This window comes from Pseudomonas sp. LBUM1678, assembly GCF_059695575.1.
This window is the reverse complement of sequence record NZ_CP166775.1, coordinates 5,260,329-5,317,999: the sequence shown is the minus strand read 5'-3', so window position 1 is coordinate 5,317,999 and position 57,671 is coordinate 5,260,329. Positions and strand designations below refer to the sequence as shown.

The window sequence follows — 57,671 nt, the reverse complement described above, 5'->3', positions numbered from 1 at the left end:
GCCCGGCGAGACCGGCAAGTTCGCCGGCATCCTCTCTGGCTTCATCCTGCTGTTGGCGGTGTTGCCGATCCTGACCATGATTGTGATGTCGTTCAGCGGTGCGTCGAACCTCGACTTCCCGCCAAGCAGTTACAGCCTGCAATGGTACAAGGCCGCCTGGCACACCTTCGTGTCGCCGGATTCCAGCGATGTGCTGAGCCTGGGCAAAGCCATGACCACCAGCCTGATGGTGGCGTGCCTGACCATGGTGTTTGCGACGATTATCGCGGTGCCGGCCGCTTACGCGCTGACCCGTTGCGAGTTCCGCGGCAAAGCCGTGGCGCTGCAACTGATGTCGCTGCCGCTGGTGTTTCCGATGGTGGTTTTGGGCCTGGCGTTGCTGCTGGTGTTCGATAGCCTGCCGTTCCAAATGACCACCTCACGGCTGGTGATTGCCCACGTGATCCTGGCCTTGCCGTTCGTGGTGAAGAACTGCACCGCGGCGATGCTCTCCATCGGCAGCGAAGTCGAAGAGGCCGCGCAAATGCTCGGCGCTTCGCCGCTGCGGGCGATTATCGATGTGGTGGTGCCGTTGATGAAATCCGGGATCCTGGCAGGCATGCTGCTGGCGTTCATTGTCTCGTTCAACGAATTCACCGTGACCTATTTCCTCTACACCATCGACGTCATGACCGTGCCGATCTGGATGTACAGCCGCACCGTGTCTTCGCTCGACCCCACCGTATTTTCGTTTGCCGTGCTGATCGTGCTGATCGACTTCGTCCTGATCTGGGCGTTGGAGAAGCTGGTTGGTGAAGGTGGCGTTTCGTTCTGATTTCTTGAGGTGATTCATATGTCTGGTCTGATTCTGGAAAACGTCGAGAAATATTACGGCTCGGCCTGCGCGGTAAAGGATGTAAACCTGCATTTGCCAGAAGGCAAACTGGTGTGTTTCCTCGGCCCGTCGGGCTGCGGTAAAACCACTTTGCTGCGGATGATCGCCGGGCTCGAAACCCTCAGCGGCGGCGAGATTCGCCTGGACGGTGAAGACATCGGCCACACGCCGGCGCATCAGCGCAATTTCGGCATGGTGTTCCAGTCCCTGGCGCTGTTTCCGCACATGACGGTGGGGGAGAATATCGCCTATCCGCTGAAACTGCGGGGCGTCAGCAAGGCTGATCAGCAAGCGCGGGTGGTGGAGTTGCTGGAGCTGATTCAACTGCAGGAAATGATTGATCGCCCGGTGGCGAAACTCTCCGGCGGTCAACGCCAGCGCGTGGCGATTGCCCGAGCGATTGCCAACCACCCGAAAATCCTCTTGCTGGACGAACCGCTGTCGGCGCTCGACGCCAAGCTGCGCGAGTCGATGCAAGTGGAAATCCGCCAGCTGCAACAGCGCCTGAACATCACCACGATCATGGTGACCCACGATCAGCGCGAGGCGATGACCATGGCCGATATCGTGGTGGTACTGGGTGAGCATCGGGTGCAGCAGGTGGGCACGCCGATTGAAATCTACCGGCATCCGGCCAACGAATTTGTGGCGGACTTTATCGGCTCGGGGAACATCTTCCCGGCCACGGCGCTGGGCAACGGCAAGATTGGCTTGCCGGGTGGCGATGCGCTGGAAGTGCCGATCTGCAGCAGCATTGTGGTCGGTGAGAAGGTGAAAATGCTGATTCGCCCCGAAGACCTGCAACTGTCCCATCCGCAAGCGACGGCGGGGAACCGGTTGCTCGGTACGGTGACGTTTGTGCGGGATATCGGCGCGACGATTGAAACGACGGTCGAGTGTTCCGGGGTGTCGTTTACGGCGTTGAGCACGCCGTGTCAGGGGTTTGGGTTGAGCATTGGCAATCCGGTGTCGGTGACCTTGCCGGCTGAGGCTTGTCGCGTGCTCGGCGCCTGAACCAGATTTGATGTTGGCCTTGCTGGCTTCATCGCTGGCAGGCCAGCTCCCACAGGTTACATCGGTGTTCACTTGATTGTGTGATCACCCACAATCCCTGTGGGAGCTGGCCTGCCAGCGATGAGGCCATCAATTACACCCTCAAGGCTGAATCAGACACTCAACCGCAACCGCGCCAAATCCCGCAACGGCGGCGCCCCGAACAACCGGCTGTACTCCCGGCTGAATTGCGAAGGGCTTTCATACCCCACCCGATACCCCGCCGCCGAGGCTTCCAGCCCTTCGGCCAGCATCAACCGCCGTGCTTCCTGCAAGCGCAGCTGCTTCTGATACTGCAACGGACTCATCGCCGTCATCGCCTTGAACCGGTGATGCAACGTCGACACGCTCAGGTTCACTTCCTTCGCCAGATCATCGATGCGCAGCGGTTGCTCATAATTGCCGTTGAGCCACTTGATCGCCTGGCTGATGCGGTGGCTCTGGCTATTGGCGATGGCGATTTCATACAGCCGATGCCCCTGCTGGCTGCGCAGCAACCGATAAAGAATCTCCCGACGAATGAGCGGCGCGAGCATGGCGATGTCTTTCGGGGTTTCCAGCAACCGGGCCAGGCGCAACACCGCGTCGAGCATCGCTGTATCGATCCGTTCGACATACAAGCCACGCCCGGTCGGCCGGGTGGGCACTCCGAGCGGGCCGGCGTCGGCAATCAGCGCGGTGATTTCCGCCGGGTCGATGTCCAGCCGCACCGCGAGGATCGGCTCTTCAGACGTGACATTCACCACGCGCCCGCTCAACGGCATCGAGACCGAGACCACCAGGTAATTCAGCGGGTCGTAATTGAAGAATTCGTCGGCCAGCCGAACCTCTTTGCGCCCCTGCGCCATGATGCACAACGCCGGTTGAGCCAGCACCGGGGCAAAGTCGTGGGACTGGCTGTGGCGCGACATGAACAGCGAGCCGACGGCAGTGGCATAAGTGCCATCGTCCGTGGTGTTGCGACGGATGATGGCGGCCAGTTCAGCGCGCTGCTTCTCCATGTCGGCATCCAGCGGGGCTTGAAAGTGATCGAACGACGACATGCCGGGCATCCTCGCTGAGGGGTGGGTAATGAGCCGAGCTTAAGTTTGTGCAAGACAAAGCGGTAGACACATCCTGCCTCAACCTTGCCTGATTCTGCATTGAGTGGATCAGCGGTGCCTCTATGGCTGCGTCAGCCAAGGGAAACTTGCTTGATAGCCGTGTTTAATCGGTGCGAACGCCTTAACAGGTTGTTACAGGTTTTCCGAAACGCCGCGCAGGATTGTGCAAAAAGCCGGCAGGAATCGACTAACCGCACTACCACCCGCGCGCTTAACCTTTGATCCTGTCGCAGCCCGTCCCACGGCTGCCACTCGACTACCTGGGAGGGTTGAACATGTCTACGCAGATCCCCGTCAGTCATATGGCTTTTGTCCGTGCCCGCGCCGGGCGTTCGGCGGAACTCGGTGTGCGCCTGAGCGCGTTGATCGAGCCGTCCCGCAGCGCGCCGGGTTGCCTGAGTTTTTCCCTGCAGCATTCGCAATGCGATCCGGAGTTGTGGCTGGTGTCCGGTTTCTGGACGCACCAGCAAGCGATGACCGCTTACTTTGGCACGCCGGCGATGCAAATTTTCGCCGAGCTGGTGCAGGAGCTGGTGGTCAACAGCCTGGATTTTCATACATTCAAGGATGTATCGGCCGCTCAGGCGCTGGGACAGTCCCTGTCGCGGGTACACAAAATGGCGGGTTGAGGGTTTAATGGCTCCATTCTCAATCAGCCAGGATCCGCGACATGGGACGTAAAGCCTTTGAAACCTTCGAAGCCGTATCCGCTGTAGTTCCCCGTGAAGGCGGCTACTACGCTGCGATTGCCACCAAACCAATCGGCGGCTCCGGCGCACCGCGCTTCAACAAATTGCTGGAAGACCAGACCTTCAAGACCGCCAAAGAAGCGGACGAGGCTGCCGCACTGGAACTGACCCGCCTCAAGGGCGTGGGCGAAGACGGTGGGTTGATCTGGTAATTACCTGACCGCCCCCGGGCGGAACATCTTGAACAATGCCTCTGGCCCCAGCTGAAAGTAATCCGCTGGCCCGCCGCCGCGCAGAATCGGTTCTGCCGCGGCGGTGTCGTACACCCCGTCTTTCAACAGCCACTTGGCGATATGCACGGCGACTACTTCGCCCAGAATCAGCCAACTCGGCACCACGTTCCCATCCGCCCGCTGCAACTGAATGATCTGCGTGACCTTGCACTCGAAGGACACCGGGCTTTCGGCCACCCGCGGCACCTGGATGATTTTCGAGGCGATCGGGGTCAGGCCGGACAGTTCGAACTCGTTGACCTCGGGCGGGACCATGGCGCAGCTCTGGTTCATCTGCTCGGCCAGCGGGCGGGTGGCCAGGTTCCAGGCGAATTCACCGGTCTGTTCGATGTTGTTCAGGCTGTCTTTACGGCCGACGCTGGAAAACCCGATGATCGGCGGAATGTAGTTGAAGGCGTTGAAAAAGCTGTAAGGTGCCAGGTTCAAGCGGCCGTTGGCGTCCTGGGAGGAAATCCACCCGATGGGGCGGGGGCCGACGATGGCGTTGAACGGATCATGCGGCAAGCCGTGGCCGTTGGCGGGTTCGTAGAAGTGGATGTCGTCGGGCATGGAGGGATTCCTGGGCGGTGTGCGGATGGCGTTCATAGTGCAAGGATGAACCCATATTTTCCAGCGGACGCAATCCCTGTAGGAGCCGGCTTGCTGGCGATGGTGTATCAGCGACATGGGTGTTGGCTGACACACCATCGCCAGCAAGCCGGCTCCTACAGGGATTGTGTTTATTCAATGAAAAGGGGCAGACCCGCTAAGGTCTGCCCCTGTTTTTGTTGCGCTGACGCAATCAGTCCGTCTCGATCCGCGAATGCTTGCGGGTGTCTTTCATGGTGATGTACACCAGCAACGACACAGCAATACATGCCGTCACATACCAGTAGTAACCGGTTTCCATGCCAATGCTCTTGAACCACAGCGCGATGTATTCAGCGGTGCCGCCGAAGATCGACACGGTCAGTGCGTACGGCAGGCCAACGCCCAGCGCACGGATTTCGGTCGGGAACAGTTCAGCCTTCACCACCGCGTTGATCGAGGTGTAGCCGCTGACGATGATCAGCGCCGCCATGATCAGGAAGAACGCACCCCACCAGCTCTGAATCGTGTGCAGAGTGGTCAGGATCGGTACGGTGAACAGCGTCCCCAGAATGCCGAAGGCAATCAGGATCGGACGACGACCGACTTTATCCGACAGCCCGCCAATGATCGGTTGCAGGCACATGAACAGGAACAGCGTGGCCGCAGAAATGGTGGTGGAGTCGGAGATGCTCATGCCGACGGTGTTCACCAGGTATTTCTGCATGTAGGTGGTGTAGGTGTAGAACGCCAGGGTGCCGCCCATGGTCAGGCCGACCACGGTCATCAGTTCCTTGGGATGGCGCATCAAGGTGCGCATTGCGCTTTCCTTGGCCTTCTCTTTCTTGGTGAACGACTCGGTTTCTTCCATGCCACGACGCAGGTACAGCGCGACCACGGCACACAACGCGCCGATGGCGAACGGGATGCGCCAGCCCCAGGCGTACAGCTCTTCGGTGGTCAGGACTTGTTGCAGCACGATCAACACCGCCAACGCGATGAGCTGACCCGAGATCAGGGTCACATACTGGAAACTGGAGTAGAAGCCGCGACGTTCCTTGGTCGCCATTTCGCTGAGGTACGTTGCCGACGTGCCGTACTCGCCACCGACCGACAGGCCTTGCAACAGGCGAGCGAAAATCAGCAGGACCGGTGCGCCAATGCCAATGGTTTCATAACCGGGGCTCAGGGCAATCAGCAGCGAGCCGAAACACATCAGGTACACCGAAGCCATCAGTGCTTTCTTGCGACCGGCCTTGTCAGCGTAGAGGCCCATCAACCAGCCGCCGATCGGGCGCATCAGGAAGCCCACGGCGAAGATCGCGGCGGTGTTCAGCAGTTGTGCGGTGGTGTCGCCTTTGGGGAAAAAGGCCTTGGCGAAATACAGGGAGAAGGCAGCGTAGACGTACCAGTCGTACCACTCGACCATGTTGCCGACAGAGCCGCTGAAGATCGACTTGATGCGACTGGCGGTGGTTCTTTCTTTGGCGGGCACGGCAGCCGACCCAAGGGGCAGGGCGTTGGAGTTATCCATTGAAGGATCCTTCGTTTAATTGTTTTTGTGGAGCGCGTTGAAACGCAGCCTGACTGGGCTATAGCAGGAGGTGTGCCAGATCAAAGAGGGCCGGGCTAGAGGGGTTTTGAAAGTCGAGTGAGCGGAAATCCGCTTATGCTGGATTGGGCGTGAGCGGAAAACTGCTTATAGGTCATGAGGTGCTTTGTTTTTGCCGGCATCATCGCGAGCAGGCTCGCTCCCACAGGGGACTGGTGTACACCGTTCAAATGTGGGAGCGAGCCTGCTCGCGATGGGGCCAGTCCAGGCACTGAAAATTCAGCTGTCTTGCAGGAACATCTCCCGCGTCAGTCCATGCCGCTGCATCTTTTCATTGAAGGTCCGGCGCGGCAGTTGCAGTTCTTCAAGCACCGCTTTCACATCGCCCTTATGCCGGGTCAACGCCGCGCGCAGACAATGCGCTTCAAACGCTTCCTGCTGCGCTGCCAGCGACTGCCCGGGATCGATCCCGACCGGTTCCGGCTCACCCAGCCCCAGCACTTGCCGCTCGGCGACGTTCGCCAATTCGCGCACATTGCCCGGCCAGTCGTGACTCAGCAAATGGCTCAACTGCGGGCCGCTCAATGGAGGAAAAGTCCGCCCCAAGCGCTCGGCGGCATTCTGTGCAAACGATTCGAACAACAACGGAATGTCTTCACGCCGTTCGCGCAAGGGCGGCAGGCGCAATTCAGCCACGTTCAACCGATAAGCCAAATCCTCTCGAAACCGCCCGGCCCGTGCCTCATCCAGCAGATCAGGCTTGGTCGCGGCAATGATCCGCAAATCCACGCGGATGCTCTGATTGGAGCCCAATCGCTCAAGCTTCTGCTCCTGCAACACTCGCAGCAGTTTCACCTGCTGGGCCAGCGGCATGCTTTCGATTTCATCGAGGAACAGCGTGCCACCGTCCGCGTATTCAAGCTTGCCGATACGCTTGCCCGAAGCGCCGGTGAACGCGCCACTCTCGTGGCCAAACAACTCAGCCTCGAACAACTGCTCGGGAATCGCTGCGCAGTTCAACGCCACAAACGGCTTGTCGGCGCGCGGCCCGAAGTCGTGCAGGCAGCGGGCGACCAACTCTTTGCCGCTGCCGGTTTCACCCCGGATCAGCACATTGACCGGCAGTGCCGCCAGATCCAGCACCTGCCGACGCAACGTCTGCAAGCCACGGGACACGCCCAACAGCGTCGCGTCGAGTTTGGCGCGGTTGTCGGCTTGCTCGTGCAAGGCGCGGTTTTCCAGCACCAGCCGGCGCTTGTCCAAGGCCCTGCGCAAGCTACTCAGCAGAGTTTCCGGGCTGAAGGGTTTTTCGAGGAAGTCATAGGCGCCGTCGCGCATCGCTTCGACCGCCATCGGCACATCACCGTGGCCGGTCAGCAGAATCACCGGCAAGTCGGCATCGCGCCGCTGAACTTCGGCCAGCAGCTCAAGCCCGGTCATGCCGGGCATGCGCACATCGCTGAGGATCACGCCCGGGAAGTGACCGGGCAATTGCGCCAGGCACTCATCGGCGCGGCTGAACAGCTGCACCTCGAAACCCGACAGGCTCAGCCATTGTTCAACGGCGCTGCGAATGCTGCTTTCGTCGTCGACCACCATCACGGAATTCAGCATGGGCCGGGAGCCTCCAGGTCGATGGGCAAGGTCACGGTGAACACCGCGCCGTTGGCGTGATTGTCGGCGCTCAGGCGACCGCCCGATTCGTGAACGATGGCAAAGGATACGGCCAAGCCAAGGCCCAGGCCATCACCCACCGGTTTGGTGGTGAAGAACGGATCGAAGACGTTCGGCAGGTGCTCTTCGGCGATGCCGCCACCGTTGTCGGTGACGGTCAGGCGCCAGAGTTGTTCGTCGGCTTCGAGGCGGATTTCCAGGCGTTTGCAGGGTTTGTCCTGCATTGCATCCAGCGCATTGCGCAGCAGATTGATCAACACCTGTTCCAGCCGAATCGCATCGCCGCGCACCCACGCCGGACGCGTCAGGTGCAGCACGGTGCTGACCTGCTCATCACGCAGGCGCGCGTCGAGCAATTGCAGCGATTGGTCGACAACTGCCGCCAGGTCCAGGCGTTCGCGCAAACCGCTGGGGCTTTTGCGAGCGAAGGTTTTCAGGTGGCCGGTGAGGGCGGCCATACGCGTGAGCATGTCGTCCACCGGTTTCAACGCCTTGTAGGCGTCGTCGACCCGGCCGTGATCGAGCAGCAGCCTCAGCGTAGCCAGCTGCATGCGCTGGGCGGTCAGCGGCTGATTGATTTCATGGGCGAGGGCTGCCGACATTTGGCCGAGGGCCGCGAGCTTGGCCGATTGCACCAGACCGTCCTGAGCGGTGCGCAGGTCGCGGGTGCGTTCTTCCACCAGTTGTTCGAGTTCTTCTCGGCTGCGCTGGCGCATTTTCGCCAGGCGCCAGCGTTGATTGAGGAACAGCAACAGAAACACCAGCGCCAGCCACAGCCCGGCAGCGGCGAGTGCGGCGTTGCGGCTGTCTTCGAAGGCGACTTGCGGGCGGCGCAGCAGGTGCAAGGTCCAGCCTTCCGTGGACAGTGGCAGGGATTCCCACAGGTAATTCGCCGTGCCGTCAGGACCGACAACGCGCGCCAGATCGCTGTTGTCGTCAAAGCGCTGCAGCGATTGATAGTCCAGCGGCGTCAGCGGTTGTTTGTCGTATTGGCGGGTGACCTTGAGCTCGGCATGATCGCTGTCGTTCAAGGGTTTCAACAGGCGATAGCGCCAGCCCGGCTGGTTGGCGATGAAGATGATCCCGCGTGCATCGCTGACCAGCAGCGTGTCGCTGCCCTGGCGCCATTCGCGTTCCAGTTCCGGAAATTCGAGCTTGACCACCATCGCGCCGAGAAATTCGCCGCTGTCGCTGGTCACCGCGCTGGACAGGAAATACCCCGGAATGCCGCTGGTGACGCCCACCGCATAAAAACGCCCTGTGCCCTGGGTGCGGGTCTGGCTGAAGTAAGGGCGAAAACCGTAGTTGTGGCCGACGTAACTGCTGGGCAAGCGCCAATTGCTGGCGGCCACGGCCAGGCCTGTGCGGTCGAGCAGCTCCAGGGTCGAGGACTGCGCCGCGCCGTTGATTTTTTCCAGTTTGCGGTTCAATGCGTCCTGTTGCTCAGCGGTTACCGGGCCATCGAGCGCGGCGCGCAACTCCGGGTCCAGCGCCAGCACGGCGGGGAGGGCGCGGTAGCGATCAATCAGGGTGTGCAGGGAATTGGCGTAGAGCGCCAATTGCTGATTGGCACGCGCTGCGTCCTCGACCAGCGCCTGGCGTTCGGCGTGACGCAGGGCAACACCGGCCGCCAATACGGCACCGGCGACGATCAGCAAGGTGTACAGCGTCAGGCGTAATGTGCGCGAACGAGCAAGCATGGTGTCTGAAACAATCAGCAATAGGGGCGCGCACCATACCATGACGTCGCCCCGAGGATTCAGGGGCGCCGCCGCGGTGCAGGCCGTCAGGCGGCTCTTTTTTCGATGAGGTATTGAGAGACTCTTCCGACCAGGTTTCTGGCTTGCTTGATTCCGCTTCGTGCGACTTTGAATTCCTGCTCAAGCTTCGACTTATCAAGGGCACCCGAACTCATCGGCATGTTGAGGGCACCGATCAGCCGGTCATCGCTGACGGCAGCGCCTGCCAGTGTTTCAAAGGCTTCGTTGACTTGCGCTTCTACATCATTGAGATAGGTGTCCAGCGCATTGAGATTGGCCGTTATCTTGTCGAGATCGCCTTGGCCAAGGGAATCATTGAGCGCTTCGGTCAGGTGGGCAGCCTGACGCGCAATGGCCAGGGTTTGTTTGAGGTAAGGCACTTTGAGGTGTTTACCGATGACTCGGGCCGTCGTTTCAATGGCCGTTTTGGTCAGGCCTGCAGAATTTTCCGGGCTGAAGCTTTGCGCCACAGCGCTGACACTGAACGGCTCGGCGCGGGATTTGCTTTTGATGTTACTGACCGAGAAACCTGACGGATCCGGTGTGATGGCATAGCCCAGTCCCGTTTCTTCGCCGAGTTTGTCCATGACTTTGGCCGCCGCTTCAGCGGCAAAAATGCCTCCGACAGCCGCGCCTACCGGCACTGCAACGGGTGCTGCCGGTCCCGTCAGGCTGCCGACCCCCGATCCCACTGCCGCACCAGCCGCTCCCGCATGAAAAGTGACGGCAAACGACGCCACGCTATACAACAGTTTTTTGCCCGCCGTTTTGTAAATGTCGCGGGTTCGAGTGAGATTGTAGAGTTGATAATTGAGCTTCTTCATTTCGCTGTTGACGGTGGATAGCGTATTCGACGTGTCGATGACTTGCTGTTGTGCAGCCTCCTCCTTGTGCGTGCCACCGTTATCCAGGAAGCGCATCGGGTTGTTCCCCACAAACGCATACAGATTCAGCCCGTCCACTTCCCCCGCCGGATCGGCGCTCACCCAACACTGCAACCACGGCGCGTAATAACGCGCGCCGTAGTAGTAAAGCCCGCATTCATCCATTTCCTTGCCTGAATAACGGACGGTTTTGTAGCCGACCTCCAATAAGGAAAGCGCCGTCAGCCAGGCGCTGCCGCCGAACGGGTAATAACCTTCGTGGCTGATCAGTCGGGCGTTCTGGTCAAGCTCCATGAGGCAGGAACCCAGTTCGTCATCCAGGTTGTAGCGCAGCTGATCCTGTTCTATACCGTCGGGTTTTTTGTCGACCCAATGCAGGCAACGCACGCTGCCACGGCCCCCCGGCAAGGTGATGACGTGCAGTTCTTCGCCGTTGTCGCGGGTGCGGATTTCCAGCCCCGTCAAGTAGATCACTTGATGAAAATGGGTGAGGGTTGCAGCTTGCCATTCATGGCGCTTGAACACCCGTACGCCCTGACTGTAGCGAAAGACCTCTTCATCGTTGGGGCCGTTGTCCCGTTCAACCAGCGTCGCGCTGGCCAGTTGATCACGGCTATTCCAGTGCAGGGGGCGTCCCGGGGCCGAGGCCTTGAGGCCGCCATTGCGGGTAAACAAGGTGTCGAACACCGGGTCGGGTTCACCTTCTTCCCAGCGCACCCCGCGGTTGCTGGTCGGGTCGATGAACTTTTCGTGGGTGTAACCGCCCACCGCACGCTCATGGATCAACTTGATCAGGTTGCCGCCCGCGTCGTAATCGTATGTCTGCTTGTAGTTGAGTTGGTTGTTGGGATCACTCGGCGATGGGCGACCGGGCAGGTCCGAGCTCGGGGCGGCGTCATGGCCGGTGGCGCGGGTCAGCCGGTACAGCGTGTCGTAGGTGAATGCGCGGTGGCCATCGATGAGCTGATTGGCGAAATACACCAGTTGAAACGTGAGGTCGTCGATGCGCATGACGTTACCGACCAAGTCATACCAGTACTGAAAATGCTGGAGCAGGGGCTGTCCGGGTACTCCGGCCTTCAACGTGGCGAGACGGCCATCGGCGTCATCGTAAGTCCAGGTGCTGACCACCTTGTTGCCAGCGCGTTGCTCGATGATCTGGCCGGCGGCGTTGTAGCAGGCATCTTCAAGCACGAGCAGCCAGGCCTCGGTGGGAGCGAGCCGCAGCTGGACCTGTTGGAGCTGCCCGGCGCGGTCGTAAAACATCCGTTGCTGATGATCACCGGCATCGGTCTGTGTCAGCAACGCGCCGAGCGGGCTGTAGGTGCGGCTGCCGGGGAAAGTGCCGGCATCGGTGATCGTTCGGCTGTCGCACAGCGGTTGGCCGTGCAGACTGAAGCTTCTGAACTCGACCGTACCCGAGGGATCGACCTGCGCGACCATCTGACCGCGCAGGTTGAACGCTGGATCGGTCGTGGCGTTGGCATAGCTAAAGGTTTCGACATTCGGTTGGTCGTTTTCATCGACAGCAATTACGCGCAACTGATCATCGTAAACCGTGCGCCAATGGTTGCCCTGTTCGTCCCAGCGCTGGAGGATTTCACCGGCCAGCCCTGGCAGGCTTATCCGCCTCCCGGCGTCGACGCTGTCAACTTTTACCGGTTGCCCGGAAAGACCATAGACCGTGGCCAGGTTGGGCCTGAGAGCATCAATCAGCCGCGGATCCCGTTGCGCCACCATCTTTCCGAGAACGTTATAGACGTTCCGGGTAGTGAGGGTTTGCAAGGCGCCACCGGCGACACTGCGCAAGTAATCGATCTGGCGCACCGGCAGGCCGCGCGGGTCACTGGACGTCACCGATGGCGTGTTCCAATGGACAGAGGCCGTCATGCTGTGTCGGCCTCGTTTGCTTGCGAAGCCGGCTCACGATAGGTGTCATTAAAGTCCAGACGGGTCGTGTACCAGGGCTGAATGATTGTGTACGCGACGTCACCTTTGGCGTTGATGATCTTGATCAGGCGCCCCAGCACATCGTAGAAACTTTTATCGTGATGGCCGAATACCTTGAAGCAAGCGTCATTGATGTAGCCATAAGCATTGGCGAAATAGGCGCGATAGGTGCGTACGGGTAATCCCTTGTTGTTGTATTCCACGCGTTCGCTGATGCGCCAGCGCTGCTCGGCGTGCGCCACCTTTGGCTCACCGTTTTCAATCACCAGTTCGCCGTTTTCCACGACATAGGCATCACCCGGCTCAACTCTTTGCTGGGTTTGCAGGGTGCGGCCGAAGCCATCGACGATTGTCAGTCTGATGTGGATCTGGATGGGTCCGTCTACATCGTAGTAGTAACGATCAGCGCTAAGGACGACGCTGTGCACTGGAATGCGCGCGACGATGAGCAGCAGGTCCCGCAATGCCTGCTCGGCTGGCGTTCGGGATTTGAGCCTGGCCAGGCGCAGGCGGGCACTGGCCCGTATATGAAGGCTCGGTAACACATAACCCTGTGCAATCCAGTCGGTCAGCCAGTCGGTTGTTTGCCTGACGGACTCGGGGAGCCGGCCCATCCAGCTGAACAGGTCCTTGCGAAAGGTGCTGGCGGCATTTTGCAACGCATCTTCGGGGGATTCAATTGCGGTGCCTGGGCTATCGTCTTCAGGGCGTATGTAGTCGGCGATGGGCTTGAAGCCGGCGTCAATGCCGTCTTCTTTGCCAAAAAAGGTGACGGTGTGCGGGCCGGACGGGTCGTAAAGGGCTTCTTCAACGTTTTCGTTGATATCGATGAGCTGCAGCGGTTGCAACGAGCAATAGTCAAACCTGGCGCTCGTGATGCAGCCATCCGGCCGCTCCACTCTGATGGTCATCAGACTGTATTCGTCGTATTGCGCCTTGGTAATACCGTGACTGCACGTCTCGTTGTATTGCGTCACTTTGTAGAAGTGATCGAGGCCGGCGTATGTGGCAAACGTGTATAGGACGGACCAAAGGTTTCTCTCTTTGTCCTCTTCCTCGTCGGCCTCTTTGTCCGTGCCCAGAAACAGATTCATGCACAGATAACCAATCTTCGTCAGTTCTTCGCGGATATTGATCGGCGGCGTCACGTTACCGTAGACGTCCAGCGCTTCCTTGTTCAGTTGAGCGATTTCCATCGGCCCCAACAAGGCCTCGAACCAGGCGGTGCCACTCGGTAATGGTTCGTTGTCCGTAGTGACGTAGTGTTGCACCGATTGCGATGTCAATTCCCGCTGATCCACCCATTCGGGTGATTTGAACAGCGCGAGACACTGTTCATACGAAACCCCTTTGGGTTCAAGGCCTCCAGCGGCCGGCTTCTTGGGCAATACCAACGCATTGCCGCGTTGCCGCCAGGGCAGGCCGAGTCTCCAGCCTTGCAGGTTGACCAAGTGAATAAACTCGGCGCGGGTTTCGCTCAAATAATAAGACTGCTGAGCCGGATCATGGGCATCAATCCACCATTTGCATTCATCGTCATCGGTAGAAGGTGGCTCGTCTGCCTCGGTCCTGCGCCGGGCATAGCTGACCGTGATGCTGTGGGTCGTCAGCCCATAGGCGTCCCGGTTCAAGTTGATGACATGTCGGCACAGCGGATCGTTGATGAAACCATCATAGTGATAGCTGATTTCTTCCAATAGTGACGTCAACAACACCGCGTCGGGATAGTGCTCGCCACGCTCACGCACTTCACGGACGATGTATCGGTACACGACAACCAGGAAAGGAAGCGCCCGGGCCTGGTCATTCGCTGCATAGGATTCCATTCTGAGCACCGAGCCTGCGAGGGCACGGGCGATCTCGTGTTCGGTAGCATCATCGTCGGGCGTAATGATTTCTTCGCATTCGTCGTCCGGGTGATATCGACAAAACAGCGCTTTGCCCAGCGGCTCTGCCTCATTATCGAGATCGAAGTAACCTGCGCAAGGCATATCGATTTGCCAGCCGGTATGAAACCAGGTGCACACCAATACCGGGGCGGTGAAGCTTTCGTCTTCGCCCGAGCCGGTTTCACTGTCGGTCTGGTGCAGTCGGCCAAAGCCACGCAGTTCCCTATCCCGATGGTCGTACCAGGCTTCGAAATAACTGAAAAACTGATTCAGGCAATTGCCGGTGATTTCATCCCGCTGGGTTTGTTGACTGACGACTTGCATGGCGAAAGGCAGATAGCAGACGGGGAGGCGATTGAGCTCGAGAATTAGAGCCTTTTCGTCCAGCCAGTACTGCGCAGAACTCCGGTGCACCACCTCAGTGCTGCACCCCATGTTGTTATTGCTGGCGATCATCAGGTACGGCTTGGCGCTGACAAAATCATAGCGCCAGTGCCGGGGCTTCATGTGCGGAACGGTCAGGATCAGGCTGGCACAGCCGAGCCCTTGCAGGTCGGCGAAGGTGACTTGACACAGGTTGTCGTAGCACACGCCTTCGGGCCAGAGGACGGTAATGGGCGTTGGTTCAAAACCATGGCCGCCGTGGTTGAAGTAAATGTCAAAACTATATGAATTCAGATAGATGAGCGCAGGGGCACCGGACCCGTTCAGATCCGCGATCCGTACCCGTGCAGCGTCGAATTTTTCGTACTCGAAAATCGGGCATCTGATGACAAAACCCTTGCCGAATTGTCCGTGGCCCAGGTTTGGCCAGCATTTGATTTCGTTGTGACGAATGCGGCACAACTCGGTCATGTCGCTGCCCAGCAGATTGCCCAACAACACCAGTTCGCTGCGTGAGTTGCTGAACAATGGCAAAGGGTCGTCTGTCTTATGCGCGACATCCTCGCCTTTGGCAAAGCCGTCTGCACGCTGATTGGCGTAAAGGCGCACGGCGTTGGGACCGATCAGCGCCAGCGAGTTGAGCCCGTCGCCCGTCAAATCGCCCAGCTGGGAAAGGGTGTTGAAAAACTCTACCGGGAAGGCCGAAAAGGGTATGAAGCTTGACCAGGTCCGATCCGGGTTCAGCGTATAAAAACCACACATTCCGGGTTGGGCGATGATCCAGTCCAGACGCCCATCGCCGGTCATGTCCATGAGCGCTTGATGCGCGGTTTTATCGCGGTCGGCCACCGGGATTTTTGTCAGCGCTGTCCACGGTCCGTAGTGGATGTCGTCGGGGCCTGTGGTGGCACGCAAGGGCTCGCGGTAGTACCAGCATTGGTCGTAGCGACACAGAAAGCCCGGCAGGCCTTCACCGAACAGGTCGACGCATTGGTAGAGTCCGCCGTCTTCGATACCCGGCATGTTCTCGAACGGGAAGAAGGCACTTGGCTCCGTATTGAGTTCGAAAGCCGAATAATCGAACTCCACCGGTGGCATGTTTTCCACGGTGCCGCTGGCGTCATACGCTTGATAATGCGCGGCCGCGATCAAACTGAAGGACCAAGGGGCTGTGTTGGGCGCGTACTCCAGCAGCAAACGGCGGACCAGCACCGGCTCGGCACCCAATACCGCAAACCGGTGAAACATCAGTACCTGCTGGCAGAGGCGGCGGGTGCCCACTTCGAAGCCCTGTCGATAGGACGAAAAGGGGTCGTTACGAATCAGCCAGGGTCTGGGTGTCGTGGTGTCATAAACAGGTTTTTCAGTCAGGTCCCGGGTGCGTTCGCCGTAGTCGAACACCAGGTGGAAGTGCCATTCAGGTGTTGGCGTTGTCGACGTCGCCCAGCCATACAATTGGTCATACGCCGCAACGTTGCCATACAGCACACGATGCACGTAGCGTTGGGCCCGATAGTCATGCGAGGCAGGTTCTTCGCCTGGATCGTCGTCTTTCAGGTACTCGTAGCAGATATGCTCGCCCAAGGCAGTTATGCTCTCCTGCAACAGCCAGGCAGCAATCCGTTGCGGATCGAGCGGGTCAGCCTTGCGCGCGTTCTCTGTTTTGCCGAACAGGTGCAGGCTGCCATCGGCCCCGTGCACCAGCCAGAAACCCATGGGGTTCGAATCGGAATACCAGAATTCAATTAAATCGAACGTGCTTTCGACCCGTGGCCAATACCGCACCACGTTGTGCGTGCCGATAGCCAAACCACGGTATTCAGAGACCTCGGTTTTCTTGATTTCACCGTTGGCGTTCCGCTCAGCCATCAGCTCCTCACCCGTGGGGCCAATGAACACATCATCCTTGTTATAACGCGGCACACCTTTGCTGGTCTGGCGGGTGATGGCGCTGAGGGTCAACTGCCAACCGATGCCGAACGCTCCGTTGCCCGAGTGGCTGCTGTAACTCAATAAGAAGTCGGGGATCAAGCCGCGTCCGGGGGACAGTGGCAGCAACAGGTTGAAGGAAGCGCCTCCCGTCCAGCCGACCTTGCCCCATTCTTTGCCGATGGTGGTGACTGAAGCACTCTTGGTGATCGAGGGTTCAATAATACTCAGGGACGCTTGGTCTTCCATGGGGCTGATCCTGTTTTGGCCTGGCGCTCGCCCGCGGCAACGGTGTCGCTTGATGAGTCAGACGCTAACAAGATGGGAGCCATACGTAACCTGTCAGATCTGACAGGTCAGAAGTGTTTTTCTAGAACAATTGGCTGTAAACGCAGAGTTTTTAATGCCATTAGCATTTATCCAGACAAAAAAACGGCCGGGTCGTCCATTCAGACGAGCCGGCCGTTTTGGCGAGTTGAAACGCTTACTGCACTTCGACCGCCAGGCTTTCACTGATCTTTTGCTGCCAGATGGCAGGACCGGTGATGTGAACCGACTCGCCCTTGCTGTCGACCGCAACGGTCACCGGCATGTCTTTCACGTCGAACTCGTAGATCGCTTCCATCCCCAGTTCGGCGAAAGCAACAACGCGGGATTTCTTGATGGCTTGCGCCACCAGGTAGGCCGCGCCGCCCACTGCCATCAGGTAAACGGCTTTGTGGTCCTTGATCGCTTCGATTGCGGTCGGGCCGCGCTCGGATTTGCCGATCATGCCCAGCAGGCCGGTTTGTTCGAGGATCTGACGGGTGAACTTGTCCATTCGCGTGGCGGTGGTCGGGCCAGCCGGGCCAACCACTTCTTCGCGCACCGGATCAACCGGGCCGACGTAGTAGATGAAACGACCCTTGAGGTCCACCGGCAGGGTTTCACCCTTGTTCAGCATCTCGACCATGCGCTTGTGCGCAGCATCGCGACCGGTGAGCATCTTGCCGTTGAGCAGGACGGTTTCGCCCGGCTTCCAGCTCTGCACGTCTTCCGGGGTCAGGGTGTCGAGGTTGACGCGACGAGCCGACGGGCCGGCTTCCCAGACGATTTCCGGGTAAGCATCCAGCGGTGGCGCTTCCAGCGAGGCCGGGCCGGAGCCGTCGAGCACGAAGTGCGCGTGACGGGTGGCGGCGCAGTTCGGGATCATGCACACCGGCAACGAAGCGGCGTGGGTCGGGTAATCCATGATCTTCACGTCGAGCACGGTGGTCAGACCGCCCAGGCCCTGGGCACCGATGCCCAGTTGGTTGACCTTCTCGAACAGCTCCAGGCGCATCTCTTCGATACGGTTGGACGGGCCGCGCTTTTTCAGCTCGTGAATGTCGATGGATTCCATCAACACTTCCTTGGCCATCACCGCAGCTTTCTCGGCGGTGCCGCCGATGCCGATGCCGAGCATGCCCGGTGGGCACCAGCCGGCGCCCATGGTCGGAACGGTCTTCAGAACCCAGTCGACGATCGAGTCGGACGGGTTGAGCATGGCCATTTTCGACTTGTTCTCGGAACCGCCGCCCTTGGCCGCCACGTCCACTTCCACGGTGTTACCCGGAACGATGGAGTAGTGGATAACGGCCGGGGTGTTGTCCTTGGTGTTTTTACGAGCGCCCGCCGGGTCGGCGAGGATCGATGCACGCAGGACGTTTTCCGGCAGGTTGTAAGCCCGGCGTACGCCTTCGTTGATCATGTCGTCCAGGCCCATGGTGGCGCCATCCCAACGTACGTCCATGCCCACGCGCACGAACACGGTAACGATGCCGGTGTCCTGGCAAATCGGGCGGTGGCCGGTGGCACACATGCGCGAGTTGATCAGGATCTGCGCCATCGAATCGCGGGCTGCCGGCGACTCTTCGCGCAGGTAGGCCTCGTGCATCGCCTGGATGAAGTCAACGGGGTGGTAATAGGAAATGAACTGCAGGGCGTCGGCAACGCTCTGAATCAGGTCGTCTTGCTTGATCACGGTCATGAGTCGCGCTCCTCTAAAAGACGGGAACATTCAATAAGGTGCTTGCAGCTTGGGTGCATCGGTCGGTTGCAAGCACCTTTCAAGGCACGCCGGGGCTGCTGGCGCGACGCTAAAAAGGCGCGGCAGTATAACGCGCCTCGGTGGCGGGCACACCCGCCGGCAGTCAATCGTTGGTCGCATAACACCGCGATCCCTGTAGCAGCTGGCGAAGCCTGCGTTCGGCGGCGAAGCCGTCGTGAAATCGGGCACCTCGTTGTATCAGGCAGACCATAAACACAGGTTTTACGACTGCTTCGCAGCCGGACGCAGGCTTCGCCAGCTGCTACAGGGACCGTGGCAAGGACCAGAATCCAGGCGAAAACGGGACATGCTTTTGACGCCAGTTTTCTGCCCCGAAAATTGAATGGTCATTTATCAGACACCCCACTAAAGTGGCATTCGGTCTGTAGAGTAGGACACTCGATCAGCCTCCTTTCGCACGGTGAGTCAACGATTGACCCATAACGCCATCCAACGGCTTTTGCTCAAACGCTTTGCCCTCGCAGCCGGCACCTACGCCCTGGCTTTGTTATTGCTGTGGCTGGCGTTTTTCACCGGGCATTACGATGAACCGCTGGCCAGCGTGGCCATCGGCAGTGCGCTGGTGGTGATCACTCAGGCAGCGTTGTTCACGATGTTTTACAGCGGCTGCAACCTGCGGTTTTCCGACCCGAGCCTGACCGAAGCGCAAGTGTTGATGGGCCTGGGCTGGCAGACGTGGCTGATTGCCAATCTGGATGAGGCACGCGGCGCGTTCCTGGTGTTCTACCTGCTGATCATGTTGTTCGGGCTGTTCCATCTTTCCCGTCGTGCGTTTGTGCGCTGTGCGCTCCTGGTGTTTTTCAGTTTCAGCTCTATCACGCTGTGGGAGGGCTACCACTTCCAGTTGCACGACCCGGCGCTCGCCGCGTTGCAAGTTTGCGTGCTGTTCATCGTGCTGATCTGGCTGGAGCTTTATGCCCGTTACGTCCAGGCCTCGCGTCAGCGCATGCGCCAACGCCGGTTCGCCTTGCAGGCGCATCAGGACACCCTGCGCGGGATGATGCGCCAGCTCGAAGATCTGGTCGCCACCGACGAACTTACCGGGCTGTTCAACCGCCGGCATTTCCTGCGCCTGGCATCCCGCGAGTTGAACGCGATGGAGGCGGGCGTGGTACATGGCCTGGCGTTGATCGACCTCGACCACTTCAAACGCATCAACGACGTTCACGGCCACGCCGCCGGCGATCAAGTGCTGCAAGCCTTTGCCGGCGTGGCCACCGCGTGCCTGCGCGAGGGTGATGTGCTGGCCCGTTATGGCGGTGAAGAGTTCGTGGTGCTGTTGCCTGACTGCAACGCCGAACGCCTCACGTCCTGCTGCGAGCGGCTGCGCATCGCCTTCACCGATGTCGAGTTGATCGGCCTCAATGTCGCCCACCTCAGTTTGTCGGCCGGCATGACCTTGCTGGAGCTGGGCGATGATCTCGACGACGCCTTGCAGCGCGCCGATCAGGCGCTTTATCGCGCCAAGCGTGACGGTCGCAACCGTTGCGCGGCGGCGTGGGAGAACGTCGATGCCTGAGTTGCGGGTCGGCGAGCGCCACTGGTCGGTGGCGCCGGGCAGCAACCTGCTCGATGCCCTGAATCAAAACGGCGTGGCCGTGCCCTACAGTTGCCGCGCCGGCAGTTGCCATGCGTGCCTGGTGCAATGTGTCCAAGGTTTGCCCAGCGACAGCCGTCCCGATGCCTTGAGCTTTGAACAGCGTCAGCAAGGTTGGCGCCTGGCGTGCCAGTGTCAGGTGGTCGAGGACTTGCAAGTGCATACCTTCGACCCACAAGGCGACGGCCGCCCGGCACAGGTCACTGCGGTCGATTGGCTGAGCGCCAGCGTGTTGCGTCTGCGCCTGATACCGGAACGACCGTTACGCTACAGCGCCGGGCAACATCTGGTGTTGTGGGCGGGGAACGTGGCACGGCCTTACTCCTTGGCCAGTCTGCCGGAAGAAGACCGCTTTCTGGAATTCCACCTCGACTGCCGCCAGCCGGGGGAATTCAGCGACGCGGCCCGTCAGTTGAAAATCGGCGACCCGATCCGCCTCGGCGAACTGCGCGGCGGGGCGTTGCAATACGACCCGGACTGGAACACCCGGCCACTGTGGCTGATGGCTGCCGGCACAGGGTTGGGGCCGTTGTTCGGAGTGTTGCGCGAAGCGTTGCGTCAGGATCACCAAGGCGCCATCCGCGTCATTCACCTGGCCCATGATGCCAGCGAGCATTACCTGGCCAAACCCCTGCAAGCCATGGCCGACGGTCGTGAAAACCTCAGTCTCGAATGCTGGACCCCGGCCGAGTTGCCGCAGGCGTTGGCGCAACTGCGGCTTGTTTCCCGACAAACCCTGGCCTTAGTCTGCGGAGCCCCCGACAGCGTCGACGCCTTCGCCCGGCGTTTGTACCTGGCCGGATTGCCGCGCAACCAACTGCTGGCGGATGTCTTTGTTCCCCGTGGTTGAGCGCTGATTTTTGTGGCGAGGGAGCTCGCTCCCGCTTGAGTGCGCAGCGCTCACAAACTTTTGGGGCCGCTGCGCAGCCCAGCGGGAGCAAGCTCCCTCGCCACAGTTGTTACTCTCAGATCAGGACTCGCCATGACCGATGCCATCCAGCTTGAACGCGAACGCGGCCTGCTGACCCTGCGCCTGAACCGCCCCGGCAAGAAAAACGCCCTGACACGCGCCATGTACAGCCGTTTGGCCGAGGCGCTGATACAGGCCGACACGGACCCCGAAATCAACGCCGTGCTGATCACCGGCAGCACCGAGTGCTTCACCGCCGGCAACGACATCGCCGACTTCATCCAGCAACCGCCGGGCAACCTCGACAGCCCGGTGTTCCACTTCATGCTCAACTTGCTGGAATGCCGCAAACCGGTGATCGCGGCTGTGGCGGGTGCGGCGGTGGGGATTGGCACGACGATGTTGCTGCATTGCGATCTGGTGTATGTCAGCCGGGATGCGCGGTTGCGGATGCCGTTCGTGAACCTTGGGTTGTGCCCTGAGTTTGGTTCCAGCCTGATCCTGCCGCGACTGCTCGGGCATGCCAAAGCGGCGGAATTACTGCTGCTTGGCGAGAGCTTCAGCGGAGAACAGGCCGCCGCTTGGGGCATTGCGACCGAAGCGTTGGGCAACGGCGAAGCCGCGTTGGCCAAGGCGCGGGAAATGGCGTTGCGGTTCGAATCATTGCCGCCGGAAGCGGTGCGCATCAGCAAGCAATTGATGAAAGCCCCGGACCGGGAACAGCTGCGCAAAGTGATCGAAGAAGAGGGCGCATTGTTCACCCAGCGGCTGCGTTCGCCTGAGGCGATGGCGGCGTTGTCAGCCTTTATCAAACGACATTGACGATGCGGTGACCGGGCTGACGCCTTCGCGGGCAAGCCTCGCTCCTACAGTAATGCTGTTCACTTAAGCGCGGGTACCCACATTTGTGGCGAGGGGATTTATCCCCGTTGGGTCGCGAAGCGGCCCCCAGCGTCCGTTCAGACAGACTAAGTTGCCTGCTCTACGACTGCTTCGCAGCCGAACGGGGCGGTGCGACGTTTCGCTAAATCCCCTCGCCACAGGTGCTTGCTCGTCTGGAAGTTCTCTTAAGTGAACAGCATTACGCTCCTACAGGGTTTTGTGAGCGCCGAAGATCCACTGTAGGAGCGAGGCTTGCCCGCGAAGAGGCCCGCGCCGACAGCACATCTTCCGGATCAAAAACCAAAAAGCCCCGCCATTCACATGGCGGGGCTTCTGTTTTTCAGCAGCCGGACACTCAGACCATCGGGTCGCCAACGTGCAGGATTTTCATCCCGTTGGTGCCGCCGATGGTGTGGTAGCTGTCGCCCTTGGTGAGGATGACCCAGTCGCCTTTCTCCACGACGCCGCGCTTGAGCAACTCGTCAATCGCAGCCTGGCTGACTTGCTCAGGCGGCAGCGATGCCGGGTCGAACGGTACGGTGTAGACGCCACGGAACATGGCCGCGCGGGCCTGGGTTTCGCGGTGTGGGGAGAACGCGTAGATCGGCACCGAAGAACGGATGCGCGACATGATCAACGGCGTGTAGCCACTTTCGGTCAAGGCGATGATCGCTTTCACGCCCGGGAAGTGGTTGGCGGTGTACATGGCGGCCAGGGCGATGCTCTGGTCGCAGCTTTCGAACACCTTGCCGATGCGGTGGCTGGAGGTCTTGCTGGTCGGGTGCTTTTCGGCGCCGACGCAGATGCGCGCCATCGCTTGCACGGCTTCCAGCGGATACAGGCCGGCAGCACTTTCCGCCGAGAGCATCACGGCGTCGGTGTAGTCGAGCACGGCGTTGGCCACGTCGGACACTTCGGCACGGGTCGGCATCGGGTTCTGGATCATCGACTCCATCATCTGGGTCGCGACGATCACAGCCTTGTTGTGGCGGCGTGCGTGCAGAATGATTTTCTTCTGAATGCCCACCAGCTCGGCGTCGCCGATTTCCACACCGAGGTCACCACGAGCCACCATGACGGCGTCGGAGGCTTTGATCAGTGCATCGAGGGTGTCGTCGTCGGCCACGGCTTCGGCGCGTTCGATCTTCGCCACCAGCCAGGCAGTACCGCCGGCCTCGTCGCGCAGTTGACGGGCGTATTCCATGTCGGCGGCGTCACGCGGGAAGGACACGGCGAGGTAGTCGACCTGCATTTCGGCAGCGAGCTTGATGTCGGCCTTGTCTTTCTCGGTCAGGGCCGGCGCCGTCAGGCCACCGCCGCGACGGTTGATGCCTTTATGGTCGGACAGCGGGCCGCCGATCAGCACGGTGCAGTTCAGTTCGGTGGCGGTGGCGGTATCAACGCGCATCACCACACGACCGTCGTCGAGCAGCAGCTCGTCGCCGACGCCGCAGTCTTTGACCAGGTCCGGGTAGTCGATGCCGACCACTTGCTGGTTGCCTTCGGTCAGAGGATGGCTGGTGGAGAAGGTGAATTGATCACCGATCTTCAGCTCGATCTTCTTGTTGGCGAATTTGGCGATACGGATTTTCGGGCCTTGCAGGTCACCCAGCAGGGCAACGAAACGGCCGTGCTTGGCGGCGAGGTCACGCACCAGCTTCGCGCGAGCCTTGTGCTCGTCGGGGGTGCCGTGGGAGAAGTTCAGGCGGGCGACGTCCAGGCCAGCCAGAATCAGCTGTTCGAGAACTTCCGGCGAGTTACTGGCCGGGCCAAGGGTAGCGACGATTTTGGTACGACGGACGGACATGCAAAGACTCCTGAGTTCAAGCGCTGAGTGAGGCTACTATGCTCTCCCGTTGTAGTCATTGTTCATGTGCACTACTTATTCGTTTATATCTTTAACCGAACATTCCTGAAGATTTCTGCTCACGGGTCGATACAGAGCTCAAGACAGGAGAACCCCCATGCGATTCGTGCCCATTGCCGCACTTGCCCTCAGCGTCCTCAGCGTCACGGGCTGCACCCGTTGGTCGATGAACCATCATTTGAATAACGCCTACAGCGCGTACGATCGTGGCAATTGCGAGCAAGTGATGCTCGAACTGTCGAAAGTCGAACGCTCCAGCCGTGCGCGGCCTTATGTGTGGCCGGAAGTGTCGATGATGCGCGGCCAATGCCTGGAACGGCAGAAGCTGTTCATTGATGCGGCGCAGACGTACCAGTACATCATCGCGTCCTACCCGCAAAGCGAATACGCCTACCGCGCCCGCGCCCGTCTGGAAACCTTGCAGAGCCTGGGCCATTACCCGATGCGCAGTGCGGCGGCCGTGCGCCCGACGCGCTTCTGATTGCAGCTGTCATGCAACGGCTGGCCGCCCGGCGGTGGTGAGCTATAGTCCAGAAGATCGGTTTTAGAGCCTTGCCTCTAAACCGAGGTCATACCTGTGATCGGCAGAAGTAAGCGTCAGCGGTTTCATGGACTGACGCACCGGGATCGGGGAGAGCGCGCCAGGCTTTTTCAACAAGAGCAAAACAGGCACGTTCCGAAGCATTAGTGCGGCCCTGCTTAAGGGCCTTGCTGGGCCAATTGCGCATGTTTACTGACCGCCGGATCGAGCGGCATCAACTGCCGTATTTTTTGAAAGTGTTCAACAGCGTCACCGACAAACCCATCGGCTTTTTGGGCAATGTGTCCGCCGACGGGCTGATGCTCATCAGCCAGTTACCCATGATGGTGGGCGTCGACTTTGACCTGCGTGTGAAAATCCCCACCAGCGACGGTTGTCAGCAGGTCATTGACCTGACGGCGTGTTGCCTGTGGTGCCACGAAGACCAGACCCCCCACCATTACGACGCCGGGTTCAGCCTGCAACGGGCGCCGCCGGAGTATGAGCAATTGGTGGAGGCGTTGACGCAGTACTTCAGTTTTCAGCCGTTGCCTGCGTCGGCGTGAGGTGAATCGTCAAAAGCATCGCGAGCAGGCTCACTCCCACATGGGTATCGGGTGTTCACAAATGTTGTGGTCACCGAAAGTCCCCTGTGGGAGCGAGCCTGCTCGCGATGGCGTCAGCTCAGACAACAATGAAATAAAGGCTGAACGCTACGTCACCTTGATCGCCTTCTCGTTATCCAGCGACCGCTCCACCAGCATCAACCCCAACTCACTTATCCGGTAAATCGCCATCGCCAGATGCCGCGGCTTGTCGTCCAGGCTGTCCGCCAGGTCGAGCAGCAAAGTGCTGACCGTAGAAAAGGTTTCGTAGGTCTCGATGTTCAACGCTTCGGGATTGGCATCGGCGACAACGGTGAACATTTTCATGGCGCGGTCCTGGGAAGAGCGAAGGGATTCGACGTCGGGTTTGAGGTAATGGTCCAGCGCCTTGTCGGCGGCGGCGTGGAGCTTTCTTGAATCGAGGGTGGCGTAGGGGGAAACCGGGTCGGTTTCTGGGGGTGGATTTGGTGTTGGTTTGAACATGATCGATCTCCGTAATAGGGCCACCACCGTCTCGCGACTAAACGGAGGGTGGCGGCTGGACGCAGGTTAGTCGACCGGCGGAGATACGAATTCCGGCGCGCCCGAGGGCGCCCTGCGAACAGCCACCATCAAGTGCGGGGATAGGGAATACCCGACTGGATGACGCTTGTGCACATGTATCGAACCGCCGGGCGACTAAACCCGATCGCTGATTGGCAGCGACGCGGATCAAGTTACGGGGCAAGGCCAAGGTGCACAAGCCGGCGGATTCTGGCGGATGTGTAGTCCGTTGCGCAAGGCGCTGTAGTCACTTGGCGAACGCCTGATAAATCGAGGCGAAGCGCGTTTCCACGGTTGTACCGTTCGTCGGAACTGTCAGATTTTACAGGTAGGCAGCGCGCCGGTTTGCGACGTAGAAAGGTGCCTTGGAATATCCACTGGTTGGCGTCGGGAGAGGGTTATGTCGGACGATGATGATCATGTCACCGCATCAGGAAGCAATGAAGCGTTCGTGGAGGGCGATCGGCTGCAACAGTTTTCAAGCGAAACAAATACCCTAAGACCACCCCCACAGCCCGTTATCGAAACATATGATGAGAGAAACTCTGTTGTAGGTGGAACCATCGTTCATGGGGACTACGATTGGATTAAAATTTTGCAGCATCCCGATACGACAGTGGAGTTGGCCAGTTCTTCTTTTTATTCGCCTGGGCAATGGTATTTAAATCTGGATCCTAATCTCAAGTCTGATAATTATAGAATCATCGCTCGAGTATTCGGCCCAGGTGGGTTTAAATATTCTTTACCTAAAGATATAACTATTGTCGGAGCACCGAACATTGAGACACCCGTCGAGGGTGCAGTGGTGGAAGGCAGCCAATTGGTAGAAATCAGTGGTGATAATGTAGTGCCTGGTCATCCAGCCCGTATTACTGAAGGCCCAGTTAATATAGGGACAGAAATTGGTGTATCTGGACCTGCCGATACCAATGGGGCTTGGACAATAAAGTTGGATCTATCTGCGTACGATAAAGCATTCAGTTTCAGGGTGTGGGACGCTACCCGTAACCGCGTGTCAAATTCTTCGTTTCGCAAAATCCATCTGCAGACTATTCCCGTTATCGACGTGCCAGATTCCGGTGCGGTCACTGATCCGCGAGGAGAGATATCCGGACACGGTGGTATACCAGGGGGCTTTGTTGAGGTGCTCAGAGATCTTGATCATCTATTTAAGGTCGGCCAGGGGGCGGTGGGGGCGGATGGCAAGTGGAAGATTGATCAGTACGACAACGATATACCCGCGGGCATATTTACTGCTGTTCCGCGCCTCACTTATTCAGGTAATAAAACTATTGGTGGCCCGCGCACTTTTAAAGTCCTTCCTCCCGCATTAACCGAAGTTATCGTCACCTATCCTACCGAAACCACGGTGAAGTTTTCCGGCCACGGCCATGCCGGTGCTACGGTCGATATCAGGATTGTCAGTGGCCCGGGTGGAGCTGCGCCACCCTCTGTGTTGGTGAAAGCCAATGGCGAATGGGATACGACGGCAGAGAACTGGACTCCGGGCCTGTACACACTGACGGCAATTCAGAAAGTTCCCGACAATGCCAATGGCTGGATCGAATCGCAGCCATTCCAGTTCACCGTCAACCGGCAACTGGAAGATCCGACCGATGTGCAGTACACGAAGGATTACCAGCCTGTTTTTTCAGGCGATGGTCGAACCGGCGCTACGGTAACGATTGCCAATCCAGGCAACACCTCCACGGCCGCCCCCGATGCGACTGTTATCAATGGCAAGTGGTCGAGCAAGTCTTCAGAAGTGTGGGGCCCGACACTCGATCGAAAAGTTTATATCAGGCAATTCCTGAATGGTCAGTGGTCGCCGAGCTGGGTCGAGTTGAATGTCTGTATCCCGCCGTTGGCACCGGTTATCAGCAAGGTGGACGTGAATGGCTTCTTCGTCGTCATTTCGGGAACCTGCTGGCTGAATGCTGACGTTGAGCTCACCTTCAGTGACAGCGATGGGACATTTGTTGCCGATGTGACCCGTACAGACTGGAGCTTCCAGCGCGCGGAACCCTTCGAACCGGACATCCGCCATATCGTCGCCGTGACCCAGACCGCCGCCGGGCAAACCTCACTGGCCGCATCCGAAACCTTCCAGATCGATTCGCTCATCCCCAAGCCGGTCATCACGCAACCCGCCCCCAACGCAGAGGTTGGTCGCGACATAACTGTCCAGGGGAATAACGGCCTGGCAGGGGCCACGATGCAACTGCGCGATGTCCGATTCGGTGGGGTGCTGGGTGAACCCAAATTGCTGACGGACGATGACGAATGGTCGATCGACCTCTCACTCGATATTTTTGAGTACACCATCGAAGCTCAACAAACGCTCAACGAACGGGAATCGCTGCCCAGTGATCCGTGCACGTTCGAAGTCGTGGTGATGCCACCGTTCATCACAAATCCGAAAGAGAACGATGATCTGCCGCGAACCTCGACACTGGAGGGCTGGGCCATGCCGGGCGGGCGAGTCGTAGTGTTGCTGGAGGGCGAAGCCGAGCCTTTACTCACGAACGTTGCGGTGGACAACAACGGCCGCTGGAAAGCCGAGGTGACCTTGCCGGTGGGGGCTAAAACCATCTGGGCCAAGCAAACCTTTGAAGAGCAGACGTCAAAAGACAGCCAGCCATTGAGCTACCAGGTGGTGCCGGCAAAGCCAAGTATCGAAACCCCAACGGCGGACGACCACGTCGGTCGTCAGGTGGTGGTGTCAGGCTTCGGCGAGCCGGGGGACAGGGTGGCTGTGATACTGATCAACGGGGGGCGTACGGTGTTGGGGCAGGGTCCGGTACTGGAAGATCGCACGTGGTCGGTGACGGTGGCATTCGATCAGCCCGGTGGCGGTTACGGTCTGGTGGCCGTGGCCTCGTGCGACGGCTTCGATTCCGCCGATTCCCTCGAACGATCGGTGGTGCTGGGTACGTACGTGCCCACTATCGAGTCGCCTGCAGCGGGACGACGGGTCAGTCACCCGGTCGAGTTCAAAGGCCTGGGGGCGGTGGGTGTCGGGGAAGTTGTGAGCTGGTTTAACCCCGACGTGAAATGGGCCGTGAATATTTCCGTCTCCGGGGAATGGCACGGTGTGGCCTCGCAACCGCTGCCCCTTGGCGGCCAGTGGTGCTGGTTCTGGCAAACCCTCACAAACGGCGAGGAGGGCGAGACGGTTTCCGACTGGGTCGAGAGCAAGCGCTTCGAAGTCGTGCCTGCCCCGTCAACGGAACCCAGATACCAAACATCCGACGAGCGGTCATAAAACCTGTCAGTTCTGACAGTAGACGATGGCTGTGTCCTGGCGCCAAATCTCTTTCACCGAACGCATAGCCTGAGGTTTGTCAGGCTGTCGCGGGTTGCTACCGACTCAAGGAATCTGAACCATGGCTGACGTGTCCATCCGCCCCGCCTCGCAACTGTTAGAAGATATGACTCATCCGGAAACGCGCGAAACCAATTCCGGGTTGCGAGCCTACCTCGAGAAGGGCGGATCAATCTTCTCTCTGGTGGAAAAAGGCCATGAGCAGGTGGCCCGCGATTTTGGGGTCAACCCGCAGGACGCAAAGCAGCTTCTGCGAGGGCTCAACAGCATGGTCATCCATGTGCGCCGCCAGTTTATCGAACACTCGCTGACGGGTGGTGAAAAGGCTGTGGCAAGGCCATCGAGCGGGTTGTTGTCGTTTGTCACGGGGCCAAATTATGAGCAGTTGTTCGGTACCCCGTTTGACACGCTGTGTCCACCGGATGCGCTGGAGTCGATCGCGTCGCCAGTGGCTTACCTGATCGAACTGCTGCGATGGATCAGAGACCGTATCGAAGCGTATGGCGTGGCTGAGGAAAAATTCCCCCTGCACGATCGCCGCACAGACCTGAAAAAACTCTCTGTGGACTTCAACGCGGTGCACAAGTCGGTATCCGCAGTCGACATTATCGTTTCGGTGTTGGAAGACTTCATCACCAGTCATGAGCCGGATGCGAAGCTTGAAGAGGCGTTGATTGAGGCGCGCTACCCGAACGGACTGCCGTATTACCAGCATTGGGTCACCATGGATGCCATTGCGCTGGACCTTGGTCTGTCGGTGGGTAATTTTGCGCACGTGATTGACTTTCACTTCCCTTATTTTCTGCTACCGGGGGCTTGGGGAGCCGATGCCGGACGCGCGATGGCCCATGCCTCGCGGATGGGGCCTTATCAGCGCAAGCTGCTGACGGAGCCTCCCGCAGTGTTTGATGGGAGAGAAGCTTTTTTCGCTCGAAACTTCGGTACAGACGATTTGTACAAGTATCAAAACCTGGATCAAGTAAATTTCTTCGGTGAACGGTCAAAACTCGATACTCGCGGAATCGAGACATTGCTATCAGTCGGCAATTTCGAGCCGGTGCGCTCAGCCAATGTGACGTACGAACCGGTTACGCCGGCAGGCCCGGAAAGCGAGCTTTTCGGTTCGACTTACGTCAATGCACGTACAGCACCCCCTATCAAGATTACGAGTGGCGGAGAGGGGCCGTCTTTCCTGCATCGATTGTCAGCGAAACCCGATATCGCCGAGGATTTTGCCCGATTTGACCGATTGAACCGCAAGGTGCGTCTGGACATTTTGCTGGACATGCCAAGCAACGAGGTTGATGCCTTGCTGGCCGCCGCCATCCGGGCTGACGTGCGCGGCGGCGCGACCGCAGGCAAGTGGTGGATAACGGACAACGTGGTGCATGCACTGGGCCTTTTTCAGTTATTTCGCGAACGCTACGGCTGTACTGCGCAAGACTTCGCGGTGTTTATCGATGCGCTGTCGATTTACGGTCGCGGGGACGCGCTCTCGCAATTCGATCAGGTGTTCAATAGCCAAGGCAATTATCGTCAGCCCTTGAAGCTCGATAACCTGGAGTTCGCGACGCTGCCCGCAGAAGGGGCGACCGACTTGACGGTCAACCAACTGTGCAGCGGGCTGGATATTGATTTGCAGACCTACGCTTACCTTGCCCTGGTAATTGCTCAGGCGCACAACCTCACCGACAAAACAAAACTTAAAAGAAGCGCGGCGATCATTTCAAGTTTCTACCGACTGGTGACGCTGGCGCGAATGTTGGACATCACACCGGTAGAAGGCGTGTTGATGCTGACGTTGCTGGGTGGAGAAAGCTGGGTCAAGGGGCTGGCTGGGCTCCCGCAAATCAACAACGGCTCAGAAAGCGCACCGGATGTGTTGAACCTGATCTACGCCATGCATTCCTGTGTGGGCTGGTGCAAGGATCGTGATATCCCGGTGCTGTGGATGCTGCAGCAAGTGTCTGAACCGCGACCCAGTGCCTCCTCGGAACTTGAACTGCAACTGTTCACGCAGGTTGGCAACCTGCTGCCGGCCGCGTTGTTGACCAACGCCGGGCTGTTAATGGCCGGGGTGCCGGCGCTGCCGGCTGCTGATTGGCTCGATCTGCTGCGGGGCGTGGCTGATGCTGATGGTCTGGTGCTGGCACCGCGCACGATTGAATCTGCATACCCGGCCTATGCTCGCGCAGAAATTGAAAAGGCGGTCAAGGACGGCTTGGGCGACATTGAGGCCACGTTGCGCGCGGCCATTGTCGAACAAATGTTCGGTGTGCTCGTGCAGGCCCGGGACGCTCAGGCGTCGGTGGTCAAGGAATGCCTGGCGGTGTATGCCGGTGTTGATGCAGAGCAAGCCATTCAGGTGCTCGACTGGGCCAATGCAACGATTTATCAGCTACTGCGTCTGGTGGTCGAACGGATCGGCACGGGGTCTGAAGAACCTGTGCGTGTGCGCAATGAACAGCCTGATCCCCTGCTCACGTTGCTGGCCGATGTGCGCCGTCGCAGTGCGGTGGTGACCAGACTGAATCTGAGTGCCGTCCTGCTGCGCGAATACCTGGATTACGGTTATCGCTCCTGGATAGGGCAGGACGACAAACATGCGTTCTCGGTGGGAACGCTCTACTACCTCACCGCGCTCACCCGGGCGTTCGAACTGAGCGAACAACCGGCGCAGAAACTGTTCGACTATCTACGTCAGGTCAACGAACTGCCGAACATAAACGGTGATGCGTTGGCCCTGGCCCAGCAGGCCTCGTCCATCATACTGGCCGAGTTTTTTGGCTGGAGCGTCCAGGAAGTGCGCGAGTGTGTCGCTCGTATAGATCCGGCCCTCAAGGTTCTGAAAAACCTGAAACAGCTGGACATGTTGATGCGCATCCTTGTGCTGTCGAAGCACAGCGGTATGAAAGCCCTGACGATTTTCCAGATCGGCAAGTTGCCTGAGACCGTTGATACGCCCGCTGCCAAGCAAGAGTATGCCACTGCCGCCGAGAACGCCCTGTTGAGCCTGTCCGAATCGCCCGAGCCTTCTGTTCAAACCGCAAGCGATCTCAAGCAACTCGTCGACCTGCAATGCACAGTGGTCGGCGGCAACTCTGTGGTGGCTAATAAACCTGGCGAGAAAATCTCTTTCAAGGTGACCCTCAAGGATGCAGCGGGTGCTCCATTGAAGGGGGTCAATGTTTACTGGCACGCCACCCTGGGCAACATTGGCACACTAGCGACCGGGACGGATGGAACGCTCGTAGCGGTGTTTATCCCGGGCAGCATGATGGGCACGGAAACGCCGCTGTTCTGGCTGGATCTGTTTGACGCGCAACCTGCCCCTGTCATTGAGGTCATAGCCGACCCCTTGAGCCTGCAATTTCCGCGACCACTCATGTCCCCGATACCGTTGGGCCCCGTGGCAGTTGGTGACGAAGTCGAACTCTACGCCAAGCTGATGGACAGGTATGGAAATCTTGGAGAAAGCCAACTCGTGCAGTGGTTCTCTGAAACCGAAGGGAAGGAGGATATATCCGTCATTATTCGGCCCCGCCAGGGCTTTACCGACAAGAACGGGCTCACGCGAGTGTTTGTCTCCTGCAGCGGCGGAACAGTCAATTTCAGCGTCCGGGCCGAGAGCAACGTTGAGGCCGTTTACGGTCCCATCACTTTCGAGGGTGATAGGAGCCCTGGATGAAGGTATCGCTGGCTGACGTGCGTCCCCCGGTTAAAGGCTAAGGAGAAAGGATCATGGCATCGAATATCATGGGTTTGCTGTCGGAAAAACGTCGCTCCGCGTTGATGGAATACTGCATCGGTAATGTCAAAAAAGAAGGAGAGAAGTCTTACTTCTTTATGAGAACAGCGGAAGACCTGTTCGAACTGCTGCGCATGGATCCGCTGGACAGCTACCCGGTGCAGAGTTCCTGGGTTGCTGAAGCAATCAGTTGTGCTCAGCAGTACATTCATGCGGTGTACCGCAAGCTGGAGCCCGGCTACACAAAGCACTCGTTCGGCAAACACGACCTGGACACCTGGGAACTCTACAACAATTATCCGACCTGGGCGGCGCTGCAACTGATCTTGTGCTACCCGGAAAACTTCATGAGCGCTTTTGTTCGCCAGCGCAAGACCAGCCTGTTCAAAGCCCTCGAAAACAACTTGAACCAGAGCAGTTTGACCACCGACTCCGTCCAGGCGGCATTGCAGGACTATCTGCACACCTTCGAGAAGACCTGCGATCTGGACGTGTGCAGCTGCTACATGGGCGGCTTCAAAGGGGATACCTCACGCCCGCCAACGCCCGCTCGAGCGGATTACTTCTTTGTTGGCCGCACGCGGACCGAGCCGCCCCAATACTTCTGGCGCAAGGCTGAAGTTGAACTCGGCACTCAACAAACTGCCATCAATCCGGCGGCGTGGCGTGAATGGCAACCCGTGAATATTCCCTCGGGTGCGACGGTGCTGGACATTCGGCTGGTGTTCTGGAATGGGCGGTTGTGTGTGGTGTGGGCCGATTGGCGCGACAAGTCCGTCGATCAACCGGAGGGTTCGGATTTTCCCTACCGACTCGATATCCACCTGGCTTTCATGACGCAAAACGGTCAGTGGTCGGCACCGCTGAGTCTGCATGCTTCTGCGCATAAGGAAGACCTTTCCGCAGACGTTCGGCTGATTGCGACTGTGTTGGTCAGTGAGCAGCATCCCAAGGGCACGCTGGAAGTGATGTTGACTAATGGCAAGACTGGCACGGGCTCCCTCAAGGTCGCGGTTGTAAGGGATGTGCTGATGCGCCGCGTGGAAGAGGGTGACGGCTACTGGCTCGAACATGCGGCGCAACGATTTGCTACCCCCTTGACGGTGCAGCATACGTTGATCAGTCGACTGCCAGTCGTTGTAACTTACGATCCCAATGTGAACGAGTTAATAGAATTTCTGGATTTGCGCGTCGTTGTGGTACCTGTTGATGGCTACGATGTGCTGCTTGTCCAAGGTTTTTGCCGACCAACGACTTGGCCCGGAACGGACATTGAATTTGAGTTGAAGTTAAAAAATTCGGCCGACGGCGACCCGGCACCGATAAAGAAAATCTTTCCGAGCGCCGGGGGCTGGAGTACCGAATGGCTGGTCTTTAAACGGGTGAAGGGTGGATGGTCGAGTGCGGCTGAATTTTCCTTTGGTGAAACCACCCGTAAATTCAAACACTTCGCAATAACGATCTCCAACGTTGTGCACTTCCCCCCTCCGGCCCTGCTTAAAAACACTGTTGATGCAGCGCAGTTTCTGAAGCTCAATCAGGCGGAACTGGCGCTGCAATACACTCGCCTGAACTCGCTGTTCGGTCCCGACATCGTCCAGCTTTCCAACATTTCCATCGATGCCGTACTGAATTGGGGCACACAGTTCCTGAAGGAACCGGGCCCGACCGGGGTAGTGTTCAACGAGCCGAACGGTGCATTCGACGGCGCCAACGGGTTGTTTTACTGGGAGCTGTTTTTTCACCTGGCGCACCTGGTGGCCACACGCTTGCGTGAGGAAGGCAGGTTTAATGAAGCGCAGAACTGGTTGCGCTCTGTGTTTGATCCACAAGCTACTGCAGATGAATCTTCCGAGCCGGATGCAAAGCCGCGGTACTGGCGCTGCCGGCCATTGACGAACCCCGGTAATCCCGGCTCTGAAACCCAGGACCCGACCGACCCGGATGCCATCGGCTATTCAGCCCCCCGGCACTTTCAGATTCTGATGTTTACCGAGTACGTCAATAATCTGATGGCATGGGGCGACTGGTATTACCGTCAACTGACCCGTGACAGCCTGGTGGCGGCCAAGTTGTGCTACGTCCAGGCCAAGTTCCTGATGGGCAAGGCGCCGTTGGTGCGCACGGTGAACAGTTGGAAAACGGCGACCGTTGATTCTCTTTTAGGAAACAGTGGTTCGCGGTCGGCGCTGGAGGGCTTTGAACTAAACCTCGATTACGGACTGGAGGATTTCCCTGCTGCCTGCGAAAACCCGCCACTGATGGGGCTATTAGCGGTCGGCCCTTTTAAAATTCCGATCAACCAGATATTGCTGGATCTGTTTGCACGACCCGACCATCGCCTGCACAACTTGCGCAATAATCTCACTATCGACGGCGCGTCGTCGAACATCCTGTTGTTCGAACCGCCAGCAGACCCTGATCAATTGCTGCGCGATCTCGCGGCGGGTGGCGTTGCAGGGCCGAGACCGATGGGGGGCCGGCTGGTGGTGGGTGCCTTTCGTTGGCGCGTTCTATTCGAGGCGGCGTTACGTGCCGTGCAGAGCTTGCAGGATAACGGCGCTCAGGTACTGAACCTGCTTGATCGACGGGACCGGGCGGCGCAGGAGGAATTGCAGCAAAAGCATTTGGTGGAACTGGGTACCTATGCCGAGACCCTGCAACGGCAGAACATCGACCAAATGGAAGCGAGTGTGTCTGCGCTGTCGAATAGCCGAGCGGTGGCGCAAGAGCGGGCCGAGGCGTATGCGCAACTCGCTAAGGACAACATATCGGATGTTGAATACTCAGTCATGGACAGTCTGCTTCAGTCAAAAGTACTGGCGCTCACCTCTTCAGCGATTAAGCCCTTTGGTGCACTTCTTGCCACTATACCCAACATTTTTGGCTTGGCGGCCGGTGGCCATCGTCCCGATAAAGCGGTCGATGCTGTTTGTTACGGCTTGGACATCGCCGCCGCGGCGCTGCAAATTGATGCGGACCGACAAGCCACCACCGAAGCCTACCGCCGCCGCCGCGCCGATTGGGAATTGCAAAGCAAGCAGGCACTGGCGGAGGTTCGGGCGATCGACGCTCAGATCGTCGCGCAACAACATGCCGTACGGGCGGCCCGGACCAGCCTGGATCAGACCCTGCAAGCCAACAGTCAGGCATTGACGGTTTTCAACTTTCTGAAAAAACGTGCGACCAACGCCGAACTGTACGGCTGGATGTTGGGCCAGCTCAAGGCGTTGCATTATCAGGCTTACGATGCGGTGGTCAGCCTGTGCCTCAGCGCCCAGGCTTCGCTCAGTGCCGAAACCGGCGATTACGACTCGCAGATTCCCCTGCCTCAAGTGTGGGTGGACTTGCGTCACGGCCTGACAGCAGCCGAGCACCTGCATGGGTATCTGCTGCGTATCGAGCGCGAATACCTGCAACGCCATGAGCGGCGTCTGGAACTGATTAAAACCATCTCTTTGCGGCAGTTGTTTGAAGACACGGTCGATCCGCAGACCGGAATAGCGGACTGGAAAACTGCATTGGAGCAGTTGCTCAGCAGCGGATCGCTTGAATTCAAGCTCACCCAGCTGCTCTTCGATCGCGATCATCCGGGGCACTACTGCCGGCAGATCAGTTCGGTGGAAGTCGATCTGCCGATGCTGCTCGGGCCTTACGAAAATGTGATCGCCACGTTGCTTCAGATCAGCAGCATGGTCGCGACCCAGGCAACCGCCCAATCAGTGAAATACCTGCACAAACCTGAAGGCGCTGTGGCCCCGGCCGATGTGCAAATCAACCTGCGCAGCGGTCAGCGAATAGCCCTGTCGACGGGCCGCGACGACAGCGGCATGGTCGCGACGAAACCCGATGAAGGTTTGCTCAACCCTTTCGAAAACACCGGGGTGGTCTCGCGCTGGGTGTTGAATTTTCCCTGGCCAGGCAAAGAGCCGCAGCGGTCGATGCTGGCTTCTCTAACCGACATCATCGTGCGTATTCGTTACACGGCCAAAGTCGGCGTGCCGACCTTCACGCGCAAAGTGGAAGACATGGTGACCCAGGCCACCACTACAGGGCGAAACAAAAAGGACGAAGGAGCAGGCAGCCATGCGTGAACCCATCATTCAGGCTGATGAGAATCTGGTTCTCAACGGGGATTTCACCGAGGCGCTCAGCCATTGGACAAAAGGCCCGGACAATCAGGATTGGCTAGGTATACAGAAAGAGTTCTATCAGGGCGACTTCATTCCTTTTCTGGCTGCCGGTAATGAGTCTTCGGTCAGTCAGGAGATAAAACTCCCCATGGATGCTGGCCCTGATGCAGGGTATGTCCTGAGCTTTCTGTGCGAGACACGACATACCCAAGCGGGTTTGATGCGGATCAACATCAATGGCTCGGAGGAAAAACAGGAGATCAGCCTTGAACCGGGCGGGCAACGTAATCAGGAGGAGGATCAACTGCGTCGGGCCAGCGGGCAGCCGTTGGAACTCTTCCCTATCCAGTACGACGTCCCATTGGAGCTGGACCTTAAAAGTCAGGACGTAATCACCATAAGCATATTCAGCCCCAAGAATGAACCTTCGGACTATTTATCGAAGATCTGCATCACTGGAATCAAGCTCGCCTTGCACCTGGGGCCGGTAGAGGTGCAAACACTGTTGCTCGACGGCAACCCCGTCCAGACGGGACGGCCTTTGTACCTGTGCGTGGACGCCGCCCACACGTTGAAGTTCGAGCTTGCGGACGACAACGTGTGGCTGGGTACCCGCGCTGCGCTGATCAGCGAAAACAACCCGGACGACGCGATTCTCGCGACGCCGGACTGGGGCGTCAATCAGCGGGTTGAGGATGGATGGGAGATCAGTTGCCCGTTTATGGACGTTGACGACCCTGTCCTCCTTTTGCTGTCTCTGCTTAACCAGTACACCGCCGAACCTTACCGGATGAATGTGTCGCTCGGGCACCATCGATTGGCGTTCCGTGAATGGCTTGAGCCGGCTTATTATCCGGTGCTGGAACTCGACCAGAGTGTACGGTTGGGGGTCAAGGTGATTTCGCATTACACCTCGCTGGCTGTCAGCGGGAGGCCGGTGACGTGGACACTTTCCGAACAGGTAATAGGTGTAACCGATACCAATGACGAAGGCTGGGCGTATTTTGAATTTCGGCCGACGCAAGCGGGTGACGTCGACATCCAAGCATCGGTCGAGAGTTTGTACTTCGCCACGGGCGTCCTCACTCACACGTTTGTAGTCCGGGTATTGGCTACGGATCCGTGGAAGGATGTCTCAGCGGTCGTCGAGGGCGTTGCGACGCCTTGGGAAGAAAAAACCGGCTACCCCAATCGGGGTTCTGTTTATGCCGTGAACGTAAAACTGCCTGCCACGTTATCGGATGCAGATTTTGCGCTGCATTGGAGCGGTGTCTCCCATGGGCAACTGGGTGTTGCCATCAGTCCTGATCTTGAGGTTCCAGTGCCGGGCACGGACGGCGAGCTTACCTGGTTGCTGACGAGCGAAGACAACCTGGATGGCCAGTTCTGGCTGTCGCTGGTCTGCTCGAAATTGCTCCTGCCTTCGCCGAAAAAAACCATGTCGCTGGCGCGCAACCTGGTCAAGGTCGGTGATGTGCGTGAGGCGAACAAGTTTCCGGTGGTGGATGAAGAGGACAGTGTCTTTTTGCGCGTTCAGGTGGTTCACGAGGTGAACGGCGGGACCGGCGATCCGGTCATCGGCGCACTGGTTGACTGGAAGACGTTCGATGAAACGATCTCGACCCGCACGGGTTCCGGCGGCTGGGCCAGTGTGCAATGGATGCCAAGAAGCGCCAGGGAACATGTCGTCACTGCCAGCGTCCGCGCCCATGCGGAAGCCGTTGCAGTTGACCATCCGTTCACTGTGAAGGCGATCGCGACCAGTCCCTGGAAGAGTGAGGTCAAGATCCTGCTTGATGGGGTGGAAGTCGATCGGGTTGAGCTGGGTGTGCTCTGTCGACGTGGACAAACCCATACCCTTAAAGTCCAGCCTCTACCTAATAGCCCATGGACCGGTAAAAACATCAGTTTGCAATGGCGAAATGAGGATCCGCGTATCGGACTGTTTCCCGCTGATCTGGATATGCGCAAACCTCTAGTGGCATCAGGCGTGGAGTGGAGGCTCGATTCAGACGCGAATGAGAGCACCAGCAGCCTGTTTGATCTGGAGCTGCAGCTTGAGGAGGAGCCGACTGTTCGAGCGCTTTTTGGGCGATTGGTGTCGGTGGATCTGAAAGAAGAAATGAGTCTGATGCTCGATCAGATAAAGGCAACACTCGATGGCCAGACGTTCTATCCCTGCCTGGGTGCACTTCACCATTTTAACGTAATGCCCCATGCGCTGAGCTCGCTGGTGGGATTGATGGCATCGCTGACATGGTCGGGAACACCCGCCGGTGAACTGGGCGCAACCATCAACCCCGAGTCCGGTGTCTCACAACGCCTCAGTGACGGAGGTGCGGTCTGGGTGCTGGACTTTAAACACAGCCTGGAATCGGGCCAGTTTTTCTTGACGTTGGCACTGCCTCAGCTGCGCTTTGTCGCCACCGCGACCTCGATGTTGCTGGCGCACAACAAAGTCAGGATTGAGGCATCGGACGAATCGGCGGTGGATCCGGTCATTGGGGAAGAGCCTGCCTGGCTGTCGGTCAATGTGGTCTCCCATTTCACCGGGGAGCCGGTGGATCAGGTGCCGGTGAAGTGGATGGCTAACAACTCAACTGTGGTTCCAACCGGTGTCGATGGCTGGTCCATGTTTCCTTTTAAACCGAATGATGCTCAGCAGGTACATCGGGTGGAGGCCGTGGTAGCGAGTCCTTACGACGGTTTTGAAGAGAAACGTGTCATGACGGTCCGTGCGCTGGCAAGCGATCCGTGGGCGGGGCTGACGGTCAGTTTTGATGGCAAGGAACCCCGGTCTTGGGGCCTGAAAACCTACTTCCCGCGCCGCAAGGGTCGACACGTTATGAATTTGGAGGCTTCCGCAAGCAGCGAATTGTTTGGTAAGGCCTTGACGCTGGGAATGACCGGAACCGGACCTGCTGCACTGGGTATCAAATTTTTGTCGGAAGGCCTCGGGGTGCCACGGCGGTTCGAGAGCACGGGTTTGCAATACGAGTTCATTGTGGGTGATTTGATTAACGGCAGATTTGCGTTTTGCCTGTCGTCCGAACGGCTGGCGAGCCTGTCACCGCCTAATGCGATATCCGTGGGGCCGGGGTCGCAGGTGCTGAAAATCAGCGGCAACAGCGCTTTTCAGACACTGGACTGGGGGCAAGCGTTTGTTGGAACGGTCACGGTGGTGTCGGTTATAAGCGGCAGGCCGATGGTGGGTTGGACGGTAACCTGGCGTAGTCCTGATCTTGGGGTTGTGACCTCAGTGACCAATTATTACGGTGTGGCGCAAATTAGTTTTGTTCCAACCACGCCCGGAGCGAACGAGCTGACTGCGACGGTGGGGGATGAGCGCCATTCGGAATCGATAGCCCTGGCCTATACGCTCAATGAGCCGCGGAAAATCATTGAACTCGTTGAAGTAAACGATAGCGAACTGGCGAATGATCGGGCGACGGGAACTCGCGTACGGGCGAAAGTAATTTCCAGCCTTACCGGTTTGCCACTGGAAAATGTGGAAGTCATGTGGGCGAGTGGTAATAAACTTCTGCCTTCTTCGTTCACCAATGTGGACGGATTTGCCTGGCTGAGTTTTATCCCTGTTGCCCAGAATATGGATGTGTTATGGGCGACAGTTAAAGGTGGTGAAGGTGGCTGGGATTCGGTGCCGCTTGTTTATGAACAAGCAGCCGTGATCCAGTCACTCACCTGTGACAGACCCAGTACCTATCCCGGGCATGAAGTAAACGCTTGGGTCACGGTGATTGGCTCTCTCACAGGCCTGCCTTTGAAGGGCATCACGATCAAGTGGAGTTTTGCGGGGGAATCCTTGACTGACTCGGTTTCCGATGATGAGGGTGTTGCCTCGATTACGTTGGAAACACCTGGCGTGGGTGAATATGAATTGATGGCGTCTTTGGATTCAGCTTTGCCAGGTTCGAAGACGCAAGTGATAACGGTCAATCCTTTGGAGCAAGCCGTATTTGATAGTTTCTGGGCCCTACCTGCCATCATCCAGGTAGGCAAGTCTTCGATGATTACGGCGCGGGTCATGAAGTTATTGCCACCTCCGGCTTTATTGGCGGGGCGCAGGGTCGACTGGAACGTTAATGGCCTTCCTTTTGCGTCGCTGTACACTGGCGCCGGGGGCATGGTCAAACTCAATTTCCATGGTATTGAGGTTGGAGATGTAACAATCGAAGCTGTTATAAAAAACCAGAGCACTACTTTTAAACAATCCCTTGTCCTTAAAGTAGTTCGTTAGTGACTGTGGGTACAAAGGTAGAGGGGGCGTCAATCGGTAGATGCCGCTAAATCCCCCCAGCCCTTTTCCAGCTCAAATACCGCGTCACCAACTCGGCCCCCAACTCTGAGGGCCGGGCATCCACCACCGGCACTCCATGAGCACTCAACCGCTCATGGAGCTGCGCCCGGTCATTCAAGTAATCCACCGTCCCGCAATAGACCAGCGCTTCCGGCAAAGTCTGCACCGGTGCGTGTCGCAAATTGTCGAGCAAGTCTTCCCGCAGGCTCGCCACCAACACTCGATGCAGTTTGCTCAGGCGTTTAACGGCGGTGAGCAGTTCTTCATCGTCTTCGTCGCGCAGGTTGGTGACCAGCACCACCAGCGCCCGGCGTTTTTGTCGGGCCAGTAGTTGCGTGGCGGCGGCCTGATAGTCGGCGGGGCGTTGGGTACTGTCGAGGTCGTAGACGGTGTTGAGCAATACATTGAGTTGGCCCGTGCCTTTGACCGGGGCGAGGTAATGCGCTCGGTCACTGGCGAAGGTGCTCAGGCCCACTGCATCGCCTTGGCGCAGAGCGATGTAACTGAGCAACAGGCAGGCATTGAGTGCGTGATCGAAATGGGCCAGTTCGCCGTCCTGGCTGCGCATCCGTCGGCCGCAATCGAGCATGAAGATGATTTGTTGGTCGCGCTCGTCCTGGTACTCGCGGGCGATGGGCGTGCGTTGGCGGGCGGTGGCTTTCCAGTCGATCTGGCGCAGGCTGTCGCCTTCGCGGAATTCGCGCAGTTGATGGAATTCCAGGCCCAGGCCACGCCGTTGGCGCTGGCGCACGCCGAGTTGGCTGAGCCAGTTATCCACCGCCAGCAGTTCACCGCCGTAGAGACGGGCGAAGTCGGGGTAGACGCGGGTGCTGTCGGTCACGTTGATGAGGCGTTTGCCGGACCACAGGCCCATTGGACTGGGCAGGTTGATCTCGCAGTGTTCGAAGGTGAAGTGGCCGCGCTTGAGGGGACGCAGGCGGTAGCCGACAAGGCTCTGTTGACCGGGTTGCAGTTCTGCCAGAAGCGGGAGGTTTTCGAAACTCAGGCCTTCCGGTACATGGTCGAAGATCTGAATGTTCAGGGGTTGAACGAAGTCATGCTCGACCTCCAGTCGCACTTCGCTCCATCGACCAAGCGCGAGGCTGCCGGGCATTTGCCGGTTTACGCGAGGCGAGGGCAGGCGTTTGAGGCGGATGGCATCAAGTGTCGCCAAGGCCAACAGAGCCAGCAGTAATCCCCAGTGGATCGACAGCAGGCGCGACGGTACGTCGAACTCCAATGCCCGCAATGTGCCCAGAACGATGCCGAAGGCCAGCAGGATGGCGAGCCAGATCAGCAACAGGCGCGAGGGTTTCATGGCTGCACGCCTTTTGTGGCGAGGGAGCTTGCTCCCGCTGGGTTGCGCAGCAGCCCCAAAACCATCCGGCGCAGAGTGTCAGATAAAACGTGTACTTCTGATTTGCGACTGCTGCGCAGCCGAGCGGGAGCAAGCTCCCTCGCCACAGGGCTTGTGTTGGACAGGGATCTGTTCACAAACGCGGCGCCGGCACTTGATCGAGCAGCTGCTTGAGCACTTGATCAACGTCCAGCCCTTCGATGTCGAGCTCCGGTGCAATGCGCACGCGATGACGCAGCACCGCCAGCGCGCAGCCTTTGATGTCATCCGGAATCACGAAGTCGCCACCGCGCAGCAGCGCCCGGGCGCGGGCGCAACGTACCAGCGCAATGGAGGCGCGTGGCCCGGCACCGAGGGTCAGGCCCGGCCAGGTGCGGGTGGTGCGGGCCAGGCGCACGGCGTAATCGAGGACCTGATCGTCCAGCGGCAGATCGCTGGCAATGCGCTGCAAGGCCATTACGTCTTTGGCTTGCAATACGGTGCGCAGCGGTTGTACGTCGAGCATGTCGGCGCGGGTCGAACGGCTGACCTGACGAACCATGTCCAGCTCTTGATCGGCGTCGGGGTAATCCATGCGCACCTTGAGCATGAAGCGGTCGAGCTCGGCTTCAGGCAGCGGATACGTGCCTTCCTGTTCAATCGGGTTTTGCGTGGCGAGCACCATGAACGGTTGCACGATGGGCAGGGCGCGGCCTTCGAGGGTGACCTGGCGTTCCTGCATGGCTTCGAGCAGCGCGGCCTGGGTTTTCGCCGGGGCGCGGTTGATCTCGTCGGCCAGCAGCAGATTGGTGAACAGCGGACCTTTGCGCAGTTTGAACTGCTCGGTGTTCAGGTCGTAGACCGCGTGCCCGGTGACGTCGCTGGGCATCAGGTCCGGGGTGAACTGGATGCGTGCGAACTCGCCGCCGAAGCAGCGGGCGAGGGCGCGCACCAGAAGTGTTTTCCCCAAACCCGGTACACCTTCGAGCAGCACGTGGCCGCCGGCGATCAGCGCGGTGAGGACGTCGTCGATCACGCTGTTCTGGCCGATCACGGCTTTCTGCAACTCATTGCGCACGGCCTGGGCCAACTGACTGGCGCGCTGGCGTTGCTGGGCCGCGTGGGTCGCGCTGCCGGGCTCGATCTGTTGACTCATAGCGTGTTCCTCAAGGTTTGCAGGTGCGCGACCTGACGGCTGAAATCAGCGCTGGACAGCCGCTTTTTCGGTCGCGGGCTCATCGCCTGACTGATGGCGCGTGTGGGTTGGCCGGTCAGGCGCGCAAGCACCAGCCATTGCTCGGCAACGCCGAGTTGTTCGAAACCGGGATGACGGTGCCGCACACGCCGCAGAATGTCTTGTTGCAAGGCTTGCAGCAGATGCTGCTGGCCGTTGCGGCGGAGCATGAAATCGGCGCTGGCGCGCAGGTGTTCCTGAAGTTGCCGGCGACCTTTCGCCGCCGGTTCCAGCAGCGGACCCTGGCGCACCGCGACGTGCCAGAGCGCAAGACCGATCAGGGCGATGAGGGCGACCAACGCCTGCGGGAAGTTGCGCAACAACAACGTCAGCAGGCTGTCGTGATCGGTGTTGAACAGCAGGGTCACGCTCGTGTCGGCGGTCAGGTACCAGAGCAGCCAGGCGTTGTCGTATTGGTCGATGTCCGGGGTTTTCCACAGGTCGGCATCGGTGACCACAGTGATCGATCCGAGCCCGTGGTTCAGTTGCATCATGTGGGTGGCCTTGCCGCTGTTGGCCCAGGCTTGCGCGAGGTTTTTCGGGTCTTCGAGATGGAACGCGGTATCGAAGCTGGCGTAGGCTGGCGCGTCCTCATCTTCCAGGTACAGCTTGGTCAGTTTGGGGTAGGGGTCGTCGAGGGGATCCGGCGGCGGGTCCTTGAGGTCTTTGCTTAGCGACTGGTGCAGCTGCACGCGATCGAGCAGCAGATCATTGCTCTGGCCAGCCTTTTCATCCCACAGCGACTGGGCGACAAACAACAGACGCCCGCCGGCCCGGGTCCAGTTCATCACCTGATCAATCTGGCGCGGCGTCATGTTGTAGCGATCACCGAGCAACAACAGGCTGTGTTGATGTGGATCGAGGGTGGGCAGCACGTCGAGGCTGTTGGCATGGCCGACGGTCAGGCCCTGTTTACGCAGGAAATGCTCGGCCGCCAGATAGGGATTGGCCTGGGCTTCGGGTGTGGGGCCGTGATCGATTTCTGCCTGATAGGGCGTGGCCTTCAGGTACAGATAAACACTCAGCGCGCCCACCAGCACGGTGATAAACACACCGACCGAAAGCCACAAACGCCGGCTCAACGGGCGGCTCCCGGGCCGAACAATATTCGCCAGCCGTCACACAGTTCCTGTTGCAAATGCGCGGGTGGCAGGCGATGCCCGTAGGCCATGTTCTGCCAGTGCCCGGTCAGGGTTTTGCTGAAGGCGAGCAAGGCCGGTTGCTGCAGTTGCTCGACGCGTTGCAGCACCTCGCCTTCGGTGTCGGCGGGTTTCAACGCCATGTTGTGGTCGTGCAACAAATGGCTGAGCAGGGCGCGATAAAGCAGCCCGAGAGCCGCGCGCGGATTGGTTTGCCAGAGGCTTTCGGCGCTGGCGGCAATGTCGGCGGGCAGGGTTTCGCGGCTCAGGTCCAGGCCGAACGCTTGCTGCGGCAACGGGCGTGCGGCTTTACGGTTTAACACTGGTCGACGGCTGACGAACGCCAGCAACCAGTCGCGGTAACGCCAGATCAACACGCCGATGCCACCGATTAATGCACTCCACAACAGCACTTCAATCAAGTGGGCGAGAAAGCCGAAACGCTGGCTGTCGAGCAGGCTGGCCAGCGCCTTCAGCCATTCAGGTGTTTTCCCGTCGTCCGGGGTTTTGGTGTCGGGCTGGTCTTCGCCAAACCGATAGCGGGTCACCGTTTCCTTGTTCTTGAATGGCGGCTGATCGAGAAGGGTTTTGATGCTGTCTCTGGAGGCCTGGCTGGTCAGCGGTTGGTCCAGCAGGCGTGGGCTGTCCGGGGTAATGACCGGCTCGGCGGCCCAGACGTTTTGTGCGGCCGGTACCAGCAGAATCGCCGCCAAAAGCAGCGTGACCGCCGTGGTGTTGAGGCGTTGGCGCAATCGGCGGAACACCAGTTCGATGTCCCAGGCTTCGAGCACTGTGCGCCGATTCAGATAAAGGCTGAAGCCGCAGGCCGCGTAGATCGGTTCCCAGACAATCAGCACCAGCACGTAAAAGGTGTTGGTCAGGTGTTCCAGCCATTTCCAGTCCTGTGTGGCGGCGGTGATCAAGGTCTGCCAGCTCCAGTCGAGTTCGACCTGCTGTGGCAGGAACATGTAGAACAACACCATCAAGCCAATCCACAGCGCGCTTTCCAGATGCACGCCGATGATCGTCAGCCACTGCGCGGCACCGGCGTTGCGCTGCAGCAGCACCCGCAAGCGCTGTTGTCGTTCGTCACCCGCCAGGCCTTCGAGTTGCACCACCGGCATCAGAAAACTGCGGCTCAGGCTCAGGCGTCGCCAGGTCAGGCTGGCCAGCAATTGTGGCTTGAGCAGGCGCGGCCATTGGCGCAGCGCCTGTTTCAAGGTAGGCGTTTCACCGAACATGGCTTTGGACAGGATGTACAAAGGCAGCCGCTCGAACGCCGGTTTGAACCACCAGAAGATGAACACGGCGAGGGAGGGTGAATCCCACAGGAAAAAGGTGAGCAGGGCGAAGATCGGCAAGGTGATGATGGCCCAGCTAGTCATCAGCAATCGTCGATGGCGCTGACTCAGCAGCACGCCCAGGTCCATGGCTTCCCAGGAGGTGCGCGGGCGGATCACCACCGTGGCGTCACTCAGGCGCATGGCGGGTTCGTCCGGCAAACAGCAGGTAAGTTGCCACCAATAGCCAAAGCGCCGCGCCGACCAGGTATTTGGTCATGGGCGCCGGCGCGGTCATCGACGACCAGTAGGCTTCGATAAACGCCGCAATCAGCAAAAACAGCATGACACCGCAGATCAGCAACACGCTTTTACGCGCTGCCAGCCGCAACGCTTCGGCACGGGGCAGGCGCCCCGGTGCGATCAACGCCCAGCCCAGTTGCAGGCCGGCGGCCCCGGCCAGGGCAATGGCACTCAGTTCGAACGCGCCGTGACCGATTACGAACGACCAGAAGGTTTGCCCGAAGCCGATGTGCGTCAGGTGCCCGGCCACCGCACCGATCATCAAACCGTTGAAGAGCAGGAAAAACGCGCTGCCCAGACCAAACAGCAAACCGCTGGCGAAGGTCTGAAAGGCGATGCCTATGTTGTGCATGATGTAGTAACCGAACATTACCCAGTCTTCACTGGCGGCGCGTTCCGCCGAGCGGCCCAAATGGCCGGCGACCGGGTCGTACATGCTCTGCATTTCATTGACCTGCTCGGCCGGGATCAAGTTGTAGACCAGGTCCGGGAACAGATACACCAGCAGGGCGAAGCCGATCAGGCTGCCAAAGAACATCAGGCCGGCGGCGAGCACGAAGCGCCATTGTTCGCGCACCAGTCGCGGAAAGCCGGCAAGGATAAAGCTCAATATGTTGGCGCCCAGTCGACTGCGATGCCGATAAAGCTGTTGATGCCCGCGCAGTACTTGTTGCTGCAACGAGTCGATCAGGAAACTGCTGTAGCCGCGTTCCTGCGCCAGTGCCAACTGTTGGCAGAGCCGGCGATAGTCTTTCGGGAAGCTGGCGATCCCGACAGCTTTCTTGCCGCGCTCCAGCTGTTCGAGCATCAGGGAAAACTGCTCCCATTCGGCCTTGTGGCGATTTTCGAAAAGGCTTTGCTTCATGCGGGCCCCAACAAACCACGGGCGATGCCGTTGAGTTCCACCACGGCGTGCGGTGCAGAAACCTGCAACGGTTGAGCAAGGATGTACGCCAGTTCATGGGTTCGCGCCGCGGACAGTTCACCTTGGCGTTCGGCAAACCCGAGGATGGCCCGTTGTTCGGTCAGCGTCAGGGCAAAGGCCGGGCGCCGAGGCGGGACGTCAGGCAGTTGTGGTCGGGTCAACGGTTGTTCACGGTAGATGACCAGCGTGCCGGCGGCCAGGTCACCGAGGCGTTTGAAGGAGGGGTGTTGCAGGCAACTGATGGCGCCGAGGAAGTAGCCGAACGGTAACAGGTCGACGAATCGCAACAGGTTACGCAGTAGTGAAGCAGACCATCCGATCGGCGTGCCGTCGTCGTGCACGACGCGCAAACCCATCCATTGTTTGCCCGGCGAACGACCCTGATTGAGCACCTCGAACAGCACCATGTACCACCAACTGACCCCGAACAACAGAATCGAGCCCAGCCCGGCGCCGAGTTTTCCGAGAAACGCCAGAACGATAAACAGCACGCCGAGAATCAGCCCGCGCAGCCCGAGGTCGATGGAGAAGGCCAGCGCACGAACCATCAACCCGGCCGGGCGCAGTGGCAAGTCGATGCCTTCTGGCGTTTCGACTTGATACCGCGTGTCCAGTGGCGGGGGCAGCGTCGCTTTCCTTGGCAGTGCTGTGGTCTCGAGCATGGGCAACCTTGATGTGGCCTGTTCGGGATTCGATGTCCGTCCGATGCTAGCAGCCTCTCGGGGGAAAACGACATAACTATGTATTGCACGTTACGTAACCAGACCTGATTGAATGACAAGTTACTGGCCGGGGCGGGATGTGAACGCCTAGACTTTGCCGATCTTCAGTTCAGGAACAGCCCGTGACCTCGATCTTCTGGTACGACTATGAAACCACTGGCATCAACCCCCGATGCGACCGCCCGCTGCAGGTGGCGGGGATTCGCACCGACTTCGATCTCAATGAAATAGACGAGCCGGTCAACCTGTTTTGCCAGCCCAGCGACGACATCCTGCCGCATCCGGCCGCTTGCGCAATCACCGGCATTACGCCCGGCCAGCTGGCCGAACACGGTTTGAGCGAAGCCGACTTCATGACGCGGGTGCATGCTCAACTGGCGGCGCCGGGTACGTGCGGGGCGGGTTACAACACCTTGCGTTTCGATGACGAGATGACCCGTTACAGCCTGTACCGAAACTTTTTCGACCCGTATGCGCGCGAATGGCAGGGCGGAAACAGCCGCTGGGACCTGATTGATGTGGTGCGAGCCGCCTACGCCTTGCGTCCCGATGGCCTCGTCTGGCCAACCGATGATGACGGGCGGGTGACGCTCAAGCTCGAACGGCTGACTGCCGCCAATGGCATTGACCACGGCAATGCCCACGAGGCGCTGTCGGACGTTCGCGCCACCATCGCCCTCGCACGTCTTATTCGCGAGAAGCAGCCGAAGTTGTATGACTGGCTGTTTCAGTTGCGCAGCAAACAAAAGGTGATGGATCAGATTCGGCTGTTACAGCCGATGGTGCACATTTCCGGGCGATTCTCGGCGGCTCGCAGTTATGTGGGAGTCGTGCTGCCACTGGCCTGGCATCCGCGCAACAAAAACGCCTTGATTGTCTGTGACCTGCATTTGGATCCCCAGGGTTTACTCGATCTGGATGCAGACACCTTGCGTCAGCGGCTGTATACCCGCCGCGATGACCTGGCCGACGGCGAACTGCCGGTGCCGCTCAAACTCATTCATATCAACAAGTGCCCGGTGGTGGCGCCGTTGTCGGTACTTCGTCCTGACGATCAGCAACGCCTGGGGCTGGACATGGCGCTTTATCAGGATCGCGTACTGCGGCTAAGTGACGCACAACAAGTTTGGCGAGATAAAGTGTTGGCGATTTATGCCAGCGAAGATTTCACCTCGAGCCAAGACCCCGAACAACAGTTATACGATGGTTTTATCGGTGATCGCGATCGTCGACTTTGTGAGCAAGTCAGGGCCGCCGACCCTGCCCAATTATCACAACAGCAATGGCCTTTCGATGACGAACGTTTACCTGAATTATTGTTTCGTTATCGCGCACGCAACTTCCCTGATACGTTGAGTTTCGAGGAGCAAGAGCGCTGGCGAATATTCTGTCAGCAACGTTTGTCGGCACCCGAGTGGGGCGCGCCAAATACGCTTGAAAGTTTTGTAGAAGCCGCGGCCCAATTGAACGTTACTGCTACATCGTTTCAGCGAGAGGTGCTGAATGAATGGCAGAATTATGTCCAGGGATTACGCAAACGTTTGAATCTTTGAAAACGAAAAATGCCCTGGCTTTATACCGGGCATAAAAAAACGCCAGCATCAGCTGGCGTTATTTTTTGTCGCGGATAATTCTTTGACAACCTGTGGGGATTAGCCCAGCAGGGTAGCCCAGCCTTCAACCACGTCACCGCCCCACTTGGCTTTCCACTCTTTCAGAGTCTTGTGGTTGCCACCTTTGGTTTCGATGACTTCGCCGTTGTGCGGGTTTTTGTATTGTTTAACTTTGCGAGCACGCTTGGTGCCGGTAGTTTTTACTGCGCCGCCGCGTGGTGCTTTGCTCTTGGACTCTGGATCCAGCAAAGCGATGATGTCACGCAGGGACTTGGAGTATTCGCCCATCAGGGTGCGCAGTTTGCCTTCGAATTCCAGCTCGGTTTGCAGTTTGTCGTCTTGGGACAGGTTCTTCAAACGGGCTTGCAGCTCTTTGATAGCTTCTTCGGTGGCGCGATATTCGTTGATCAAGGACATGAGGACTACCTTATGTTGGGCGCTGGATGGCAGGGTGACAGTGCCGCAATAATAGTCAGGGTGTTTCATCAAGTAAACATTTAACCGGCGTTTTATTTAAATTAGTTCCGGTAAATAGGGCGCAAACTGAACGCAGTGTTAAAAGTGTGATGCAGTCATCACAGATATTCACAATTGAACGCTTGAAGATTGACTAAAAGAACACCATCGCGCGGGCGGCGAGGTGCTGCCCGAATCTGTTCCATTGACCCGCGTGCAGGGCAATGCGTCATCAATACTGCAGTTTTGCTGCGCAATCGCTAGAATGGCGGCCTTTGCGAAGTTCTGGAGTTTCCCCCTCATGCGCACTTTTCGGCTGGTGATTGCTTGCCCGGACCGCGTCGGCATCGTTGCTAAAGTCAGTAACTTTCTGGCGTCACATAACGGCTGGATCACTGAAGCGAGCCATCACTCGGACAATCAGAGTGGCTGGTTCTTCATGCGTCACGAAATTCGTGCTGATTCGTTGCCTTTCGGTATCGAAGCCTTTCGCGAGGCATTTGCACCGATTGCCGAAGAGTTCTCGATGAACTGGCGCATTACCGACACCGCGCAGAAAAAGCGCGTTGTGTTGATGGCCAGCCGTGAGTCCCACTGCCTGGCTGACTTGCTGCACCGCTGGCACAGTGATGAATTGGACTGCGAAATCTCCTGTGTGATTTCCAACCACGATGACTTGCGCAGCATGGTCGAGTGGCACGGCATTCCTTATTACCACGTACCCGTCAATCCACAGGACAAAGAGCCGGCCTTCGCAGAAGTCTCGCGTCTGGTCAAACAGCACGATGCCGAAGTGGTGGTACTTGCCCGTTACATGCAAATCCTGCCGCCCGAGTTGTGCAGTGAATATGCACACAAGGTCATCAACATTCACCACAGCTTCCTGCCGTCGTTCGTCGGCGCCAAGCCGTATCACCAGGCTTCCATGCGTGGCGTGAAGTTGATCGGCGCGACCTGCCACTACGTGACCGAAGAGCTGGACGCCGGTCCGATCATCGAGCAGGACGTGGTACGCGTCAGCCACAGTGACAGCATCGAAGACATGGTGCGTTTCGGCCGTGACGTCGAGAAGATGGTGTTGGCCCGCGGTCTGCGTTATCACCTGGAAGACCGGGTGCTGGTGCACGGCAACAAGACCGTGGTGTTCTGATAGCCTGTCCCACGCTCTGCGTGGGAATGCCTCAGGGGACGCTCCGCGTTCCAGCTCGCGAAAGGGACGCGGAGCGTCCCGGGCTTCATTCCCACGCAGAGCGTGGGAAACGATCTGGTAAAGAGAGGACATGACCATGGCCGATCCACTCGACAAAGCCACTTCCAAGGCCCCCGCCACACTGGGTGAGGGCTGTTTGAGTCGCTACGACCCGGATGACATGAGCCCCGATGACGGCACGGAATTCCCCGGTGCCGCCGAGTTGTGGGAGCAGTTGCAGCAAGAACCCGACGAAGAAATCGGGGAAGCCTGAAAGATCGTCCGAACGCAGCCCTAACCTTCGACAGTTCCTGCATGGAGATTTGCGGTGAATGACCCATCGTCATCGCGAGCAGGCTCACTCCCACATTGGATCTGTGCCACACCAAAGCTCCCCTGTGGGAGTGAGCCTGCTCGCGATGAGGCCCGAATCGGCGCTGCAAATCTCCTTGTAGGGGCTGCCGCGGGCTGCGATCTTTTCAGGCCTGCTTGAACTTCATCAGCTTCTTGAGCAGCGGCCGCCCCAGCATTAGCAAAAACACCGGGCCACCCACCACCAGGTAGAAGTAATACGTCACCGCCCGCCAGATCAGAATCGCCGCCGCCGCGGTGGATTTTCCCACCATGGGCGCCAGCAACGCCGCCGAGGTCAACTCCGCCGCGCCGGCACCGCCCGGTAACAGGCTGAATTGCCCGGCACTCAGCGACAGCATCTGGATCAGGAAACACCAGGCCCACTGTAAATCCGCCCCGAGCCCGCGCAACGCCAGATACAGCACGCTATACCGCAGGAGCCAATGCACGCAGGTCAGGGCAAACACCTTGATCAACGTAAGAACGGGCAACTTCAGCGTGTCAGTGAACGCCGCAAGAAAGTGCAGCAGCTTTCGCGCCCAGCGCAGGCGCGTGGTGCCTTTGACATTGAGGCGAACGAGCAACCGCCCACTCAGGCGAATCAGCAGTCGATGGTAACGGGCCACGACGACGCAACTGAGCAGCCCGCCGAACATCGAGATGGCGCTGACGATCAGCAGCCATTCCAGGCGTTCGCTGAGGTGCTGAAACAACGCATAAATCAGAATCCCGCTCAACGCGCAGAGAAAAAACAACAGGTCGCTGAGCTGGTCCATGGCGAACACCGCGCTGCCCCTTGCCGGGCGTACGCCGTTGCGCGCCAGCAGCGCCATGATGGTCAGCGGGCCGCCGCTGCCGCCAGGTGTGGCGCAGTAGGCAAACTCGGCGGCCATCACCACGCCGAGGCTTTTGACCCGGCCCACCTTGTCGCACTGATCGCCCAGTAACAGGCGCAGGCGCAAAGTGTTCACCACCCAGCACAGCAAGATCATGCCGAACATGATCAGCAATTCATTCAATGGAAAATTTTGCAGCCGCGACCATGTCTCGTTGCCCCCCAGCAGCAACGGAATCAGCACCGCAGCGAGCAGTGCGATAAACAGCAGAATCCCCCGGCTCATGCTGCGCGACCGAGACGGTCACTGCGCTGCGAGAGCCACTGGACCTTGGTCATTGGCACGCGCCCCTCATCGAGCAAGCGCTTGAGGGTTTGCAGCCAGTAATGGCGCGAAAACCCATGGCGCATGTCCACCGGGTGCAGGCCGAGACGAATCACCGGCGCTTGCCGCCAACGCTGTTCACGCTGATCGCTGACGAGTTTCGACAGGCCCCGGCGCCAGGCGCTGCGCGCACTCCAGACCAGCCCCGGCGCATCGATGGCCGTGAAATCCGGCAGACGATAGAGATGCTGAGGGACGCTGGTGTAGGTCAGCGGTAACTGGCGCAATGCCTGACGTGTGCCTTCGCTCATCAGCCATGCCGGGGCGACGAAGCCTTCCAGCGGCCATTGATAGCGATGGAACACTTCGATTCCGGCCCGCAGGCGGGCGAGGGCGGCGGCTTGTGACAAGCTGTAAAACTCGCCTTCGTGGGTGTAGATCCGGCGCATGAACCAGTCTCTGGGATTGCTGGGAGGAGGGGCTTCATCGCAATGAAAATAGCCGTGCAATGCCAGTTCGTCACCTCGGGCGACTCGGCTGGTGAGCATGCGTCTGAATCCTGGATGCTCGTCCAGATCGGCATGCTTGTGAAAGTTCGGCACCACCAGCCAGGTCATCGGCACCTCGCCCAAGGCATCCACGGCTTCAACAAAAGGCTGGTAATCGGCCCAGGTTTGCGGCGCCACGTCGTGCAGCACGAGTAACAGACTGGGCGGGTTCATGGGCTCAACCATTGGCGGTCGCCGGCCATTGGCTGCCGAGAACAGCGTGATAGTGACCCAACAGGCTGTTGACCACGGTGTCCCAGGCGTAATGCTGTTCAACATGACTGCGGGCTCGTTTGCCCAGGGCGGCGCTGTCCTGACTGAACAGCTCGCGGACGGCGTTGGCCATCGCCAGTGGATTGTTCGGCGCGCACAGCAGGCCGCATTGATCGGTCACGATTTCCTGAAAGGCCCCGGCTGCCACGGCCACGACCGGAATGCCGCTGGCCATGGCTTCGAGGATCACCAGGCCGAAGGTTTCCTGATCGCCGGCATGCAGCAACGCGTCAGCGCTGGCCATTAACCGCGCGACTTGCGTGGCCGGGCAGAACTCATCGACGACGGTGACGTTGTCCGGCACCACAGCGGGCATCGACGAGCCGACCAGCAGCAGGTGATAGCGAGGCCCCAGACGCTTCATGCAACTGAGCAGGACCGGCAGGTTCTTTTCCTTGGAGCCACGGCCGGCGAAGATCAGCAGATGAGTGTTTTCATCGATGCCCAGTTCAGCCCGCAAGCCGCTGTCCCTTGCTCCGGGATTGAATGTTTGCAGATCGACGCCCAGCGGCTGCACGAACACATTCTTCACCCCCAGACCGATCAATTTGTCGGCCATGACCTGACTTGGCGCCAGCACCCGGTCGAAGTTGCCATACAGCTTGCTAACATAGGCCTCGACATTCGGGGTCACCCAATTGCCCATTCGGTTGCTGACCAGCAGCGGCAGGTCCGAGTGATAAAACCCGATCACCGGCACATCCAGTTGCCGGCGCGCATCCAGAGCCGCCCATGCGGTGAGGTAAGGGTCGCCGACTTCGATCAGATCGGGCTGTAAGTCTTGCAGGACATTTCGCCATGGAGCCAGGCGGAGGGGGAAACGGTAACCCTTGCCGAAGGGCAGGGCCGGGGCTGGAACGGTGTAAACGCCATCCTGTTCACTCAGGTGTGCCCCCGGGATCAGCAAACTGTGGCGAATGCCTGGCTTGATACTCAGGCGACGGTGCTTGGCATCCAGATACGTGCGCACGCCTCCGCTGGCAGGGGCGTAGAACATGGTTATGTCCGCGATATGCACAATGAGCATCCCTCCGGTCCGTTGTTCTCCCTTGGTTGACCTTTATGAAGGATAGATGTTCGGTTGGGGTTTTGTGGCGGGGGGATCCAGCGAGGTTTTTGCGGTGTATTTCAAACCGCCATCGCGAGCAGGCTCGCTCCCACATTTGATCTTCACTCGACACAAATCTTGTGTGCGGCAAAGATCCACTGTGGGAGCGAGCCTGCTCGCGATGAGGCCTTGTCAGACGCTAGATACGGAAACTGCCCACCAACTGCTTCAAACGCGCCGCCTGCTGCTCCAGATCCGAGCAAGCCCGCAACGTCGACTGCAAGTTCTCCACACCCTCCTGATTCAGCGTGTTGATCTCAGTGATATCCACGTTGATCGACTCGACCACCGCCGTCTGTTCCTCGGTCGCCGTCGCCACCGACTGGTTCATCCCGTCAATCTCACCGATACGCAACGTCACGCTGTTCAACCGCTCGCCCGCCAGGTTGGCGATTTCCACGCTGTCCTGGCTGTGGCGCTGGCTGTCGCTCATGGTGCTGACGGATTCACGAGCACCGACTTGCAGCTCCTCGATCATGGTCTGCACCTGTTGCGCCGATTCCTGCGTGCGATGCGCCAGGTTGCGCACCTCGTCCGCCACCACGGCAAAACCACGTCCGGCCTCACCGGCACGGGCCGCTTCGATGGCGGCGTTCAGTGCCAGCAGGTTGGTTTGCTGGGAGATGCTGGTGATCACTTCGAGAATCTGCCCGATGTTCACGGTTTTGCTGTTCAGCGATTCAATGTTGGTACTCGAAGCGCTGAGCATGCTCGACAGCTGATTCATCGCTTTGATGCTGCGATCCACCACTTGTTGGCCGTCTTCGGCCAGGCTGCGGGCATCGCTGGCCTGGCTGGAAGCCTGGGCAGCGTTGCGGGCGATTTCCTGGGCGGCGGCGCCGAGCTGGTTGATCGCCGCGGCCACGCTGCTGGTGCGCGAGGCTTGCTGGTCGGAGTTGAACATCGACGAGTTCGACGCGGCTACCACCCGCAGCGCGACTTCGTTGACCTGGCCGGTGGCCGAGGACACTTCACGGATCGAGCCATGAATACGTTCCACGAAACGGTTGAACGCCGTGCCGAGAACGCCGAATTCATCGTTGTTGACGATGGTCAGGCGCTTGGTCAGGTCGCCTTCACCGTCAGCGATGTCTTCCATGGCGCGGGTCATGACGTGCAGCGGCTGGATCAGGATGCGGATCAGCATGCCCAGCAGCGCGATGATGATCGCCACGGCAATGATGGTCGCAATGACCGCCGAAGCGCGGAATTCGCTGAGCATCGAGAAGGCTTTGTCTTTATCCACCGACAGGCCGATGTACCAGTTGACCGATGGCAGGCCTTTGATTGGGGTGAAGGTGACGATGCGGGTCTTGCCGTCGACCTCCACTTCACTGAAGTCGCTGCTGATGCGCGGGGTATTTTTCGGGTACGCCTCGCTCAGGGACTTCATCACCAGGGCTTTGTCCGGGTGAACCAGGATCTTGCCGTCGGCGCTGACCAGGAAGGCATAGCCCATGCCGGAAAAATCCCGGGCGCTGAGGGTGTCGATCAGGGTTTGCAGGCTCAAGTCGCCGCCTACCACGCCCACGCTTTGTCCGGCCTTTTTCGAGGCGCTGGCGATGGAGATGATGGTCTGGCCGGTGGCCGCATCGATATAAGGTTCGGTCAGGGTCGCCGTGCTGCTGCTTTCGGCGCCTTTATACCAAGGGCGCACCCGTGGATCGAAGCCGGCGGGCATTTTTGCGTCCGGGCGAATCGTGAAGCTGCCGGTGGCATCGCCCAGGTAGGACGCCATGAAGGTCGACGTCAGGGCTTTCTGCTCAAGCAGACTGGCGACGTTGGCCTGTTCAGGATTGATGGCAATGTTTTGAGCGAGGTTATCGATCAGCAGGATGCGACCGGCCAGCCAGGTCTGGATGTTGTTGGCGGTGACGTCTCCCATCTCATTGAGGTAATTGTCCAGGTCTTCGCGAATGGCGTTGCGCTGCAGGTAGTCGTTGTACAGTGTGAACGAGGCGAAGGCGGCAATGACGATGAGGGCGGCGGCAAGCAAAATTTTATGACTGAAGCGCAGGTTTTTGTTCATGGCTTGGGGTTCCGCTAAGGTCTTAATGTCCTGAGCGTGCTTTTATATAGGCACGCAAAATGGGCAATGTTGAAAAAAAGCTGATATTTCCATCCTCTCCTTAGGGAATTACCGACGCTATTTTCGGATTGGTCTCACAACTATTTGTATCGGCCGTGCAGGATCAAAGATTAACCATGGGTGACAAAATGCCTGACACATCGCAACTCGTTATTGGCGCTGACCTTGCCGGCCAGCCTGTCTCTCAGGCCATGCGCCTGGCGAACCGTCACGGTCTGGTCGCGGGCGCTACCGGGACCGGTAAAACAGTCACGTTGCAGCGCCTGGCCGAAGCGTTCAGCGACGCTGGCGTGGCGGTGTTCGCGGCAGACATCAAGGGCGACCTGTGTGGCCTGGGTGCCGCCGGCAACCCTCAAGGCAAAATCGCCGAGCGGATCGCCGGGATGCCGTGGCTGAACCACAAGCCTGCGGCGTATCCGGTCACCTTGTGGGACATCCACGGTCAGTCCGGTCATCCATTGCGCACAACCTTGAGCGAAATGGGGCCGTTGCTGATTGGCAGCCTGCTGGAGTTGACCGACAGTCAGCAGTCGGCGCTGTATGCCGCGTTCAAGGTGGCGGACCGCGAAGGGCTGTTGCTGCTGGACCTCAAGGATTTGAAGGCGCTGCTCAATCACCTGCGTGACAACCCCGAATTGCTGGGGGACGACGCGGCGCTGATGACCACCGGTTCCAGTCAGGCGCTGTTACGGCGTCTGTCGACCCTGGAGCAACAAGGCGCCGAAGCGCTGTTCGGCGAACCGGCGCTGCAACTCGAAGACATTCTGCAACCGACGGCCGATGGCCGTGGGCGCATTCACTTGC

38 protein-coding genes and 1 pseudogene (2 of these 39 cut by a window edge) are annotated in these 57,671 nt (G+C 58.9%); 17 read left to right on the top strand and 22 right to left on the bottom strand.

Going from position 1 to position 57,671, the window contains the following annotated elements:
• Positions 1–814 carry the 3' portion of an ABC transporter permease gene (locus ACA070_RS24150; RefSeq protein WP_497448621.1) on the top strand. 35 nt of this gene lie to the left of the window's left edge, so 814 of the gene's 849 nt are visible here — the last part of the coding sequence; the start codon falls outside the window, past its left edge; it ends in the stop codon at positions 812–814.
• Between the two features lie 18 nt (positions 815–832).
• On the top strand, positions 833–1,888 hold the full coding sequence (locus tag ACA070_RS24145) for an ABC transporter ATP-binding protein (protein ID WP_497448620.1): 1,056 nt from the start codon (positions 833–835) through the stop codon (positions 1,886–1,888).
• A 152-nt stretch (positions 1,889–2,040) separates the two neighbouring features.
• On the opposite strand, the gene ACA070_RS24140 is transcribed toward ACA070_RS24145, so the two are convergent.
• Entirely contained in the window at positions 2,041–2,970 is a 930-nt protein-coding gene (locus ACA070_RS24140; RefSeq protein ID WP_497448619.1) for an AraC family transcriptional regulator, read from the bottom strand.
• A 335-nt stretch (positions 2,971–3,305) separates the two neighbouring features.
• Here ACA070_RS24140 and ACA070_RS24135 point away from each other — a divergent pair, with 335 nt between their 5' ends.
• Both ACA070_RS24135 and ACA070_RS24130 read left to right on the top strand, forming a co-directional pair.
• The gene (locus ACA070_RS24135; RefSeq protein ID WP_497448618.1) at positions 3,306–3,659 is read left to right on the top strand and encodes an antibiotic biosynthesis monooxygenase family protein; all 354 of its coding nucleotides are present in this window, start codon (positions 3,306–3,308) and stop codon (positions 3,657–3,659) included.
• 41 nt (positions 3,660–3,700) lie between these two features.
• Positions 3,701–3,931, top strand: a complete 231-nt coding sequence (locus ACA070_RS24130) for a hypothetical protein (RefSeq protein WP_497448617.1) — start codon at positions 3,701–3,703, stop codon at positions 3,929–3,931.
• Here the strand turns inward: ACA070_RS24130 and ACA070_RS24125 are convergent, their stop codons facing one another.
• From ACA070_RS24125 to ACA070_RS24095, 7 genes are all read right to left on the bottom strand, one after another.
• Positions 3,932–4,561, bottom strand: coding sequence for a flavin reductase family protein (locus ACA070_RS24125; protein ID WP_497448616.1), 630 nt, complete (start codon positions 4,559–4,561; stop codon positions 3,932–3,934).
• Positions 4,562–4,793: 232 nt separating this feature from the next.
• The gene (locus tag ACA070_RS24120) at positions 4,794–6,113 is read right to left on the bottom strand and encodes an MFS transporter (protein WP_497448615.1); all 1,320 of its coding nucleotides are present in this window, start codon (positions 6,111–6,113) and stop codon (positions 4,794–4,796) included.
• Between the two features lie 297 nt (positions 6,114–6,410).
• A complete protein-coding gene (locus ACA070_RS24115) occupies positions 6,411–7,745 on the bottom strand; it encodes a sigma-54-dependent transcriptional regulator (RefSeq protein ID WP_497448614.1) in 1,335 nt (444 codons plus the stop codon).
• Positions 7,739–9,505: a sensor histidine kinase gene (locus ACA070_RS24110; protein WP_497448613.1), complete on the bottom strand. Its 1,767-nt coding sequence runs from the start codon at positions 9,503–9,505 to the stop codon at positions 7,739–7,741. Before ACA070_RS24110 ends, ACA070_RS24115 begins: the two co-directional genes overlap by 7 nt.
• Positions 9,506–9,591: 86 nt before the next feature.
• Entirely contained in the window at positions 9,592–12,339 is a 2,748-nt protein-coding gene (locus ACA070_RS24105) for an RHS repeat domain-containing protein (RefSeq protein ID WP_497448612.1), read from the bottom strand.
• On the bottom strand, positions 12,336–16,850 hold the full coding sequence (locus ACA070_RS24100; RefSeq protein ID WP_497448611.1) for a SpvB/TcaC N-terminal domain-containing protein: 4,515 nt from the start codon (positions 16,848–16,850) through the stop codon (positions 12,336–12,338). Before ACA070_RS24100 ends, ACA070_RS24105 begins: the two co-directional genes overlap by 4 nt.
• A gap of 235 nt (positions 16,851–17,085) precedes the next feature.
• On the bottom strand, positions 17,086–18,609 hold the full coding sequence (locus ACA070_RS24095; protein ID WP_131062231.1) for a fumarate hydratase: 1,524 nt from the start codon (positions 18,607–18,609) through the stop codon (positions 17,086–17,088).
• Between the two features lie 493 nt (positions 18,610–19,102).
• Between ACA070_RS24095 and ACA070_RS24090 the strand changes: the two genes are divergently transcribed.
• From ACA070_RS24090 to ACA070_RS24080, 3 genes are all read left to right on the top strand, one after another.
• Positions 19,103–20,209, top strand: a complete 1,107-nt coding sequence (locus ACA070_RS24090) for a GGDEF domain-containing protein (protein WP_497448610.1) — start codon at positions 19,103–19,105, stop codon at positions 20,207–20,209.
• A complete protein-coding gene (locus ACA070_RS24085; protein ID WP_497448609.1) occupies positions 20,202–21,137 on the top strand; it encodes an iron-sulfur-binding ferredoxin reductase in 936 nt (311 codons plus the stop codon). The genes ACA070_RS24090 and ACA070_RS24085 overlap by 8 nt, the downstream gene beginning before the upstream one ends.
• Positions 21,138–21,269: 132 nt before the next feature.
• The gene (locus ACA070_RS24080) at positions 21,270–22,019 is read left to right on the top strand and encodes an enoyl-CoA hydratase-related protein (protein WP_497448608.1); all 750 of its coding nucleotides are present in this window, start codon (positions 21,270–21,272) and stop codon (positions 22,017–22,019) included.
• A 415-nt stretch (positions 22,020–22,434) separates the two neighbouring features.
• On the opposite strand, the gene pyk is transcribed toward ACA070_RS24080, so the two are convergent.
• Positions 22,435–23,886: a pyruvate kinase gene (gene pyk, locus ACA070_RS24075; RefSeq protein WP_131062235.1), complete on the bottom strand. Its 1,452-nt coding sequence runs from the start codon at positions 23,884–23,886 to the stop codon at positions 22,435–22,437.
• A gap of 157 nt (positions 23,887–24,043) precedes the next feature.
• Between pyk and ACA070_RS24070 the strand changes: the two genes are divergently transcribed.
• Together ACA070_RS24070 and ACA070_RS24065 are read left to right on the top strand one after the other, a co-directional pair.
• A complete protein-coding gene (locus ACA070_RS24070; protein ID WP_462028430.1) occupies positions 24,044–24,427 on the top strand; it encodes a tetratricopeptide repeat protein in 384 nt (127 codons plus the stop codon).
• A gap of 245 nt (positions 24,428–24,672) precedes the next feature.
• Complete coding sequence (locus tag ACA070_RS24065) at positions 24,673–25,032, top strand: PilZ domain-containing protein (protein ID WP_497448607.1); 360 nt, start codon at positions 24,673–24,675, stop codon at positions 25,030–25,032.
• Positions 25,033–25,179: 147 nt separating this feature from the next.
• Here the strand turns inward: ACA070_RS24065 and ACA070_RS24060 are convergent, their stop codons facing one another.
• Complete coding sequence (locus tag ACA070_RS24060; RefSeq protein ID WP_497448606.1) at positions 25,180–25,554, bottom strand: DUF6124 family protein; 375 nt, start codon at positions 25,552–25,554, stop codon at positions 25,180–25,182.
• Positions 25,555–26,014: 460 nt separating this feature from the next.
• Between ACA070_RS24060 and ACA070_RS24055 the strand changes: the two genes are divergently transcribed.
• The 4 genes from ACA070_RS24055 (at position 26,015) to ACA070_RS24040 (ending at position 41,078) form a co-directional block, all read left to right on the top strand.
• A complete protein-coding gene (locus ACA070_RS24055; RefSeq protein ID WP_497448605.1) occupies positions 26,015–28,879 on the top strand; it encodes an Ig-like domain-containing protein in 2,865 nt (954 codons plus the stop codon).
• A 121-nt stretch (positions 28,880–29,000) separates the two neighbouring features.
• The gene (locus ACA070_RS24050; RefSeq protein WP_497448604.1) at positions 29,001–32,627 is read left to right on the top strand and encodes a Tc toxin subunit A; all 3,627 of its coding nucleotides are present in this window, start codon (positions 29,001–29,003) and stop codon (positions 32,625–32,627) included.
• A 53-nt stretch (positions 32,628–32,680) separates the two neighbouring features.
• Positions 32,681–36,781: a Tc toxin subunit A-related protein gene (locus tag ACA070_RS24045; RefSeq protein ID WP_497448603.1), complete on the top strand. Its 4,101-nt coding sequence runs from the start codon at positions 32,681–32,683 to the stop codon at positions 36,779–36,781.
• Positions 36,774–41,078, top strand: a complete 4,305-nt coding sequence (locus ACA070_RS24040; RefSeq protein WP_497448602.1) for an Ig-like domain-containing protein — start codon at positions 36,774–36,776, stop codon at positions 41,076–41,078. Before ACA070_RS24045 ends, ACA070_RS24040 begins: the two co-directional genes overlap by 8 nt.
• 46 nt (positions 41,079–41,124) lie before the next feature.
• Here ACA070_RS24040 and ACA070_RS24035 read toward each other — a convergent pair whose 3' ends face one another.
• The 6 genes from ACA070_RS24035 to ACA070_RS24010 form a co-directional block, all read right to left on the bottom strand.
• Positions 41,125–42,456: a DUF58 domain-containing protein gene (locus tag ACA070_RS24035; protein WP_497448601.1), complete on the bottom strand. Its 1,332-nt coding sequence runs from the start codon at positions 42,454–42,456 to the stop codon at positions 41,125–41,127.
• 172 nt (positions 42,457–42,628) lie between these two features.
• On the bottom strand, positions 42,629–43,630 hold the full coding sequence (locus ACA070_RS24030) for an AAA family ATPase (protein ID WP_497448600.1): 1,002 nt from the start codon (positions 43,628–43,630) through the stop codon (positions 42,629–42,631).
• Positions 43,627–44,790, bottom strand: a complete 1,164-nt coding sequence (locus ACA070_RS24025; RefSeq protein WP_497448599.1) for a DUF4350 domain-containing protein — start codon at positions 44,788–44,790, stop codon at positions 43,627–43,629. The genes ACA070_RS24030 and ACA070_RS24025 overlap by 4 nt, the downstream gene beginning before the upstream one ends.
• Positions 44,787–46,331, bottom strand: a complete 1,545-nt coding sequence (locus ACA070_RS24020; RefSeq protein WP_497448598.1) for a DUF4129 domain-containing protein — start codon at positions 46,329–46,331, stop codon at positions 44,787–44,789. The genes ACA070_RS24025 and ACA070_RS24020 overlap by 4 nt, the downstream gene beginning before the upstream one ends.
• Entirely contained in the window at positions 46,318–47,295 is a 978-nt protein-coding gene (locus ACA070_RS24015; RefSeq protein WP_497448597.1) for a stage II sporulation protein M, read from the bottom strand. Before ACA070_RS24015 ends, ACA070_RS24020 begins: the two co-directional genes overlap by 14 nt.
• The gene (locus ACA070_RS24010) at positions 47,292–48,017 is read right to left on the bottom strand and encodes an RDD family protein (RefSeq protein WP_497448596.1); all 726 of its coding nucleotides are present in this window, start codon (positions 48,015–48,017) and stop codon (positions 47,292–47,294) included. Before ACA070_RS24010 ends, ACA070_RS24015 begins: the two co-directional genes overlap by 4 nt.
• Positions 48,018–48,199: 182 nt before the next feature.
• Here ACA070_RS24010 and sbcB point away from each other — a divergent pair, with 182 nt between their 5' ends.
• Positions 48,200–49,630: an exodeoxyribonuclease I gene (gene sbcB, locus ACA070_RS24005; RefSeq protein WP_497448595.1), complete on the top strand. Its 1,431-nt coding sequence runs from the start codon at positions 48,200–48,202 to the stop codon at positions 49,628–49,630.
• A 99-nt stretch (positions 49,631–49,729) separates the two neighbouring features.
• On the opposite strand, the gene mvaT is transcribed toward sbcB, so the two are convergent.
• Positions 49,730–50,107 (bottom strand): histone-like nucleoid-structuring protein MvaT, encoded by a 378-nt coding sequence (gene mvaT, locus ACA070_RS24000; protein WP_007945872.1) that lies wholly within the window; start codon positions 50,105–50,107, stop codon positions 49,730–49,732.
• A gap of 340 nt (positions 50,108–50,447) precedes the next feature.
• Between mvaT and purU the strand changes: the two genes are divergently transcribed.
• Entirely contained in the window at positions 50,448–51,296 is an 849-nt protein-coding gene (purU, locus tag ACA070_RS23995) for a formyltetrahydrofolate deformylase (RefSeq protein WP_438662246.1), read from the top strand.
• 136 nt (positions 51,297–51,432) lie between these two features.
• Positions 51,433–51,609 (top strand): hypothetical protein, encoded by a 177-nt coding sequence (locus ACA070_RS23990; RefSeq protein ID WP_497448594.1) that lies wholly within the window; start codon positions 51,433–51,435, stop codon positions 51,607–51,609.
• 205 nt (positions 51,610–51,814) lie between these two features.
• On the opposite strand, the gene gpgF is transcribed toward ACA070_RS23990, so the two are convergent.
• From gpgF to ACA070_RS23965, 5 genes and pseudogenes are all read right to left on the bottom strand, one after another.
• Positions 51,815–52,810 carry a glucosaminyl phosphatidylglycerol flippase gene (gpgF, locus tag ACA070_RS23985; RefSeq protein ID WP_497448593.1) on the bottom strand — a complete coding sequence of 332 codons (996 nt, stop codon included), beginning with the start codon at positions 52,808–52,810 and terminating at the stop codon, positions 51,815–51,817.
• Complete coding sequence (gene gpgD, locus ACA070_RS23980) at positions 52,807–53,583, bottom strand: N-acetylglucosaminyl phosphatidylglycerol deacetylase (RefSeq protein ID WP_497448592.1); 777 nt, start codon at positions 53,581–53,583, stop codon at positions 52,807–52,809. The genes gpgF and gpgD overlap by 4 nt, the downstream gene beginning before the upstream one ends.
• Positions 53,576–54,697, bottom strand: a complete 1,122-nt coding sequence (gpgS, locus tag ACA070_RS23975) for an N-acetylglucosaminyl phosphatidylglycerol synthase (protein WP_497448591.1) — start codon at positions 54,695–54,697, stop codon at positions 53,576–53,578. Before gpgS ends, gpgD begins: the two co-directional genes overlap by 8 nt.
• A 220-nt stretch (positions 54,698–54,917) precedes the next feature.
• A complete protein-coding gene (locus ACA070_RS23970; RefSeq protein WP_427701491.1) occupies positions 54,918–55,682 on the bottom strand; it encodes a methyl-accepting chemotaxis protein in 765 nt (254 codons plus the stop codon).
• A gap of 141 nt (positions 55,683–55,823) precedes the next feature.
• Positions 55,824–56,663, bottom strand: a pseudogene (locus ACA070_RS23965) (HAMP domain-containing protein); the annotation flags it as partial.
• Positions 56,664–56,995: 332 nt separating this feature from the next.
• Between ACA070_RS23965 and ACA070_RS23960 the strand changes: the two are divergent.
• Positions 56,996–57,671 carry the beginning of a helicase HerA-like domain-containing protein gene (locus ACA070_RS23960; RefSeq protein WP_497448590.1) on the top strand. It continues 812 nt past the right edge of the window, so the window shows 676 of its 1,488 coding nt (coding positions 1–676); the start codon lies at positions 56,996–56,998; the stop codon falls past the right edge of the window.

Bases quoted from the DNA above. Each gene is read 5' to 3' on its own strand.
- ACA070_RS24010 (WP_497448596.1), bottom strand. From the start codon at position 48,017: ATGCTCGAGACCACAGCACTGCCAAGGAAAGCGACGCTGCCCCCGCCA.
- gpgD (WP_497448592.1), bottom strand. From the start codon at position 53,583: ATGGTTGAGCCCATGAACCCGCCCAGTCTGTTACTCGTGCTGCACGAC.
- ACA070_RS24040 (WP_497448602.1), top strand. From the start codon at position 36,774: ATGCGTGAACCCATCATTCAGGCTGATGAGAATCTGGTTCTCAACGGG.
- ACA070_RS24120 (WP_497448615.1), bottom strand. From the start codon at position 6,113: ATGGATAACTCCAACGCCCTGCCCCTTGGGTCGGCTGCCGTGCCCGCC.
- ACA070_RS23990 (WP_497448594.1), top strand. From the start codon at position 51,433: ATGGCCGATCCACTCGACAAAGCCACTTCCAAGGCCCCCGCCACACTG.
- purU (WP_438662246.1), top strand. From the start codon at position 50,448: ATGCGCACTTTTCGGCTGGTGATTGCTTGCCCGGACCGCGTCGGCATC.
- ACA070_RS24085 (WP_497448609.1), top strand. From the start codon at position 20,202: ATGCCTGAGTTGCGGGTCGGCGAGCGCCACTGGTCGGTGGCGCCGGGC.
- ACA070_RS24045 (WP_497448603.1), top strand. From the start codon at position 32,681: ATGGCATCGAATATCATGGGTTTGCTGTCGGAAAAACGTCGCTCCGCG.
- ACA070_RS24135 (WP_497448618.1), top strand. From the start codon at position 3,306: ATGTCTACGCAGATCCCCGTCAGTCATATGGCTTTTGTCCGTGCCCGC.
- ACA070_RS24145 (WP_497448620.1), top strand. From the start codon at position 833: ATGTCTGGTCTGATTCTGGAAAACGTCGAGAAATATTACGGCTCGGCC.
- ACA070_RS24115 (WP_497448614.1), bottom strand. From the start codon at position 7,745: ATGCTGAATTCCGTGATGGTGGTCGACGACGAAAGCAGCATTCGCAGC.
- ACA070_RS24080 (WP_497448608.1), top strand. From the start codon at position 21,270: ATGACCGATGCCATCCAGCTTGAACGCGAACGCGGCCTGCTGACCCTG.
- ACA070_RS24035 (WP_497448601.1), bottom strand. From the start codon at position 42,456: ATGAAACCCTCGCGCCTGTTGCTGATCTGGCTCGCCATCCTGCTGGCC.
- ACA070_RS24110 (WP_497448613.1), bottom strand. From the start codon at position 9,505: ATGCTTGCTCGTTCGCGCACATTACGCCTGACGCTGTACACCTTGCTG.
- ACA070_RS24015 (WP_497448597.1), bottom strand. From the start codon at position 47,295: ATGAAGCAAAGCCTTTTCGAAAATCGCCACAAGGCCGAATGGGAGCAG.
- ACA070_RS24020 (WP_497448598.1), bottom strand. From the start codon at position 46,331: ATGCGCCTGAGTGACGCCACGGTGGTGATCCGCCCGCGCACCTCCTGG.
- ACA070_RS24095 (WP_131062231.1), bottom strand. From the start codon at position 18,609: ATGACCGTGATCAAGCAAGACGACCTGATTCAGAGCGTTGCCGACGCC.
- ACA070_RS24070 (WP_462028430.1), top strand. From the start codon at position 24,044: ATGCGATTCGTGCCCATTGCCGCACTTGCCCTCAGCGTCCTCAGCGTC.
- ACA070_RS24125 (WP_497448616.1), bottom strand. From the start codon at position 4,561: ATGCCCGACGACATCCACTTCTACGAACCCGCCAACGGCCACGGCTTG.
- mvaT (WP_007945872.1), bottom strand. From the start codon at position 50,107: ATGTCCTTGATCAACGAATATCGCGCCACCGAAGAAGCTATCAAAGAG.
- ACA070_RS24105 (WP_497448612.1), bottom strand. From the start codon at position 12,339: ATGACGGCCTCTGTCCATTGGAACACGCCATCGGTGACGTCCAGTGAC.
- pyk (WP_131062235.1), bottom strand. From the start codon at position 23,886: ATGTCCGTCCGTCGTACCAAAATCGTCGCTACCCTTGGCCCGGCCAGT.
- ACA070_RS24060 (WP_497448606.1), bottom strand. From the start codon at position 25,554: ATGTTCAAACCAACACCAAATCCACCCCCAGAAACCGACCCGGTTTCC.
- ACA070_RS23970 (WP_427701491.1), bottom strand. From the start codon at position 55,682: ATGTTCAACTCCGACCAGCAAGCCTCGCGCACCAGCAGCGTGGCCGCG.
- ACA070_RS24030 (WP_497448600.1), bottom strand. From the start codon at position 43,630: ATGAGTCAACAGATCGAGCCCGGCAGCGCGACCCACGCGGCCCAGCAA.
- ACA070_RS24140 (WP_497448619.1), bottom strand. From the start codon at position 2,970: ATGTCGTCGTTCGATCACTTTCAAGCCCCGCTGGATGCCGACATGGAG.
- ACA070_RS24130 (WP_497448617.1), top strand. From the start codon at position 3,701: ATGGGACGTAAAGCCTTTGAAACCTTCGAAGCCGTATCCGCTGTAGTT.
- ACA070_RS24055 (WP_497448605.1), top strand. From the start codon at position 26,015: ATGTCGGACGATGATGATCATGTCACCGCATCAGGAAGCAATGAAGCG.
- ACA070_RS24050 (WP_497448604.1), top strand. From the start codon at position 29,001: ATGGCTGACGTGTCCATCCGCCCCGCCTCGCAACTGTTAGAAGATATG.
- ACA070_RS24100 (WP_497448611.1), bottom strand. From the start codon at position 16,850: ATGGAAGACCAAGCGTCCCTGAGTATTATTGAACCCTCGATCACCAAG.
- gpgF (WP_497448593.1), bottom strand. From the start codon at position 52,810: ATGAGCCGGGGGATTCTGCTGTTTATCGCACTGCTCGCTGCGGTGCTG.
- ACA070_RS24065 (WP_497448607.1), top strand. From the start codon at position 24,673: ATGTTTACTGACCGCCGGATCGAGCGGCATCAACTGCCGTATTTTTTG.
- gpgS (WP_497448591.1), bottom strand. From the start codon at position 54,697: ATGCTCATTGTGCATATCGCGGACATAACCATGTTCTACGCCCCTGCC.